Source organism: uncultured Ramlibacter sp. (genome assembly GCF_936925435.1).
GTDB lineage: Bacteria > Pseudomonadota > Gammaproteobacteria > Burkholderiales > Burkholderiaceae_C > Ramlibacter.
Map to the genome: position 1 here is coordinate 1 of NZ_CAKZHQ010000015.1, position 44,648 is coordinate 44,648.

The 44,648-nt window shown below is 67.8% G+C and carries 39 protein-coding genes, 1 tRNA gene and 1 pseudogene; 20 read left to right on the forward strand and 21 right to left on the reverse strand.

The genetic code is table 11. The features are described 5' to 3' along the window. Both Q0632_RS08520 and Q0632_RS08525 read right to left on the reverse strand, forming a co-directional pair. A partial coding sequence (locus Q0632_RS08520) for a helicase HerA-like domain-containing protein (RefSeq protein WP_298927291.1) occupies window positions 1-2,562 on the reverse strand: 2,562 nt, incomplete at its 3' end. Between the two features lie 44 nt (window positions 2,563-2,606). Beyond that, complete coding sequence (locus Q0632_RS08525; protein WP_298927293.1) at window positions 2,607-4,310, reverse strand: 7TM diverse intracellular signaling domain-containing protein; 1,704 nt, start codon at window positions 4,308-4,310, stop codon at window positions 2,607-2,609. A gap of 39 nt (window positions 4,311-4,349) precedes the next feature. Here Q0632_RS08525 and Q0632_RS08530 point away from each other — a divergent pair, with 39 nt between their 5' ends. Both Q0632_RS08530 and Q0632_RS08535 read left to right on the forward strand, forming a co-directional pair. Continuing rightward, a complete protein-coding gene (locus tag Q0632_RS08530; protein WP_298927295.1) occupies window positions 4,350-5,087 on the forward strand; it encodes a sulfurtransferase in 738 nt (245 codons plus the stop codon). A 48-nt stretch (window positions 5,088-5,135) separates the two neighbouring features. Then, complete coding sequence (locus tag Q0632_RS08535) at window positions 5,136-8,192, forward strand: fused MFS/spermidine synthase (protein WP_298927297.1); 3,057 nt, start codon at window positions 5,136-5,138, stop codon at window positions 8,190-8,192. Here the strand turns inward: Q0632_RS08535 and Q0632_RS08540 are convergent. The 4 genes from Q0632_RS08540 to Q0632_RS08555 are packed head-to-tail and all read right to left on the reverse strand — an operon-like array spanning window position 8,158 to window position 10,769. Then, the gene (locus Q0632_RS08540; protein WP_298927299.1) at window positions 8,158-9,033 is read right to left on the reverse strand and encodes a pirin family protein; all 876 of its coding nucleotides are present in this window, start codon (window positions 9,031-9,033) and stop codon (window positions 8,158-8,160) included. The genes Q0632_RS08535 and Q0632_RS08540 overlap by 35 nt on opposite strands. A gap of 14 nt (window positions 9,034-9,047) precedes the next feature. Next, window positions 9,048-9,605: a flavodoxin family protein gene (locus Q0632_RS08545; protein WP_298927301.1), complete on the reverse strand. Its 558-nt coding sequence runs from the start codon at window positions 9,603-9,605 to the stop codon at window positions 9,048-9,050. Between the two features lie 15 nt (window positions 9,606-9,620). Continuing rightward, window positions 9,621-10,037 carry a DoxX family protein gene (locus Q0632_RS08550; RefSeq protein WP_298927303.1) on the reverse strand — a complete coding sequence of 139 codons (417 nt, stop codon included), beginning with the start codon at window positions 10,035-10,037 and terminating at the stop codon, window positions 9,621-9,623. Between the two features lie 30 nt (window positions 10,038-10,067). Further along, window positions 10,068-10,769: a pirin family protein gene (locus Q0632_RS08555; RefSeq protein ID WP_298927305.1), complete on the reverse strand. Its 702-nt coding sequence runs from the start codon at window positions 10,767-10,769 to the stop codon at window positions 10,068-10,070. A gap of 125 nt (window positions 10,770-10,894) precedes the next feature. Here Q0632_RS08555 and Q0632_RS08560 point away from each other — a divergent pair, with 125 nt between their 5' ends. The 5 genes from Q0632_RS08560 to Q0632_RS08580 all read left to right on the forward strand — a co-directional run bounded on the left by Q0632_RS08560 (window position 10,895) and on the right by Q0632_RS08580 (window position 15,775). Then, entirely contained in the window at window positions 10,895-11,839 is a 945-nt protein-coding gene (locus tag Q0632_RS08560; protein ID WP_298927307.1) for a LysR family transcriptional regulator, read from the forward strand. 8 nt (window positions 11,840-11,847) lie between these two features. Next, a complete protein-coding gene (locus Q0632_RS08565; protein ID WP_298927309.1) occupies window positions 11,848-12,897 on the forward strand; it encodes an FAD-dependent oxidoreductase in 1,050 nt (349 codons plus the stop codon). Between the two features lie 6 nt (window positions 12,898-12,903). Continuing rightward, on the forward strand, window positions 12,904-13,794 hold the full coding sequence (gene gluQRS, locus Q0632_RS08570; RefSeq protein WP_298927311.1) for a tRNA glutamyl-Q(34) synthetase GluQRS: 891 nt from the start codon (window positions 12,904-12,906) through the stop codon (window positions 13,792-13,794). Then, window positions 13,778-14,497, forward strand: a complete 720-nt coding sequence (gene trmB / locus Q0632_RS08575; protein ID WP_298927396.1) for a tRNA (guanosine(46)-N7)-methyltransferase TrmB — start codon at window positions 13,778-13,780, stop codon at window positions 14,495-14,497. Before gluQRS ends, trmB begins: the two co-directional genes overlap by 17 nt. Window positions 14,498-14,632: 135 nt before the next feature. Further along, a complete protein-coding gene (locus tag Q0632_RS08580; protein WP_298927314.1) occupies window positions 14,633-15,775 on the forward strand; it encodes an ABC transporter substrate-binding protein in 1,143 nt (380 codons plus the stop codon). A gap of 6 nt (window positions 15,776-15,781) precedes the next feature. Here the strand turns inward: Q0632_RS08580 and alaS are convergent, their stop codons facing one another. Further along, complete coding sequence (alaS, locus tag Q0632_RS08585; RefSeq protein ID WP_298927317.1) at window positions 15,782-18,406, reverse strand: alanine--tRNA ligase; 2,625 nt, start codon at window positions 18,404-18,406, stop codon at window positions 15,782-15,784. 186 nt (window positions 18,407-18,592) lie between these two features. Between alaS and Q0632_RS08590 the strand changes: the two genes are divergently transcribed. Continuing rightward, on the forward strand, window positions 18,593-21,202 hold the full coding sequence (locus Q0632_RS08590; protein ID WP_298927320.1) for a DUF4214 domain-containing protein: 2,610 nt from the start codon (window positions 18,593-18,595) through the stop codon (window positions 21,200-21,202). A gap of 9 nt (window positions 21,203-21,211) precedes the next feature. Here the strand turns inward: Q0632_RS08590 and Q0632_RS08595 are convergent, their stop codons facing one another. From Q0632_RS08595 to Q0632_RS08605, 3 genes are read right to left on the reverse strand one after another with little or no spacing between them, the layout of a single operon-like run. After that, on the reverse strand, window positions 21,212-21,565 hold the full coding sequence (locus Q0632_RS08595) for a hypothetical protein (RefSeq protein WP_298927323.1): 354 nt from the start codon (window positions 21,563-21,565) through the stop codon (window positions 21,212-21,214). After that, a complete protein-coding gene (locus Q0632_RS08600; RefSeq protein WP_298927326.1) occupies window positions 21,562-22,380 on the reverse strand; it encodes a hypothetical protein in 819 nt (272 codons plus the stop codon). The genes Q0632_RS08595 and Q0632_RS08600 overlap by 4 nt, the downstream gene beginning before the upstream one ends. Before the next feature lie 10 nt (window positions 22,381-22,390). Next, window positions 22,391-22,591, reverse strand: coding sequence for a hypothetical protein (locus Q0632_RS08605; protein WP_298927329.1), 201 nt, complete (start codon window positions 22,589-22,591; stop codon window positions 22,391-22,393). Window positions 22,592-22,879: 288 nt separating this feature from the next. Between Q0632_RS08605 and Q0632_RS08610 the strand changes: the two genes are divergently transcribed. Further along, entirely contained in the window at window positions 22,880-25,339 is a 2,460-nt protein-coding gene (locus Q0632_RS08610) for a DUF4214 domain-containing protein (RefSeq protein WP_298927332.1), read from the forward strand. Between the two features lie 267 nt (window positions 25,340-25,606). After that, window positions 25,607-25,680, forward strand: a tRNA-Gly gene (locus tag Q0632_RS08615). Window positions 25,681-25,797: 117 nt separating this feature from the next. Here the strand turns inward: Q0632_RS08615 and Q0632_RS08620 are convergent. After that, window positions 25,798-26,652 (reverse strand): c-type cytochrome, encoded by an 855-nt coding sequence (locus tag Q0632_RS08620; RefSeq protein ID WP_298927335.1) that lies wholly within the window; start codon window positions 26,650-26,652, stop codon window positions 25,798-25,800. Between the two features lie 53 nt (window positions 26,653-26,705). Between Q0632_RS08620 and Q0632_RS08625 the strand changes: the two genes are divergently transcribed. From Q0632_RS08625 to Q0632_RS08635, 3 genes are read left to right on the forward strand one after another with little or no spacing between them, the layout of a single operon-like run. Next, entirely contained in the window at window positions 26,706-27,080 is a 375-nt protein-coding gene (locus tag Q0632_RS08625; protein WP_298927338.1) for a c-type cytochrome, read from the forward strand. A gap of 10 nt (window positions 27,081-27,090) precedes the next feature. After that, a complete protein-coding gene (locus Q0632_RS08630) occupies window positions 27,091-28,011 on the forward strand; it encodes a c-type cytochrome (protein WP_298927341.1) in 921 nt (306 codons plus the stop codon). Further along, window positions 28,008-30,518: a cbb3-type cytochrome c oxidase subunit I gene (locus Q0632_RS08635; RefSeq protein ID WP_298927344.1), complete on the forward strand. Its 2,511-nt coding sequence runs from the start codon at window positions 28,008-28,010 to the stop codon at window positions 30,516-30,518. Before Q0632_RS08630 ends, Q0632_RS08635 begins: the two co-directional genes overlap by 4 nt. Here Q0632_RS08635 and Q0632_RS08640 read toward each other — a convergent pair. The 5 genes from Q0632_RS08640 to imuA are packed head-to-tail and all read right to left on the reverse strand — an operon-like array spanning window position 30,478 to window position 37,012. Next, entirely contained in the window at window positions 30,478-31,116 is a 639-nt protein-coding gene (locus tag Q0632_RS08640) for a YbhB/YbcL family Raf kinase inhibitor-like protein (protein ID WP_298927347.1), read from the reverse strand. The two genes, Q0632_RS08635 and Q0632_RS08640, sit on opposite strands and share 41 nt — an antisense overlap. A 51-nt stretch (window positions 31,117-31,167) precedes the next feature. Next, on the reverse strand, window positions 31,168-31,704 hold the full coding sequence (locus Q0632_RS08645; protein WP_298927349.1) for a hypothetical protein: 537 nt from the start codon (window positions 31,702-31,704) through the stop codon (window positions 31,168-31,170). Beyond that, window positions 31,701-35,015, reverse strand: a complete 3,315-nt coding sequence (locus Q0632_RS08650; protein ID WP_298927399.1) for an error-prone DNA polymerase — start codon at window positions 35,013-35,015, stop codon at window positions 31,701-31,703. The genes Q0632_RS08645 and Q0632_RS08650 overlap by 4 nt, the downstream gene beginning before the upstream one ends. A 1-nt stretch (window position 35,016) precedes the next feature. After that, entirely contained in the window at window positions 35,017-36,282 is a 1,266-nt protein-coding gene (locus Q0632_RS08655; protein WP_298927357.1) for a DNA polymerase Y family protein, read from the reverse strand. After that, window positions 36,251-37,012 carry a translesion DNA synthesis-associated protein ImuA gene (gene imuA, locus Q0632_RS08660; RefSeq protein ID WP_298927360.1) on the reverse strand — a complete coding sequence of 254 codons (762 nt, stop codon included), beginning with the start codon at window positions 37,010-37,012 and terminating at the stop codon, window positions 36,251-36,253. The genes Q0632_RS08655 and imuA overlap by 32 nt, the downstream gene beginning before the upstream one ends. A gap of 93 nt (window positions 37,013-37,105) precedes the next feature. Here imuA and Q0632_RS08665 point away from each other — a divergent pair, with 93 nt between their 5' ends. From Q0632_RS08665 to Q0632_RS08685, 5 genes are read left to right on the forward strand one after another with little or no spacing between them, the layout of a single operon-like run. Further along, window positions 37,106-37,408, forward strand: coding sequence for a type II toxin-antitoxin system HigB family toxin (locus Q0632_RS08665; protein WP_298927363.1), 303 nt, complete (start codon window positions 37,106-37,108; stop codon window positions 37,406-37,408). A gap of 4 nt (window positions 37,409-37,412) precedes the next feature. Further along, the gene (locus tag Q0632_RS08670; RefSeq protein WP_298927366.1) at window positions 37,413-37,775 is read left to right on the forward strand and encodes a transcriptional regulator; all 363 of its coding nucleotides are present in this window, start codon (window positions 37,413-37,415) and stop codon (window positions 37,773-37,775) included. Between the two features lie 23 nt (window positions 37,776-37,798). Beyond that, window positions 37,799-39,655 carry an ABC transporter ATP-binding protein gene (locus Q0632_RS08675; RefSeq protein ID WP_298927369.1) on the forward strand — a complete coding sequence of 619 codons (1,857 nt, stop codon included), beginning with the start codon at window positions 37,799-37,801 and terminating at the stop codon, window positions 39,653-39,655. Further along, the gene (locus Q0632_RS08680; protein ID WP_298927372.1) at window positions 39,627-40,196 is read left to right on the forward strand and encodes a DNA-3-methyladenine glycosylase; all 570 of its coding nucleotides are present in this window, start codon (window positions 39,627-39,629) and stop codon (window positions 40,194-40,196) included. Before Q0632_RS08675 ends, Q0632_RS08680 begins: the two co-directional genes overlap by 29 nt. Before the next feature lie 27 nt (window positions 40,197-40,223). Next, window positions 40,224-40,802: a thioredoxin domain-containing protein gene (locus Q0632_RS08685; RefSeq protein ID WP_298927375.1), complete on the forward strand. Its 579-nt coding sequence runs from the start codon at window positions 40,224-40,226 to the stop codon at window positions 40,800-40,802. A gap of 6 nt (window positions 40,803-40,808) precedes the next feature. Here the strand turns inward: Q0632_RS08685 and Q0632_RS08690 are convergent, their stop codons facing one another. After that, window positions 40,809-41,333 (reverse strand): hypothetical protein, encoded by a 525-nt coding sequence (locus tag Q0632_RS08690; RefSeq protein WP_298927377.1) that lies wholly within the window; start codon window positions 41,331-41,333, stop codon window positions 40,809-40,811. Between the two features lie 222 nt (window positions 41,334-41,555). Between Q0632_RS08690 and Q0632_RS08695 the strand changes: the two genes are divergently transcribed. Then, on the forward strand, window positions 41,556-41,678 hold the full coding sequence (locus Q0632_RS08695) for a hypothetical protein (RefSeq protein WP_298927381.1): 123 nt from the start codon (window positions 41,556-41,558) through the stop codon (window positions 41,676-41,678). A gap of 132 nt (window positions 41,679-41,810) precedes the next feature. Here the strand turns inward: Q0632_RS08695 and Q0632_RS08700 are convergent, their stop codons facing one another. Then, window positions 41,811-42,449, reverse strand: coding sequence for a CoA transferase subunit B (locus tag Q0632_RS08700; protein ID WP_298927384.1), 639 nt, complete (start codon window positions 42,447-42,449; stop codon window positions 41,811-41,813). Window positions 42,450-42,451: 2 nt separating this feature from the next. Beyond that, window positions 42,452-43,159, reverse strand: a complete 708-nt coding sequence (locus Q0632_RS08705) for a CoA transferase subunit A (RefSeq protein WP_298927387.1) — start codon at window positions 43,157-43,159, stop codon at window positions 42,452-42,454. A 98-nt stretch (window positions 43,160-43,257) separates the two neighbouring features. Between Q0632_RS08705 and Q0632_RS08710 the strand changes: the two genes are divergently transcribed. Further along, window positions 43,258-43,803, forward strand: a complete 546-nt coding sequence (locus Q0632_RS08710) for a PAS and helix-turn-helix domain-containing protein (protein WP_298927390.1) — start codon at window positions 43,258-43,260, stop codon at window positions 43,801-43,803. A gap of 12 nt (window positions 43,804-43,815) precedes the next feature. Here Q0632_RS08710 and Q0632_RS08715 read toward each other — a convergent pair whose 3' ends face one another. Together Q0632_RS08715 and Q0632_RS08720 are read right to left on the reverse strand one after the other, a co-directional pair. Further along, on the reverse strand, window positions 43,816-44,337 hold the full coding sequence (locus tag Q0632_RS08715; protein WP_298927393.1) for a chemotaxis protein CheW: 522 nt from the start codon (window positions 44,335-44,337) through the stop codon (window positions 43,816-43,818). Window positions 44,338-44,367: 30 nt separating this feature from the next. Then, window positions 44,368-44,648, reverse strand: a pseudogene (locus Q0632_RS08720) (methyl-accepting chemotaxis protein); the annotation flags it as partial.

Genomic DNA, 44,648 nt, shown 5'->3' on the forward strand with positions numbered 1-44,648 from the left:
GGCATTGAGGATCTCGTAGGCCGATTCCGCGTCGAGATCTGCGTCATACTGGCCGGCGACCGGGCTGAGGCTCATCACCTTCTGCCGCTCCGGGTCGGTCAGCGGTCCGACACGGCCGGACGGCGGGCGCACCAGCGTGCGCTCGAGGATCGACGGCGCCCCCGTGGCTTCCAGCGTCGAGACCAGCGCCTCGCCGATGCCGTGTGTGGTGATTGCGGTTGCGGAATCGAACGCCGGGTTCGGCCGGAACGTATCGGCCGCCGTCTTCACGGCCTTCTGCTCGCGCGGCGTATAGGCGCGCAAAGCATGCTGAACCCGGTTGCCGAGCTGGGCGAGCACCGTTTCGGGAACATCAAGCGGGTTCTGGGTCACGAAATAGACGCCGACGCCCTTTGAGCGGATCAGCCGCACCACTTGCTCGACCCGTTCGGTCAGCACCTTCGGCGCGTCGTTGAACAGGAGATGCGCCTCGTCGAAGAAGAACACCAGCTTCGGCTTGTCGAGATCGCCGACTTCCGGCAGTTCCTCGAACAGTTCCGACAGCAGCCATAGCAGGAAGGTCGCGTAGAGACGCGGGTTCATCATCAGCTTGTCGGCGGCCAGCACCGAGATCGCGCCGCGGCCGTCATTGGTGGTGCGCATGATGTCGGTGATCTTCAGGGCAGGTTCGCCGAAAAAGTTCTGCGCACCCTGCTGTTCGAGCACCAGCAGCCCGCGCTGCAGCGTGCCGATCGAGGCCTTGGAGATCAGGCCGAACTGGCTGGAAAGCTCGGAAGCGTTTTCCGCCATATAGGTCAGGAGCGCCTGCAGGTCCTTCAGGTCGAGCAGCGGCAAGCCGCCCTGGTCGGCAATCTTGAAGGCGATGTTGAGAGCACCTTCCTGGGCTTCCGATGCGTTCATCAGCCGCGACAAAAGCAGCGGCCCCATCTCGGCGACGGTGGTGCGCACCCGATGGCCCTTTTCACCGTAGAGGTCCCAGAAGATCACCGGGAATTCGGCGGGCGCATAGTCGGTAAAGCCGATCTGTGTCGCCCGCTGGGTGATCCAGTCCTTCGGCTCGCCCATGGCGGCAATGCCGGAAAGGTCGCCCTTGATATCGGCGGCAAACACCGGAACGCCGGCCTCGGAGAAGCTTTCGGCGAGCACCTGCAGCGTCACGGTCTTGCCGGGCGGCGCGGGCACGAGCTTGGCGACGCTGTCGACATGGCCGTAACTCATGCCGAGCACGCGACCCACGTCGCGCAGCGCGGCCTTCGCGGCCATCGTGCCGAAGGTGGCGATCTGGCTCACGGCGTCGCGGCCGTACTTGTCCTTGACGTAGTCGATGACGCGGTCGCGGTTGCCCTGGCAGAAGTCGATGTCGAAGTCGGGCATCGACACCCGCTCGGGGTTCAGGAAGCGCTCGAACAGCAGGTTGTATTGCAGCGGGTCCAGGTCGGTGATCTTCAGCGAATAAGCCACCAGCGAGCCGGCGCCCGAACCCCGGCCCGGCCCGACCGGGCAGCCATTGTTCTTGGCCCAGTTGATGAAGTCGCCCACGATCAGGAAGTAGCCGGGAAAGCCCATCTTCAGGATCACGTCGATCTCGAACTCCAGGCGCTCGACGTAGCGCTGCATCTGCTTGTCGCGCGCCCCCGCATCCGGGTAGAGATGGGCCATGCGCTGCTTGAGACCCTCATGCGAGGCGAAGCGGAAATACTCCTCCGCCGGCATGCCGTTGGGCGTGGGGAAGTTGGGCAGGCGCGGCTTGCCCAGTTCCAGCACCAGGTTGCAGCGCTTGGCGATCTCCAGCGTGTTGGCGATCGCCGCCGGCACGTCGGCGAACAGCGCCTCCATCTGCGCGGCAGACTTGAAATACTGCTCGCGCGTGAACTTGCGCACGCGCCGCTGGTTGCCCAGGATCTCGCCCTCGGAGATGCACACGCGCGCCTCGTGCGCCTCGTAGTCGTCTTCCTTGGTGAATTGCACAGGGTGGGTCGCCACCACCGGCAGATTCAGGCCGGCGGCCAATTGCACGCAGGCCGTGACATGGGCCTCGTCGTCGGCGCGGCCGGCGCGCTGGATCTCCAGGTAGAAGCGGTGCGGAAACATGGAGGCCAGCTCCAGCGCGACCTGGCTGGCCTGCTGGGCGTCGCCCTGCACCAGGGCCTGGCCGACCGGCCCGGCCTGGGCGCCGGCCAGCACGATCAGGCCCCCGCCCAGTTCCTTGAGCCAGGCCGGCTTGCACACGCCCTGGGCCTTGACCACGTTCTGGGTCCAGGCCCGCGCCAGCAACTCGCACAGATTGAGATAGCCCTGCTTGTTCTGCACCAGCACCACCATGCGCGAGAGCACGGCCGGGTCCTTGGCCAGGCCCTGCACCCACACCTCCGCCCCCACGATGGGCTTGATGCCGGTGCTGCGCGCCTGCTTGTAGAACTTGATGGCGCCGAACAGGTTGTTCAGGTCGGTGACGGCCAGGGCCGGCTGGCCATCGGCCTGGGCTGCCTGGACCGTGTCCTCGATGCGGTTGGTACCGTCGACGACGGAGAATTCTGTGTGCAGGCGCAGGTGGACGAACATGGCTGCATTTTAGGGGCCGCCCCCACGCGCCGCCGCCCGGCCCCTCAGACCATCGCGATGCGCTTGCCTTCCTGCATTGCCAGCGCCGTCTGCTCCATCTCCAGCAGCAAGGGCTTGAGAGCGTCGCTGGCCAGCCTGCGGCGCACGCAGGCGATGCGCAGGCCGAAGTCGGCCACCGGCGCCAGCGGCTGCGTCATGCGGGCGCAGCGCGCCAGCACCTGGGTGGCTTGCGCCGCCAGTTGTGTCTCGTTGCCGGGCTGGCTGCCGATGCAGGCAAAGCGGGTCTTACTCAAACGGGAAATCGACCAGGCGTCGCCCAGCGCGCCCTGCAAAGCCGCCGCAAAGCGCACCAGGGCGCGCTCGGTCAGCACGAAGCCGTGGTCGGCTCCGCTTTTCTCCAGCCCCGGCAGCAGGAACAGCATCACCGAGCTGGCATGCGTGCCCGCGTTCTGGCGCAACACGGCCTCGTCGTAAGCCAGCTCAAAGCCCGAATAGGACAGCAGCGCAGTCAGCGGGTCGCGGTTGGCGCTGACCGCGGCGCGGCCCAGCACGTCGCGGCCATAGCGCTCGCGCGCGATCAGGGCCTGGCGTATCAGCAGCAAGGCCGAATACAGCAGCACCGCGACGGCCGCGGCGCGCAGGTCCAGCCCGGCGAGGAAGGCCTGCGGAACGAAGGCCAGCAGCATCGCCGCGATGAAACAGCCCACGCCGCCAACGACCAGGCCTGCGTGACGCCCGCCGCGCGCCAGGTTCAGGACCGACAGGGCGACACAGCAGCCCGCCGTCAGCAGCACCCAGACCGCCACACCCGCGAACCGCCAGGCCATGGGCAGCCAGAAAGCCTGCATGCTGGCGTAGGCCAGGCCGACGACGGGAAAAGCCCACTGCGCCACGCGGCCGACGCGGCCGACGCGGCGCCGGTCCAGCGAGGCCGCCACCAGCGCCACCAGCAGGCCGCACAGGACAACGGAGGCGAAGGGCTTGGAGGCGTCGTTGAAGGCCGGCGCTTCGGGCGTCAGCCAGACAGCCATGTAGCCGTTGAGGCAGGCAATGGTCAAAAACATCGAGGCGCTGACCAGCGCCAGCAGCCAGTTGGCGAGGCGCCTGGTGACCAGCGCGCCCAGCACGCTCACCACCGTGACCATCAGGCCCAGCCCCATGATCATTCCCACCAGGTTGGCGCGGCGCACGCCGTTCTCGCGGAAGGCCGCGTCCGGCAGCAGCGCCGCCGACACCTGCAGGGGCCCGACATTGGCGGCGGCCATGACCACGTCGACCGGCTCCCTGCCCAGCGGCAGGATGAAAGCCGGGAATTGGCCGGCAAAAGGCCAGCGCGAGAGCGCGATGCGGTCGCCTGCCACGGCCGCGGTCCAGGGGCCGCCCGCTGTGCGAGACCAGACCCGCACCTCGTCCACGAACGAGATCGGGACCTGGATGACGTAGGTGGCATCGTGGGCCATGCCGGCCAGGGTGACGCGTCCCACCAGGCGCTCGCCGGTGTCCAGGTGCCAGTTGGATCCGGGCGGCACCGGCGTGCCCGTTTCGCCGCGCCACAGCGCATCGGGGCCCAGCGGCTGGTCAAGAGGCAGCCGCTGCGACGCCATCTCCTGCATGAGGCTGGGCGGGCGCTGGCCCTGGTCCAGAACCAGCACAGGCACAGCGGCCCAGGCCGTACTGGCAAGCCAGGCCAGCAGGACGGGGAGAAGCCATCGGAAGACCACGATAATCGGACAGGCCAGTCTTTGCATTTTGATACAAGTATGCGGCAAGCACACGCCAAGTCTTCCATGCCTTCCATCCTGAACATCGCCGCCTACCGGTTCGTCCCCATCGCGGACGCGCCGGCGCTGCGTAGCCAGTTGATCGAGCGGGCCCAGGCGCTGCAGCTGCGTGGCACCGTCTTGCTGGCGCAAGAAGGCATCAACCTGGTGCTGGCCGGCCCGGCGCCGGCCCTGCGCGCCTTTGTCGCGCAGCTACATGCAGACGCCCGCTTTGCCGGCATGGAAGTCAAGGAAAGCTGGTCGCAAGTCCAGCCCTTTGGCAAGCTGCTGGTCAAGGTCAAGCCCGAGATCATCCGAATGAACCATCCAGCCATCGAACCGGCCCAGGGCCGGGCGCCGGCGGTCGACGCCCAGACCGCGCGCCGCTGGCTGGACCAGGGCCACGACGATACGGGCCGGCCGGTGGTCGCACTGGACACGCGCAACGCCTTCGAGGTGGACCACGGCACTTTCGAGGGCGCGATCGACTGGCGCCTGGACAAATTCAGCGATTTCCCGGCGGCCCTGGCCGCCCACCGGGCGCAACTCGAGGGCAAGACCGTGGTGAGTTTCTGCACCGGCGGCATCCGCTGCGAGAAGGCGGCGATCTACATGCGCGAAGCCGGCCTGCAGGACGTGTGGCAGCTCGATGGCGGCATCCTCAAGTACTTTGAGGAAACCGGCGGCGCCCACTTTCGCGGCAACTGTTTCGTGTTCGACGAGCGCGAGGCGCTGGACCCGCAATTGCGGGCCGCGCGGGAGTGACTTGCGCTCCTCACTAGAATCGTCCGGATTCAAGGCTCAGGGGACTTCGTGCACAACAGCAACCGCGCCAGGATCGGCGCGCTTTATGCAATCTTCTTTGTCTCCGGCTTTTGCGGCCTGATTTACGAGTCGATCTGGTCGCACTATCTGAAGCTGCTGCTGGGGCACGCCGCCTATGCGCAGGCCGTGGTGCTGGTGGTGTTTGTCGGCGGGCTGGCGCTGGGGGCCTGGCTCACCGGCCGCTGGTCGGAGCGGCTGCGCCATCCGCTGCTCTGGTACGCCGCAGCCGAGGCGCTGGTTGCGCTCGCCTCCTTCGCCTTCCATGACATTTTCACCCAGATCGCGTACTGGGCCGTGGTCGATTTCATGCCCGCCTACTGCCCGCCGCAGGGCCTGTGTCCGGCCAACTGGCTGCTGGCCGCAGCCCTGATCCTGCCGGCCTCAGTGCTGCTGGGCACCACCTTTCCCTTGATGAGCGCGGGCGTGCTGCGGCTGGGCGTGAGCCCGGGGCGGGGCCTGAGCCTGCTGTATTTTCTCAATAGCGCGGGCGCCGCAATCGGCGTGTTGTGCTCCGGCTTCCTGCTGATTCCCGAGCTCGGCCTGCCCGGCACCATGCTGGTGGCCGGCGGCCTCAACTGCCTGGTGGCATTCGCCGCCTACCTGGTGGAGCGCTGGCGCATGCAGCCGTCCCAGCCTCTGCACGCCCGGCCCCAGCAGGCGGCCAGGACCGGCAGGATCGGGCTGACAGCGCTGCTGTGGGTCGCTGCGCTGACGGGCTTCTCCTCCTTCGTCTACGAGGTGGTGTGGATCCGGATGCTGACCCTGGTGCTGGGGGGCGCCACCCACTCGTTCGAGCTGATGCTGTCGGTCTTCATCATGGGCCTGGCGCTGGGAGCCTGGTGGGTGCGCAAGAAGATCGATTCGCACCCGCGTCCCGAGGTTCTACTGGCCAGGGTGCAGATCGCCATGGGCGTGGCGGCGATCGTCACTCTGGTCCTGTACGCCGCCAGCTTCGATGCCATGGCCTTCAGCCTGCGCGGCCTGGCGCGCTCCTATGAGGGCTACACCTTCTTCACCCTGGCCAGCGGCGTGCTGGTCACAGCCGTGATGCTGCCGGCGGCGTTCTGCGCCGGCATGACCCTGCCCCTGATCACCAGCCTACTGCTGCGGCGCGGCCATGGCGAGCGCCAGATCGGCCAGGTCTATGGCGTCAACACGCTGGGGGCCATCGCCGGTGTGCTGGCAACCGTGCACCTGCTCATGCCCCTGCTCGGACTGAAGTGGACACTGGCCGTCGGCGCCCTGGTCGATGTGCTGCTCGGCCTGGGCCTGGTCCTGCTGGCCCAGCCCAGGCGCGCGCCGGACAGCGCAGTGGGCGACGGCCGCTGGCCCCTGGTCGCATGCGCCCTTGCGCTGGCCTTTGTGGTCGTTTTGCCCGCGTTGACCTCGCTGGACCCCCGCCAGCTCGCCTCGGGCGTGTTCCGCTCTGGCCAGGCCTCCGTCGGTGCGGGACGCAGCGTGCTGTTCCACCGCGACGGCAAGACCGCGACCATCAGCGTGCTGGACCAGCCGCGCGGCACACGCAGCCTGCTGACCAACGGCAAATCGGACGGATCGACCCATCCTGAGAGCAAGTCCACCACGCCCGACGACCACACCGTGGTGTTGCTGGGTGCGCTGGGCCCGGCCCACCATCCCACGGCGCGGCGGGCCGCCGTCATCGGGCTGGGCACCGGCGTGACCAGTGCGGTGCTGCTTGGCAGCCCGGTGCTGCAGACCGTGGACACCATCGAGATCGAGCCGTTGGTAGCCGAGGCGGCCCAGCACTTCCGTCCGCGCAACGCCGCGATGTTCGACGACCCGCGCAGCCGCCTCGTGATCGATGATGCCAAGGCGCATTTCGCGCGCACACCGGCGAAGTACGACCTGATCGTGTCGGAGCCGTCCAACCCCTGGGTCAGCGGCGTCTCGGGCCTGTTCACCGTGGAGTTCTACGACAACGTGGCGGCCCACTTGGCGCCCGACGGTCACTTCGTCCAGTGGCTGCACCTGTATGAGGCCAGCCCCGATCTGGTCAGTTCGATCCTGCGCGCCTTCTCCGACATCTTTCCGCAGTTCACGGCCTATGCGACCAACTCGGCCGACATCATCCTGGTGGCGCGCAACGACGGCAGGATGCCGGTGCTCGCCCCGGGCGCCATGGACGCCATGCCAGGCATGCGCCAGCGCCTGCTGGAGATCGGCATCACCAGCGAAGCGGTGCTTGCGGCGCACGAAGCCGGACGCGGCGGCACCATCAAGCTGTTGGCCGACTCCTACCAGGCGCCGGTCAATTCCGACTACCACCCCTATGTCGACAGCCGCGCGGCGCCCGACAGATTCCAGGGCAGGACCGCCAATGCCATTTTCGATATGCACCTGGCGCCCGTGCCACTGCTCGAACTGACAGGTTCCGCCCCCTCCTACCTGGGCGAGATCCATGCGCCGACGCAGCACATGCCGCGCAAGCTGATGGACCTGGCCAGCGCCTGGCACGGTCAGCGCTACCTGCATGGCGAAACATTGACGGCGCAGGAACGCAGCTATCTCGGTTCGCTGGCCAGGGACTATGCCCTGATGCGGGCCTGGACCGAGGCCTGCAGCTTTCCGGCCGATACCGATCCGACCTGGGGCGCCGCAGTGTCAGTGGCTTCGGACCTGAACCGCGGCCTTGCGCCGCAAATGGCAGCCAGGCTGTGGCAGGACACGCTCAAGCGTTGCAGTGGCAAGCTGACACCGCTTCGGCGCGCGTGGATCGAGCTGTTCGGCGCGGCGGGGGCGCGCGATGCGCAGTCCATGAAACGCTGGGGCGACCAAGTGCTCGCCAGCGACAGCAACCTGTCAGTGCAGGAGCGCGAGTTCGCCGCCCTGGCCTCCATCGGCGCGCGCATGGCACTGCGTGAGCGAGCGCAGGCGAGGCAGATACTGGCGGAGCAGGGCAAACTCATCCCCGCCAATCGCATCGATGTTCCGTGGTTCCGCTATGTGGCGCTGGTTCTCAGCGCCCGGGAGATCCAACGACCGCCGGCGCTCAAGCCAGCGGCAGCTTCTCCGGCAGGGGGATGAATTCCGTCTCGCCTGGCACGGCTGCAAAGCGCCCGGCCTTCCAGTCCTGCGCGGCCTGCACGATGCGCTCCTTGCGGCTGGACACGAAGTTCCACCACATGTGGCGCGGCCCCAGCGGCGCACCACCGACGATGGCGAAACGTGCGCCACCAGCGGATGTGACACGGGCCGGCAGGCCCGGCTCCAGCACCGCCATCCGGTCCTGTGGCGCCTGGCCATCGATCTCGACCGCGCCCTGCACCGTGTAGAGCGCCATCTCGTCGGCCAGCGGCGGCAGTTCGACAACGCCGCCTGCAGGCAGTTGCACGTCCAGGTAGAGCGTGGGCGATTGCGCCGCCACCGGCGAGGTTGCGCCGAAGGCCTGGCCCACCAGCACGCGCACTTGCGCATCGCCTTGCTGCAGTTGCGGGATCGCCGAGGCCGGCGTGTGGATGAAAAAGGGCTCGCCCTCCTCCAGCTCCTGCGGCAGGCCGGCCCACAGCTGCAGGCCGTGGTTGATGTAGCTGCGGCCTTGCAGGTCCAGCGGCCGGCGCTCGGAGTGCACGATGCCGCGGCCGGCGCTCATCCAGTTGATGGCGCCGGGCTCGATGCGCTGCTCGCTGCCCAGGCTGTCGCGGTGCATCATCGCGCCCTCGAACAGATAGGTCACCGTCGCCAGGCCGATGTGCGGGTGCGGCCGCACATCGTGGTTGGCCTCGGGCTGCTCGGTGACCGGACCGAAATGGTCGAAGAAGACAAAGGGGCCGACGCTGCGTTGGCTGGCTGCCGGCAGCAGCCGGCGCACGGTGAAGCCGCCGCCCAGGTCCTTGGCGTGGCCGTCCAGTTGCTGTGTGATCCCCATGGGCTGTCCTCTTTCTAGTTTTTCTTCAGGCGCTGCGCGATGCCGGCCACACGCTCGCCGAAAAGGCGCGCTGTCTCCAGGTCGCCCGCCGCCATGTCGTTAGCCCCGCCGTCCGAGGGCGACTGGGCGATGGCGCCGCTGTACGAGACCAGGTAGTTGGGGTCGTTGCGCTGCGCCGCCTTGGTGTTGGCCGGCATCAGGCCCTGGCTGACCCAGACCATGCCGTGCTGCATGGCCAGGGTGAACAAGGTGGTGAGCGTGCCTTGCTTGTCGCCGTTCATGCCGGCGCTGTTGGTGAAGCCCGCCGCCACCTTGTCCTTCCACTCCTGGGCGAACCAGGGTTTGGAGGAGGCGTCGGCAAACTTCTTGAACTGCCAGCTGACGCTGCCCATGTAAGTCGGCGAGCCGAAGATGATGGCGTCGGCCGCCTTGAGCTGCTCCCAGCCGCCGGCCGGCAGGTTGCCGTCGGCGTCGATGGCCAGCAGCCGGCCACCTGCGCCGTCGGCCACGGCCTGCGCCATGCGCTGGGTGTGGCCGTAGCCTGAGTGGTAGACAACGACGGTGTCGGTCATTGCACCGCTCTCGCGTCAGGCGCGGCGCAGCTTGGCATCCAGACTCCAGGCGCCAGCGCCGAAAGCGACGAAGGCATAGAGGCCGCCGACGACCGCGATGTTCTTGAAGAAAGCCTGTTGCTGCTGCATCACCTGCTCGGCCGGCACGCCCCAGAAGTTGTGGAAGATGAAGGTGATGACCAAGGTGAAGACGGCGATGCCCAGCGCCGCCCAGCGGGTCTGCCAGCCCACCAGCAGCAGCAGGCCCAGGCCCAGTTCAACGGCAATGGCGATCGCAGCGGCCACCTGCGGCAAAGGCACGCCCTTGGAGGCGATGTAGCCGGTCACGCCGGCAAAGCCGGCAATCTTGGCCCAGCCCGCAGGGACGAACAGCAGCGCGATCAGGGCGCGGCCCAACAGGGACATGGTGTTGTTGAAGGTGGAAGAATTCATGGTCACTCCTTGGTTGTTGCAGAAAAAAAATCAGCTGGCCAGGTCAAAGACCAGCACCTCGGCGGCCTTGCCATTGGCCAGGGTGACGGCAGATTCGCCGGTCAGCATAGCGGCATCACCAGCTTTGAGGGCCTGGCCATTGACCTCCAGCTCCCCACGGACGAGGTGCACGTAGCCCTTTCGACCAGGGGCGAAGGCAGCCGAGGCAGCTTCTTCGCCATCGAGCAGGCCGGCATACAGGCGCGCGTCGGCATGGATCAGCACCGAGCCCTGGTCGCCATCGGGCGAAGCCACCAGGCGCAGCTTGCCGCGCTTGTCGGCCTCGGCGAAGGTCTTTTGCTCGTAACTGGCCGGGATGCCGGTGACATTGGGCTCGATCCAGATCTGCAGGAAGTGCGTGGTCTGGTCGGCCGCGTGGTTGAACTCGCTGTGCTGCACGCCGTTGCCCGCGCTCATGCGCTGCACGTCTCCCGGCGGAATGCCCTTGACGTTGCCAATCGTGTCCTTGTGCGCGAGATTGCCCTCCAGCACATAGCTGATGATTTCCATGTTGCGGTGGCCGTGCGTGCCAAAGCCCATGCCCGGGGCGATGCGGTCTTCGTTGATGACGCGCAGATTGCCCCAGCCCATGTGCTCAGGGTCGTGGTAGTTGGCGAAAGAAAAGCTGTGGAACGACTTCAGCCAGCCGTGGTCGGCGTAGCCGCGGTCCTGGGATTTGCGAAGTGTCAGCATGGTCGGTTCCTTTCTGGGTCGTCGCCGGTGCGGCGTCGATGGGATGAATGTTGGACCCGCCGGCGGCTTCTTCGCGGGTCCGGTTTTGATGGCATCATTCAAAAAATCTGAATGAGCACCATCCCATGCCGACCGCCCGCGACGTCCTCACCCCCGACACCCTGGCCCTGCTGCAGGCGGTGGCGCGGGCCGGCAGCTTTGCCGCTGCCGCCCGCGAATTGGGCCTGGTGCCCAGCGCCGTCACCTACCGGGTGCGTCTGGTCGAGGACGCGCTGGACGCCCTGCTGTTCGACCGCAGCTCGCGCCAGGCCAAACTCACGGCCGCAGGCGCCGAGTTGCTGCGCGAGGGCGAACGCCTGCTGCAGGAGGTGGACGCCGTGGCCAACCGGGTCAAGCGCGTGGCCACCGGCTGGGAGTCGCAGCTGACCATCGCCGTGGACGGCGTGATCTCCCAGTCCACCCTGATGGAACTGGCCCAGGCCTTCTTCGAGGTCGCGCCCAACACCCGGCTGCGCCTGCGCGACGAGACCTTGTCGGGCACCTTGGAATCCCTGGTCACCGGCCAGTCCGACCTGGCCTTGGGCGTGCTGCTGGAGCCGGGCAATGCCTCGGGCGTGCAAAGCAAGGTGCTGGGCGAGCTGGAGTTCGTCTACGCCGTGGCGCCGCACCATCCGCTGGCCAGCGCTCCCGAGCCACTGGGCGATGAGCTGCTGCAGCGCCACCGCGCCGTCGCCGTCGCCGACTCGGTGCAGCACGGCAGCGGCCTGACCCTGGGCCTGCTGGCTGGCCAGGACGTGCTGACCGTGGCCAGCATGCGCAGCAAGCTCGACGCCCAACTGCGCGGGCTGGGCGGCGGCTTCGTGCCCGAACCCATGGCCCGGCCCTTCATCGCCAGCGGCCGGCTGGTGCTGCCCCGCATCGACCGGCCGGCGCGCATCGCCCGCCTGGCCTACGCTTGGCGCAGCGCCGGCGCCAACGGCCCGGGCAAGGCCTTGCAATGGTGGCTTGGCCAGCTGGAAAACCCTGGGACCCGCGCCGCATTGCTGCAGCAGCATCGCGTGCCACAATGAACCGCACCATGCCCCAATCCTCCCAACGACAGATTGCCGTCCTCGGCGCCGGCCTGGCCGGTCTGGCCTGTGCCCGCACCCTGGTGCAGGCCGGCCACCAGGTCACCATGTTCGACAAGAACGCCCAGGTGGGAGGCCGCATGGCGACCACGCCCAGCCCCTTCGGCAGCTTCGATCCCGGCGCCCAGTACTTCACCGTGCGCGATGAGCGTTTCGAGCGCGTGCTGGCCCTGTCGCCGGCGGTGTGCCGGCCCTGGAGCGCCAACGCCGTGCGCGTGCTGGACCCGCATGGCCGTGTCGCCGAAGCGGCCCTGCCCCGGCGCGAAGCCCACTGGGTCGGCGTGCCGGGCATGGATGCATTGCCGCGCCACTGGGCCCAGCCCCTGCTGGCGGCCGGCGCCATCGAGCTGCAGACCCATGTGCAGCGCATCGAACGCGACGCGCTCGACGGCAAGCGCTGGCAGCTGCGCACCGCCGGCGCGCAGGACTCCAGCCATGTGTACTCGGGCTTCGACCAGGTGCTGCTGGCCCTGCCGGCGGCGCAGGCCGCCGCCTTGCTGCGCCAGTCGGCCCTGGCGCCCGACTTCGCCGAGCGCATCGGCGGCGTCCAGGTGGCGCCCTGCTGGACGCTGATGCTGGCCTTCCCGCAGGCGCTGCAGCCCACCCTGGCCCATCTGGGCCCGCAATGGAACGCGGCGCTGAGTACCCATCACCGCATCGCCTGGCTGGCGCGCGAATCTTCCAAGCCGCGCCGCAGCGCGGTCGAGCGCTGGACCGTCCAGGCCAGCCCGGCCTGGTCGCTGGAACACCTGGACGACGAGCCTTCCCGGGTCCAGGCCAAGCTGCTCAAGGCTTTTGCCGAGATCACCGGCATCCGCGCTGAGCCGGGCTATACCCAAGTCCAGCGCTGGAGCCAGGCCAAGACCCAGGTGCCGCTGGGACGCTCGCACCTGTGGGACAAGCGCAGCGGCCTGGGCGTGTGCGGCGACTGGTGCCTGGGTCACCGCGCCGAGGACGCCTTCGTCTCGGGCCTGGAACTGGCCCTGACCGTCGCCTGAAAGGCAATGGCCGCTGCCAGCTACACGGGCCGTTTTGCGCCCTCTCCGACGGGCCCGCTGCATGCCGGCTCCCTTGTCGCGGCGCTGGCCAGTTGGTTGGACGCGCGGGCCCATGGCGGGCGCTGGCTGGTGCGCATCGAGGACGTGGACACGCCGCGTTGCGTGGCTGGCGCCGACCACCTGATCCTGCAGCAACTGGCCGCCTGCGGCCTGGTGCCTGACGCGCCGCCCGTGTGGCAGTCGCAGCGTGGCGCGCTCTACCAGAGCGCACTGGACCAGCTCATTGCCAGCGGCAGCGCCTACGCCTGCGCCTGCTCGCGCAGGGATATCGAGGACGCGCTGGCGGCGCTGGGCCGCAGCCGCGAGCGCCACGCCGAACTGGTCTACCCCGGCACCTGCCGGGCAGGCCTGCGGGGCCGCCCGGCACGCGGCTGGCGCTTTCGCACCCAGCCTAGCCCCTTGCAATGGCAGGACCGTCGCCTGGGCAGGCAACAGCAGGACGTGGAGCGCGAAGTGGGCGACTTCATCCTGCGCCGCACCGACGGCGTCTGGGCCTACCAACTGGCCGTGGTGGTGGACGATGCGGCACAAGGCATCAGCGATGTGGTGCGCGGCCAGGACCTGGCCGACAACACGGCGCGGCAGATTCTGCTGCAGCGCGCGCTGGGCCTGGCCACGCCACGCTACCTGCACGCGCCCCTGTTGCTGGGTCCCAACGGCGAGAAGCTGTCCAAGCAGAACGGCGCAGCACCGCTGGACCTGGGCCATCCCCTGCTGGCCTTGCAGCAGGCGGCCGCCGTGCTGGGTTTGGCCGCCGCGGCAGCCGGCGGTATCGCCGACGCGCTGGCCGGCTGGAGCCGGCAGTGGCGCGACTTCTACAATCGGCCGTGTGACTGACGCAAGCAAACTCCCCGCCGCGCCCGAAGGCGTGGCCCATCCCCGCACCATCCGCAGCTTCGTGCGCCGTGCCGGCCGCACCACCACCGGCCAGGCCCGCGCCTTTACCGACATCGGCCCCGCCGTGCTGCTGCCCTACCAGGCGGCGCCGCTGGACTTCCATGCGGCGTTCGGCCGCGACGCGCCCGTCATCCTGGAGATCGGCTTCGGCATGGGCGAGGCCACGGCCCACATTGCCGGCCTGATGCCGGAAAAAAACTTCCTGTGCTGCGAAGTCCATGAGCCGGGCGTGGGCGCCCTGCTCAAGCGCATCGGCGAGCAAGGCCTGGGCAACATCCGCATCCTGCAGCACGACGCGGTGGAAGCGCTCGAGCACATGCTGCCCGAGCACAGCCTGGCCGGCGTCCACATCTTCTTTCCCGACCCCTGGCACAAGCTGCGCCACAACAAGCGCCGCCTGATCCAGCCGCCGCTGGTGGCCAGGCTGGCCTCACGGCTGGCGCCCGGCGCCTACCTGCACTGCGCCACCGACTGGGAGCCCTATGCACAGCAGATGCTGCAGGTGCTGGCAGCCGAGCCGCAGTTGGTGAACACCGCGGCGGACTACGCGCCCAAGCCGCACTACCGACCGCTGACCAAATTCGAGAACCGCGGCCTCAAGCTGGGCCACGGCGTCTGGGACCTAGTGTTCCACAAGCGCTGAAGAGCTGCCATGCGCATCGCGCATGGCATGGCGTACCGCGGGCATATCTGGTTGAACCCGCTCAAGGGGGCCGCTATCGTTCAAGGCTCAGATGTGGCATCAAGTTTGCTGCACTGCAAGACAACAAGTTGGGCGATGATGATGCTACGCAGAACCGTATTGGGTGCCGCTGCCGCGACCAGCCTGGGCAGCGCAGCCCCCTGGGCCTGGGGCCAGGCCAAGGCTGGAGCCGGCCGCAAGGTCGTGCTGGGCCAGTCCGTGCCCCTGACCGGCGCGGCCAGCGAGATCGGCCTGGCCTTCGCGGCCGGCGCCAAGCTCTATGTGGACGCCTTCAACGCCCGCAAGCCCGGCCCCGGCTTCAGCATGGAACTGCGCCAGGTGGACGACGGCTACGACCCGGCCAAGGCCGGTACCAACGCCAAAAAGTTGTTGGCCGACGGTGCCGACTTGCTGTTCGGCTTTGTCGGCACCGCCAGCAGCGATGCCGGCGAGGCCGTGGCCAAGCAGCAGGGCGCGATCTTCTTCGCGCCCTTTGCCGCCTCCGACACGCTGCGCGATGCCGACCACGCCAACGTCTTCCACGTGAGGCCCAGCATGGCCGATGAGGCTTTCAAGATGGTGCGGCATTGCGCCACGCTGGGGCAGGAGCGCATCGCCGTGCTGGCCGAGGACGACGCCATGGGCCGTGCCGGCCTGGCCGCCGTGCGCCAGGCGATGGCCGAACTGAAGCTGCCGCCCCTGGCGGCCTGGGCCTTCGTGCCAGTCAACAGCGACAAGGTGGACGCCGCCGTCGCCACCCTGGCCAAGGCGCAGCCGCAGGCCATCATCCAGGTCTCGCTGTTCAACTCCACGGCCGCCTTCATCCGCAAGATGCGCAAGACCGGCTATGTGGGCGCTTTCATGAACTTCTCGGTGGTCGGCATCGACCCGCTGTTCACCGCGCTGGGCAAGGACATCGGCGGCGTGGTGGTCTCCCAGGTCGTGCCCTCACCGCGCAGTTCGGCCACGCCCATCGTCAAGGAATACCTGGCGGCCATCGACAACTCCGAACAGACGCCCTCCTACGAGAGCATGGAGGGCTTCATCGCCGCCAAGACCCTGGCCGAGGCGGTGCGCCGGGCCAAGAGCAGCGACACCGCCGCCCTGCAAAAGGCCATGACCGCGATGACCGACTACGACGTGGGCGGGTTTCGCATCAACCTGCGCGCCGGCATCCGCGACCAGGTGCGGGCGATCGACCTGGTGACGATCACGCCCGACGGCAAGATCGTCCGCTGACGGGCCTCAGGCGCGCTCGGCCACCCAGGCCTGCACGGACTGCAGGGCAGCGGCCAGCTTGCTGGGATCGGTCCCGCCGGCCATGGCCATGTCCGGCTTGCCGCCGCCCTTGCCGCCGACCTGCTGGGCGACGAAGTTGACCAGCTCGCCGGCCTTGACCTTGGCCATGGCGTCGGCCGTCACACCGGCGGCGATCTGCACCTTGTCGCCGTCGACGGCGGCCAGCACGATGGCCGCGCTCTTGAGCTTGTCCTTGAGCTTGTCCATGGTGTCGCGCAGGGTCTTGGCGTCCGCGCCTTCCAGCCGCGCGGCCAGCACCTTGATGCCCTTGACGTCCACCGCCTGCGTGACGAGTTCGTCGCCCTGCGAGGAAGCCAGCTTGCCCTTGAGCGCGGCAATTTCCTTTTCCAGCGCGCGCACCTGGTCCAGCACCTGGACGATGCGGCCCTGCAGTTCGCCGGCCGGGGCCTTGAGCGTGCCGGCGGCGCGCTGCACCGTGCTTTCCATCTGCTGCAGGTAGGCCAGCGCGTTCTCGCCGGTCACCGCCTCGATGCGGCGCACGCCAGCGGCCACGCCGCCTTCGTTGACCACCTTGAACAGGCCGATGTCGCCGGTGCGCTGCACATGGGTGCCGCCGCACAGTTCGCGGCTGCTGCCGATGTCCAGCACCCGCACCTCGTCGCCGTACTTCTCGCCGAACAGCATGACCGCGCCGGTCTTTTGCGCCGACTCGATGTCCATGACACGGGCCTGGGTGGCGGCATTGGCCAGGATCTCGGCGTTGACGCGCTTTTCGATCTCGCGGATCTGTTCGTCGCTCACCGGGTTGTTGTGGGTGAAGTCAAAGCGGGTCTTGTCGGCGTCGACCAGCGAGCCCTTTTGCTGCACGTGCTCGCCCAGCACCTCGTGCAAGGCCTTGTGCATCAGGTGGGTGACGCTGTGGTTGCGCATGGTGGCGCGGCGGCGCGCCACGTCGACCTTGGCGGCCACCGCATCGCCAACCTTGAGCGCGCCCTGGGTCTGGGTGCCGTGGTGGCCGAACACGTCGGACTTGATCTTTTGCGTGTCTTCCACGCCGAACTGCACACCCTCGGCGGCGAGGATGCCGCTGTCGCCGACCTGGCCGCCGCTCTCGGCGTAAAAGGGCGTGGTGTCCAGCACCACGATGCCGCTCTCGCCTTCATGCAGCTGCTGCACCGGCGTGCCGTCCTTGTACAGGGCCAGCACGCGGGCCGGTTCTTCCAGAAGCTCGTAGCCGCTGAACTTGCCGGCCGCGCCGGTGTAGTCCAGCGCGCGGTCCATCTTGAACTTGCCGGCCGCGCGGCCCGCCGCCTTCTGCTTTTCCATGGCGGCGGTGAAGCCGGCCTCGTCCACCGTCATGCCGCGCTCGCGGCAGACGTCGGCCGACAGGTCCAGCGGAAAGCCGTAGGTGTCGTGCAGCTTGAAGGCCACCTCGCCGGGCAGCACCTTCTGGCCGCCGGCCAGGGCCGCGTCCAGGATCTGCATGCCGTTTTCCAGGGTCTCGAAGAAGCGCTCTTCCTCGGCTTTGAGCACCTCGGTGATGCGCTTCTCGTCGGCGCGCAGGCGCGGATAGGCCTCGCCCATCAGGCGCGACAGGTCGGCCACCAGCTTGTGGAAGAACGGCGTCTTCTTGCCCAGCTTGTAGCCGTGGCGGATCGCGCGCCGAATGATCCGGCGCTGCACATAGCCGCGGCCTTCATTGGACGGGATGACGCCGTCGCTGACCAGGAAGGCGGTGGCGCGGATGTGGTCGGCGATCACCTTGAGCGATGCGTTGGCGATGTCCTTCTCACCGGTCTCGCGGGCGGCCGCGGCGATCAGCTGCTCGAAGATGTCGATCTCGTAGTTGCTGTGCACGTGCTGCAAGATGGCGGCCAAGCGCTCCAGGCCCATGCCGGTGTCCACGCAGGGCGCGGGCAACTTGTTCAGGCTGCCATCGGGCTGCATGTCGAACTGCATGAACACGTGGTTCCAGATCTCGATGAAGCGGTCGCCGTCCTCGCCCGGGCTGCCGGGCGGGCCGCCGGGGATGTGGTCGCCGTGGTCGTAGAAGATCTCCGAGCAGGGGCCGCAGGGGCCGGTGTCGGCCATCATCCAGAAGTTGTCGGACTTGTACTTGCCGCCCTTGTTGTCGCCGATGCGCACGATGCGGTCGGCGGGCAGGCCGATTTCCTTGTGCCAGATGTCATAGGCCTCGTCGTCGTCGATGTAGACGGTGGCCAGCAGGCGCTCGGGCGGCAGCTTGTAGACCTGGGTCAGCAGTTCCCAACCCCACTTGAGGCTGTCGCGCTTGAAGTAGTCGCCGAAGCTCCAGTTGCCCAGCATCTCGAAGAAGGTGTGGTGGCGGGCGGTGTAGCCCACGTTCTCCAGGTCGTTGTGCTTGCCGCCGGCGCGCAGGCAGGCCTGGACGGACGCGGCGCGCACGTAGGGCCGCTTGTCGGTGCCCAGGAACACGTCCTTGAACTGCACCATGCCGGAGTTGGTGAACATCAGGGTCGGGTCGTTGCCCGGCACCAGGGGGCTGGAGGCCACGACGGTGTGGCCCTTGGACGCGTAGAAGTCCAGGAAGGACTTGCGGATGTCGGCAACGGAGAATTTGGGAGTGGTCATGGCAGCTTCTGGGGGAACCGGCGATTATAAGTTTGGGGGGTGCCGGCCCTCGCCCAGCCCCTGCCGGAGCCGCTTGGCCCCGCCGTACCGGCCCATCCCATAAACGGGGGATTGACTGGCGGCGACACGAATTTCAATACTTTAGAATTCGTCACGCCTTTTTCTCCCTTTGCCGGGCAGATCACAATGAACAAAGCAGTTGCGCTGGCCGTCCTGGCAGCCTCCCTGGTCCTGACCGCCTGTGGCGGGGCCGAATCCCCCTCCGAAGCCCCGCAATCAGCCCCATCCGCCGCCGCACAGCCTGCAGCGCAGTGGACCAAGCCCGAAGGCAATGCCAAGCTCACCACCGCGCGCTCCCCCGCGGCCGGCGAAGGGCCCATGCTCAACTCGGGCAACCTGCTGCCCAATGGCGACTTCGAGCGCGGCACGGATGCCTGGGTCACCACCGACCGGGTGCTCTATACCGACAGCAATGCCCACGCCGGGACTTCCTATGCGTGGCTTGGCGGCTACAACAACGGCTTTGACCGCATCAACCAGAACATCAGCCTGCCCGAGTCCGCAGCCAGCGTGACGCTGCGGTTCTGGTACCGCATCGTCACCGCCGAGACCCTGCAGGGCATGTACGACGGCATGCTGGTCAGCCTGCACGACGCCAACACCGGCGAAACCCTGGCCAACATCAAGCTGTACTCCAATCTGGACAAGACCGACGGCTGGGTGCAAAGCGAAGCCTTCGACCTGAGCGCCTACAGGGGCCGCTTCGTCGACCTGCGCTTTAGCGCCATCACCGACGAAAGTGAAATCTCCTCCTTCGTGATCGACGACATCGTGCTGTCGGCCAACCTCATCACAGGCACCGTGCTGGCGGGTGCGCAGGCCGACTACACCATCAGCCGGTCCCGCAGCAGCTACAGGCTCACGACCAACGCCACCGGCGCGGTGCAGACCTTCAACGCCGGCGAGCGCCTGCATTTCAGCGATGCCTCGGTGGCGCTGGACGACAGCGGCAACGCCGCCCAGGTCTACCGCCTGTACCAGGCTGCGTTCGACCGCAAGCCCGACCAGGGCGGCCTGGGCTATCAGATCGCCGCCATCGAGGACTCCGGCCTGCCGCTGGCCCTGGTCTCGCAGAATTTCATCAACAGCCCCGAGTTCGCCAGCCGCTACGGCAGCCTGGACAACAGCAGGTTCGTCAGCCAGCTGTACCAGAACGTGCTGCACCGCGCGCCCGACGCCGACGGCCTGGCCTACCATGTCAACCGCCTGGGAACGGGCACGGCAAGGCGCGACGTGCTGATTGGTTTCTCCGAGTCGCCCGAGAATCAGGCTACCGTCGGCGCCGCGATCGCCAACGGCATCGTCTTCACCCCGCTCACGCCTGTGCCGCGCCCCGTCGCGCCGGCGGCGCCCACCTGCGTGGCGCCCAAGGTGATCATCAACGGCAATTGCGCCGCGCCCAGCACCCAGGCGCCCACCTGCTCTTCCAGCGAGGTGCTGCGTGACGGCGTCTGCGTGGCGCGCGTGACCTCCTGCGTGGCGCCCGCCACCCTGGTCAACGGCTCGTGCTACATCCCCCCGCCCACCTGCACCGGCAACACCGTGCTGCAGAACGGCATCTGCGTGCCGGTGGTCGTGACCTGCACGGCGCCCAAGGTCTTGCAGAACGGTGCCTGTGTCGTCCTGCCGCCCACGGCGCCCTCCGTGCCCAGGTGCACTGCCCCGAAGGTCCTGCAAAACAACATCTGCGTCACGCCCGCCCTCTACCCCTGTTTACCCTGGGTACAGCAGTACTACCAGGCCGGCGCGGTGGTTTCGTACAACGGGAAGTACTATCAAGCCAATATCACTCGGGACGACGTCCTGCGGCCGGGCGCGATGGTCAACGGCACGGCAGCGTGGTCCGAAATAACAAAGCAGGCGTGCGGAGCAGCGCCGCCGGCGCTGAACGGCTCGGTCGTGCTGGAGAACGTGGTGTTCGGGACCGGCCAGTATTCCTACGTCTACAAGACCTACATGCCCTCGTTCAAGGCCGAACTGCTCAACGAGCTGGGCGAGACGGTGAAGCTGCGGGTGTGCTACCCCGGCAGCGGCTTCCACGCCGCCCAGCACCCGGTGACAGGCTCCTGCACGGCGGTCGACTCCTTCAAGGACAAGACCGTGGTGCGGGTCGACAACAACACCTTGTATGCGCACGGCACGTTCGAGGCCTATGTGCAGCGCTCGCTCGAACTGGACCCCAGCCAGGAATGGATCAAGGTCGGCAGCTGGGACGCGCGCGACTATGGCTTCGCCACCGTGGTCACGCCAGCGCCGGACAACCGCTGCATCATCAACGGCAGCATCAAGTCCACCGACCCGACCTGCAACACCTTGAGCCCGCCGCCGGCACCCGCCCAGCCCACGCCGCGGGCGCCCAGCACGCCCACGGCGCCGCCCTCCACGCCCCCTGCAGGCAGCGGCGGCGCCAACGCCTCCGGCTGCGTGGCCATGAGCCGCGGCGTCGACACGGTCACCGGCAAGGACAAGGTCACCCTCACCAACAATTGCGGCAAGCCCATCTTCATCCTGTATTGCGGCGATCTGGCGTATTCCACCCTGAAGTGCGGCAACGACAGCAACTACTTCACCCATAGCTACAACTCCAAGCCGGACGAGATCAGCCGGGTCGACTCCAAGGCGGTCAAGCCCAACGGCAATTTCCGCTGGGGCGCCTGCTTCGGCCAGATGAGCTTCGGCAATGAAGGCAACTACAAGGCCTATGCCGACGGCAGTTACGTCTGCCTGAAGCAGTGAAGCCCAGGCCTACCTGGGCGGGGTCGCTGGCGGTGGCCGCACCCTCATCCTGGTAGCCAGGCCCGAGGGCGCGAACAGCACGACGAACTCGGTCTTGGCCTGCGCCGTCGCTGGCTCCGGCACCCGCCAGACCCAGACCTCGTAGCCGCTGTCAAAGACGATGGTCTGGGCCGGCCCCAGGGCGGCCGCCACATCGGCCTTGCTGCTTTGGCCCAGGGTGATGCGTTGTGCCGCGGCCTGGGTCGTCAGCGCCGCGTCGCGGAAAGCCGGCACCCTGTCGTCCGGCGCGAACCAGCCACCCGGCATGGCGCAGCCGGCCAGCACCATGGCCGCAGCGAGGACAGCGCAAGGCCCTGCCCTCACGGCGCGTCCTCCATGAATTCGAACTGCACCAGGGTGTCGTCGGGCCAGCGGGCATCGGCCAGCGGCAGGAAGTAAGTGCGGTCCAGCAAAACCTCGCAGTCGCAATACGGCAGGTCAGCCGCCAGCCAGGCATCGTCGCTGGCCGCGGCATAGAGCCTGTCGATGGCCAGCACCTCGCGCCGCGCGCCGGCCACCAGCGTCACAGCAAAGATCGGCCGCTCGGCAAAAAACAGATAGAGCTGGTCCTCGCGCCGGCAGTAGGCCGGCGTGTCGGTCAGCAGATTGGCCAGCTGGCCGACGATGGTGCGGCTGTTGGAGACCAGGCCGGCTTCCATGCCCACCTCGCATTCCAGCCGCAGGTCGCCCAGGCGCCGCGTGCCCGGTGGCAGGCCCGGCGTACGGATCTCGGTGCGCCAGGTCATGCTGCCCGATGCGCGGTTGGGCGTGACCTGGGCATTCTCCGCCAGCGCCTTGGCATTGCGCGCCAGGGTGAAGCTATGGTCGGGCGCGACGGGCACGGAGAACTCGGTCTGCGAGCCGATCACATCCAGTTCGATGCGCGACATGTCGGTGGAGCGCCGGCGCGGCAGCAGCTTGAAGCGCAGTGTGGCGCCGGGTGCCAGCTGCGGGCTGCGCCGCTCGAACAGCTCCATGCCGCGCAGCATCTTGCGGTAGGACTTTTCCACCGGATCGCGGTTGGCCTGGGCCGAGATGGTCACAGGCGGCAAGGCTCCGCCCGACGCTGGCTGGGCGGCAGCCGGACCAGCCAGGGCCAGCGCCAGCAGTGGCGCCAGAAGAGACGTGAAGCGGGCCATGCCGCTGGGCTCAGTGCAAGGCTTCAACCGCCGGCACGGCCAGTTCGCGTCCGACCATGGCGCGGGCATAGAAGTAGTTGTTGCGGGCCTGCTCGCTCATGCGGTCCAGGTCCACCTGGCCGGCCGGGTCGCAAGGGAAGGCAAAGCCGCGTCCGCTGGCAAATAGCGAGCGGAAGCGCAGCTGGCAGGAAGGCATAGACGTTTCGAGCATGACACTTCTCCTGAAGGTTGGGGCCATGGCTGGAGCATGGCGGCGTGGCAGCTTTGCGGCCTAGTCAAAAGACGCGAGAAGGCCTCGGTGTTTGGCGCTTCAGGCATGGGATGTTGCGGAACAGGCATAGGAGGCGTCCTACTGCGAGGCCGGCGATGTCACCCGCCTTAAAACAAATCTATTCGTACATCCCGTGTTTATTTGGCATTTCGCCGTCAAATCGGGCGTATTCACCGTGATAGCCTTTACCTACCGTTCGTCCTTTCATCCAAGAGTGGAGTAACTGCCATGGGGTTTTTCACGTCCGAGGTTCAGAAGCTCTACGTCGCCTACTTCAGCCGCCCGGCTGACCCAACGGGCCTGACCTATTGGGAAGCACAGATCACCAGCAACGGCGGCAGCGTGGCCGCAGTGGTCAACGCGTTCAGCACATCGCCAGAGTACAAAAGCCTGTATGCGGGCAAGTCCAGTGCCCAGATCGTCGACGCCATCTATCTGAACCTGTTCGGCCGCTCCGCTGAACCAGCAGGGCTTGATTACTGGGGCAAGCTCCTCGACAACCGGACCCTCGACATCGGCAACATCGTTCTGGCCATCATGTCCGGCGCCCAGAACGCGGACAAGCTGGTCGTCGCAAACAGGCTCGCCGCGGCAGCGCTGTTCACCCAGAGCCTGGACAGCGGCGCTGAAATCAACGCCTATTCCAGCAGTGCTGCAACCGCCGCTGCCAAGGCATGGCTGGCGACAGTGACCGACTCAGCCGACACCCTGAAAGCTGCCACAGCATCCGTGGGGACGGTGATTTCAACGATTGTGACGATGGCGACGGCTGCCCCGGTTGCCGACACCCCAGCGGAAAGCAGCCAGACATTCAGCTTGACCACCGGCGCGGACACATTCACCGGCGCCGGGGCTGGCGATCTGTTCCTGGCAGGGTCCGCGACCCTGAGCACGGGCGACATCCTCAACGGTGGTGGCGGTACCGACGTCTTGAGCATCAGCGCCAGTGGCCAATCCCTGGTGGGCGTCACGCTGACGTCCATTGAAGAGATTCGCATCGCCGATTTCTCCACGCTATCAGTGGAAGCCACGGCTCTGGGCACGGTCGCTGTCGGCCACGGCGCAACGACAGACGTGGGGGACGTGGTGCTGGCCATCGACCTGGCGGGGGCCGCCGCGTTTGACCTGAGCCGCGTCACGGCCGGCCAGGCAGGCACCGCCAGCTCGGCCATCAAGGCCCTGTACACCAACAAGGCCACGACAGCATCGAACGTTACCCTGACCGGCCTGGCGGACAATTTCACCGGGACCGCCGATGCGGACACCATCAACGCCGGCGCGGGCAATGACACTGTCAACGGTGGCGCGGGCGCCGACACGATCGACGGCGGGGCGGGCGACGACAGGATCAACTACACGATCGCGCAAGACATTGTCAATGGTGGCCTCGGCACGGACACGCTGGTCATCGCCGGCGGCGCTCTGAGCATCGACCTGACCGCAACAACGGGTGCCATCACCAACTTCGAGGTCATCGACGCATCGGCAGCAACCGTCTTTCTGACCACCACCGTCGCCACCAACCCGGCGACCACCACGGCATTCAAGGTGGTGGGAACGAAGCTGGCCGACAACATCACCACCGGCGCCGGTGACGACATCATCACCATGGGCGAGGCTGGCCAGACTGTTGCGCGCGACACCATCGTGGCAGCCGGCGGCAACGACACACTGGTCATCGTCGGCACCATGACCACGGGCTCGGTCACCCAGAACGTCATCGACCTGAATGCCGCGGGCGACCAGTTTGCACTGATCAACAACGGACTTGAAGGCGTCATCCAGAGCGGCTTCGAGAACCTGGACCTGTCCGGGCTTGTGCCTGACATAGGTCTCGGCTTCACGGTCACGGCCGCCTCCGGCGGCAGCAAGATCGCCGGCACCACGCTGGCTGACAGCATCACCGGCGCAGCCGGCAACGACACCATCTTTGGCTTCTACGGGTCTGACACCGTCAGCGGCGGCGGCGGGACGGATGACACCCTGGTCCTGATCAACGGCGGCACGGCCGGCTTGTTCACTGCGACCAACGTTCAGGGCAACGCTGTGGTCATCAGCACCGACGGCGGCCTGACGGGTGTCGAGACAATCACGGTGTCCGGTTCCACGTCGATGACGCTGGACCTGACGGGGCAGGCAGAAGCGTTCGTCATCTCCGCCGGCACAGCCACAGCCGCAGAGACTCTCATTGCAGGCAGCGGCAACGACACGCTCACAGGCTCCTCGCTGGCCGATGCCATCGAAGGCGGCCTGGGTGCGGACACCATGACGGGTGGTACAGGCGCCGACACCTTCAGGTTCAGCAACAACGGCTCTGTGGTCGGCACCTCGATGGACGTGATCACGGACTTTGCCGCCGGCTCCGACATCCTGAACTTCTCGACCACGGCCGTCCTGCGTGCTGCCGACGCGACCGCGCTGATCGCGGGAATCTGCGTCCAGCAGTCGGCCGGCGGCCTGGTCGCATTTGCGGCAGCAGACAACACGCTGGCGCTGAAGATCGCGGCGATCCAGTCCGACTTCGAACTGGACGACGCGAACTCGCTGGCGTTCTTTGTCGATGGCGGCAACAGCTACGTGTACTTCGCAGGCAACGCGTCAGGCGATGGCGATGACATGATCATCCAGTTGACCGGCGTGACAACGCTGACAACCATCACCGCGGGCGCCAGCAGCACCATCGCGTAAGCAGCGATCGGGAACTCCGCGAACAGCGACGGAGAAATCTGCACCGCCATGGCGGCTCCCCTGGACTGACCAGGCGGCAGGCCGCGCATTGCGCTCCCGGAGACAGCCACCACCGGTTGCCTGAAACGGCCCGTGGGCCAGTTCGATGACACCGACTTCTTCGTCCAGTTGACGGGAGCGGTTGGCATCATCTCGACCGGCCACTTGATCGCGTAGCAAGCCCGGACGGCTCAAAGAGCTGGTTACAGTAAACTCGCCAGCGCAGATGCGGCTGTCGTTCAATGGCAGGACCTCAGTTTCCCATACTGAAGATGCGAGTTCGATTCTCGCCAGCCGCTCCAGCCCCCAGCTTTCGATTTCCTTCGCTCACCCCCAGCGCTCCTGATTTCGTAGCATCCCAGGACCACTGGTCGGGGGCTAGTGGCCGAAATCATCCGACCCAAACCAAGGCAACTGTCTCAGCGTAGGGTCGCCAGGTAGGCCGCGATGTCTTTCGCATCGCGCTCGGTCACACCCAGTTGCGGCATGGCGGTGCCGGGCTTGAGGGCCTGGGTGTCGCGCAGCCAGCGCGCCATGTTCTCCTGCGTGTTGGGCAGGCTGCCAGCGATCAGGCTGCGGCCGGCGATGCCCTTCAGGGGCGGTCCCACGTGCGGGCTCGAGCCCGTCACGCCGGGGATGACGTGGCAGGCATTGCAGGCGTACTGGTAAAGGGCCTGGCGGCCGCGCTCCAGGTCCACCGCGGCGGGTGCTTCCGTCTGCAGCAATTCACGCCCGCAGGCCGGCGCCGGCGGCGCGCGCTGCACCAGGGTGGCGTACTGCGGCGCGTTCAGGTCGGGCAGGCGCTGCATGAAGGCCACGACGGACCACAGCTCGTCCTCGGTCAGGCGAAATTCCCAGGCCGGCATGCCACTCATCTTGATGCCGTGGCGCGTCACCCAGTACAGCTCGCGCGGCTGGAAGTACTTGCGCGCATCGACCAGCGGGCCGGGCAGCGGCTGCATGCTCTTGCCGATGTCGTTCTGCGCCACGCCGGGCGCGCCATGGCATTGCACGCACTTGTCGCGAAAGCAGGCCGCGCCGCGCAGCACCATGGCCTCGTCGTGCAGCGGCGGCACCACGATGGCGCGCGCACGCAGCCGCACCGACTGGCGCATCGCCGTCTCCAGCACGCTGAAGGTGGGCTGCAGGTGCTCGCGCGTGGAGGCCACGTTGTACAGCCCGCCGTAGACCAGGGCCAGCGCCACCAGGAGGCCGGTGCCGGCGACGGCAGCCAGCGTGAGGGCAATGGTCAGCAGGGTCGAGGGCTTGCGCATCTCTCGGCATTCTGGCCTACACGTGGCGCCTTGTGGGCCGTCCAGAATGCGCCATGCTCCGGCCGTCCTTTGCCCTGTGGATCGTCCCGGCCCTGCTGGCCGCTTGCGGCCTGGGCGAGAAGGAAACCGAAACACCGCCAGCGCCACGCGCCGTGCTGCAGCGCGGCCAGCAGCTGCTGGCGCAGTACCAGTGCGGTAGCTGCCATGCCATCCCCGGCGTGGCCTCGGCCGGCGGCCAGGTCACATCCTCACTGGCGGGCTTCGGCCGGCGCAGCTACATCGCCGGCCGCCTGGCCAACCGCCCGGACTTGTTGGCCCAATGGATCGTCCAGCCCCAGGCCCTGGTGCCCGGCACGCTGATGCCCGCCATGGGCGTGGCGCCCGCCGATGCCCAGGCCATGGCGGCCTACCTGCTGCATCTGCAATGAGGGCGATGCTGTGAGCGGCGGCATCCTGCAGGCGGCCGGCCCGGTGGCCGGGCGCATCGCCGATCTGGGCTGGCTGCTGTTGGGCGGCGGCGCGCTCATCTTCCTTTTTGTGATGGTGCTGCTGGCGCTGGCGCTGCGGCAGCGCAGGGGCCGGATGCAGCCGCTGGTGTGGGTGCTGGGCGGCGGCGTGCTGTTTCCGGCGGTCGTGCTCAGCGCCCTGTTCTTCTGGGCTCTGCCGCTGGCGCCGGTGGCCCGCCAGGCGCCGCCGCCGGGCGCCCTGCACATCACGGTCACCGGCCGCATGTGGTGGTGGGAGCTGCGCTATGCGGCCGAGGGTGCGCACGGCGAATTCCTGGCCGCCAACGAGGTCCGCATCCCTGTGGGCCGGCCGGTCTGGCTGGCTCTGGCGGCCGATGACGTGATCCACAGCTTCTGGGTGCCGCAGCTGGCCGGCAAGATCGACATGGTGCCCGGCCGCATGCAGCATCTGCTGCTGGAGGCCGACCGCCCCGGCATCTACCGCGGCCAGTGCGCGGAGTTCTGCGGCGAGCAGCACGCCCGCATGGCGCTGCAGGTGGTGGCCCTGCCGCCGGCGGACTTCGAGTCGTGGCGCCAGGCCCAGTTGCTGCCGGCGCCGCAGGCGGTGACGCCGCTGCAGCAGCGCGGGCAGCAGGTCTTCCTGGCCAAGCGCTGCGATGCCTGCCACACGGTGCGCGGCATCACCGGCGATGCGCAGCTGGGGCCGGACCTGACGCACGTGGGCAGCCGGCTGCAGATCGGTGCCGGCACGCTGGCCAATTCGCCGCAGGCGCTGGCGCAGTGGATTGCCCACGTGCAGGACATCAAACACGGGGCACGCATGCCTTCTTACGACAGGCTGGACGCCGCGTCACTCGATGCGCTGGCGCACTGGCTGGGGAGTTTGCAATGAGGGACGGCCAGCCTCCCAACAGCCTGCCGCGGCCAGCCGGTGAACTGCAGGCGCTGGAGCGCGCATGGAAGGCGCCGGACGGCTGGCGCCGCCTGAGCGCCGTCAACAACAGCCACATCGGCGTCTTCTACATCGCCACCGCCCTGCTGTTCTTCATTCTGGCCGGCGTGCTGGCCCTGGTCATGCGCACCCAGCTGGCCGTGCCGGGCAACACCCTGGTCAGCGCAGCCACCTACAACCAGTTGTTCACCATGCACGGCACGGTGATGATGTTCCTGTTCGCCGTGCCCATCGTCGAGGCGGTGGCCGTGTACCTGCTGCCCGGCATGCTGGGCGCGCGCGACCTGCCCTTCCCGCGCCTGTCGGCCTATGCCTTCTGGGCCTATGCCATCGGCGGCATCGCTTTTTTCTGCACCATCTTCTTCGGCGCCTCGCCCGACGGTGGCTGGTTCATGTACCCGCCGCTGACCGGCAAGCAGCATTCGCCGGGCATCGGCGCCGACTGGTGGCTGCTCGGCATCGGCTTCATCGAGATCTCGGCCATCGCCGGCGCCATCGAGCTGATCATCGGCATCCTGTTCACCCGCGCGCCGGGCATGACGCTGGCGCGCATGCCGGTGTTTGCCTGGGCCATGCTGGTCAGCGCCTTCATGATCGTCTTTGCCTTCCCGGCCATCATTGCCGGCACCTTGCTGCTGGAGCTGGAGCGGGCCTTCGACTGGCCCTTCTTCATTGCCGCGCGCGGCGGCGACCCGGTGCTGTGGCAGCACCTGTTCTGGTTCTTCGGCCACCCGGAGGTCTACATCATCTTCCTGCCGGCCGCCGGCATGGTCTCGATGATGGTGCCGGCCCAGGCCCGCACGCCGCTGGTCGGGCACAGCGCCATCGTCTGGGCGCTGGTGGGCGTGGGTGCCATCAGCTTCCTGCTATGGATCCACCACATGTTCACCGCCGGCCTGTCGGGCTGGGCGATGCAGCTGGCTTCGGTGGCCAGCTTCGCGGTCGCCATCCCCAGCGGCGTGCAGGTCTTTGCCTGGATCGCCACCTTCTGGAAGGGCCGGGTCCGGCTGAACGCGCCCACGCTGTTCCTGCTGGGCTTTCACGCCATCTTCGTGCTGGGCGGCCTGACCGGCGTGATGGTGGCGGTCCTGCCCTTCGACTGGCAGGTGCACGACAGCTACTTCATCGTTGCCCACCTGCACTACGTGCTGATCGGCGGCATGGTCTTTCCCATCTTCGCCGGCCTGTACCACTGGGCACCGGTGTTCAACGGGCACCGGCTCGATGAAAAGCTGGCGCGCTGGGTCTTCGGCCTGATGTTCGGTGGCTTCAACCTGGCCTTCTTTCCCATGCACATCAGCGGTCTGCTGGGCATGCCGCGCCGGGTCGCGACCTATGGCGACGGCCTGGGCCTGAACCTGCTGAACATGCTGTCGACCATCGGCGCCTTTGTCTTCGCCGCCGGCGTGCTGCTGTGCTTCTTCGACGCCTGGCGCACGCTGCGCAAGAGCGAACAGGACCACGGCAATCCCTGGGACGCGCCCACGCTGGAGTGGCTGCCGGCCAGGGACTACCAGGTGCGCAGCATTCCGCAGATCAGCTCGCGCGAACCGCTCTGGGAGCAGGCCGGTCTGCAGCAGGAGGTTGAAGAAGGCCGGCACTGGTTGCCGGGCACGGTGTTCGGCGGCCGCGAGACACTTGTCACCAGTCCGCTCGATGCGCAGCCGCGCCATCTGTTGCTGCTGCCCGGTGACGGCTGGCTGCCATTGACCGCGGCAGCGGGCACAGCCGGCTTTTTCCTGCTGCTCACCGTCGGCTGGGTTGCAGCGGCCTTCGCCTTCGGCGCCATCTCGGTGGCGGCCATCGCCGGCTGGCTCTGGGGCTCGGACCGGCCGCCGGCGGCGGAATGGGCGCGGGTGGGCGACGGCGTCGACCTGCCGGTGGGTGCCATCGGCGTGCGCTCGCATTCCTGGTGGGCGATGGTGGTGCTGCTGTGCGTGAACGCCAGCATCTTCGCCTCGCTGGCCTTTGCCCATTTGCACGTGGCAATGGCACTGGATGTCTGCCCGCCGGCCGGCGCGGCCCTACCGCGCGCGCTCTGGCCCTGGCTGTCTTGCGGGCTGATGGCGGCGGGTTCGGTGCTGCTGCTGTGGGCACCGGGCCGGCTCGCCACACGGCAGCGCGCGCTACGTCTTGCCGTGCTGCTGGCCATGGCCTGCGTGGCGGCCGCATTCACGCTGGACCTGTCCAGCCATCTGCAAGCGGGCCTGGCGCCGCGTGCCAACGCCTGGAGCGCGACGGTCGCCGCCCTGCTGGCCTTGCAGGGCCTGCAAGCCGTGGTGGCGCTGCTGATGGGCGCCTATCTGCTGGCGCGCTCCTGGTGCGGCCTGCTGACGCCACGCGGCCGCGCCACGCTGGACAACACGGCCTTGCAGTTCCACTTCGTCACGCTGCAAGGCATGGCGTTCAGCCTGCTGGTGCAGGGCCTGCCGCAGTGGCTGGCTTGAACGCGCCCTCGCCCACACTGCCATCCGGCCTGGCATAGGTGCCCACCAGCAGGCCGCTGGCCAGGCCGCGCTCGCGCACCGCCTCCAGCACGGCATCGCGCCCCGGCGTGCCGCTGAAAGCCGGTCCGGCGCCCAGGGCAAACAGCTGGAAGGCATAGCGGTGCTCGCCGTGGCCGGGCGGCGGGTCGGGCGCCAGCCAGCCGGCCATGAGGTAGGAGTTGCGGCCCTCGTGCATGTCCTGGCCCGTATGGCCCGCGCTGTGCAGCGCGCCCTCGGCCAGCGCTCCGTCGCCCGGCGGGAGATCGACCACGATGGCGTGGACCAGGGGCTGGGGCGTGGGCGCATCCGCGTCCTCGACGATCAGCAGCAACGAGGCGGCATTGGCCGGCACGCCGGTCCAGGCCAGCGGCGGCGAGATGCCTTCGCCATCGGCGGTGTAGCGCGCAGGGATGGGTGCGTGGTCGGCAAAGGCCAGGCTGGTCAGCTGCATGGCGGCCATGCCACTGCGCAGGCCGCTGTGCTGGACAGCCAGCTTGTCCAGGCCAGCGCGGCGATGCCGCAGCGCATGGCCAAGGGCTTCGGGTAATTTTTCAAGCATGGCCCAGGTATAGCCAGCGGCTGCCTATGGCGGTGTCGGACAAGGCCGGGATCAAGCGAACAGACGGGCCTGCGCGGGTTCCACGGCCGGGTATTCGCCCCGGATCACGTGCTTTGCACGGGGGAATTCCGGCTCGCGCTGCGACCAGACCAAACGCAAGCCATCGACGACCCAGGCGATATCCCGCATGGTGGCCCCCGGCGTGTGCGCGACGAAGTGATACGACAGCGTAAGGTGCGGCCGCTTGCCACCCAGCACCTGAAATCCGGCCTCGGTCAACTCCGCGTGCATCTGGTCACGGAACCGGCGGAAGGCGGGTGGCACGCGTACCTTCAGTTCGTGAACCGGGCCCGCCTTTTTGGGAATGCGGATCAGGCAATCGGACAGCGGCATGCGCAGGCCCTCCAAGATAGCTTGCACTTGCGGCAAGCGGCTCTCATCGATGTGCAACTCAGCCAACGTCAAGTGGAAGCGCTCGACACTGCGGCTCTGCCAGCGGCAACCAGGCGGGTAAAGGCACAGGCGCCGGAAATCATCGATGCCATGGCAGGCATCAATACCGGGAAAGGCGGCGATCAGGAAGATCAATGGAAATCCCGGCTCTTGCTGCTTTGCTGGCCCAGGCGGCCCAGCAAGGGGGTGAGGTCCTGCAGCCGCTCGGCCACTAGGTGGCGGACCTGGCCGCCGCTGTCCTCGTCGCGCTGCCACTGGCCCCAGACGGCCAGCAGGCGGGCACGCAGCAGGGGTTCGCGCTGGGCCTCGCGCACGCTTTTCCAGACGATGACGTTGACCGCGCCGGTCTCGTCCTCCAGGGTGACAAAGATCGTGCCCTTGGCGGTCTGCGGCTGCTGGCGCACGGTGACGATGCCGCAGGCGGCGACGCGCCGCCCGTGCGGCAGCGCGTTGAGCTGGTCGGCGTTGAGAAACTGCCGGCGCGCCAGCCTCTCCCGCAACAAGGCCAGGGGATGGCTGCGCAGCGTCAGGCCCAGGGAGGCGTAGTCGAAGACGATCTCCTCGCCTTCCAGCGCTTGCGGCAGCAGCAGTGCCTCTTCGTTCACGGGCGCGCCCTGCAGAAGGGCCGGCGCGCGGTGCTGGGCCCGCGCCTCCCAGACCTGCTGGCGGCGGTGGCCGGCCAGCGATTGCAGGGCATCGCCGGCGGCCAGGGCGTCCAGGTTCTTCATGTCGAGCGCAGCACGCAAGGCCAGGTCTTCGGTGTTGCGGAAAGCTCTCTGCGCACGGGCCTGCTCGATGCGCAGGCCCACAGCCTCGCCCAGGCTGCCCACCAGGCACAGGCCCAGGCGCACAGAAGGACGTGAAGAGGGCCGCGAAGAATTGGAATCTGACTCCGATTGAAATGGATGTTCCAGTGTGCAGTCCCAGTCGCTGTGCGACACGTCCGGCGGCAGCACCAGCACGCCATGGCGCACTGCGTCCTGGATCAGCTGCGATGGGGTGTAAAACCCCATGGGCTGGGAGTTGAGCATGGCGGCCAGGAAGCACTCGGGCTCGTGGCATTTGAGCCAGCTGCTGCTGTAGGCCAGCAGGGCGAAGCTGTAGGCGTGGCTTTCGGGGAAGCCGTACTCGCCGAAGCCCTTGACCTGCTCGAAGATGCGGCGGGCAAAGTCTTCGCTGTAGCCATTGACCAGCATGCCGCCGACGAGCCTGCGTTCGAACTTCTCCACCCCGCCCTTGCGCTTCCAGGCCGCCATCGCGCGGCGCAGCTGGTCGGCCTGGCCGGCGCTGAAGCCGGCAGCGATCATGGAGATCTCCATCACCTGCTCCTGGAAGATGGGGATGCCCAGGGTGCGCTTGAGCGCTTTTTCCAGGCGGGCGGGGCCGGTCTGGCTCTCGTAGGCCGAGCGTTCGTAGCGGATCTCCTTGAGCTTGCGCGCCTGCAGGTAGGGATGGACCATGCCGCCGGAGATCGGCCCCGGCCGCACGATGGCCACCTCCACCACCAGGTCGTAGAACTTTTCCGGCCGCAGGCGCGGCAGCATGGACATCTGGGCCCGGCTTTCGATCTGGAACACGCCCACCGTGTCGGCCTTGCGGATCATCTCGTAGGTTGCTTCGTCTTCCGGTTCGATGTCGTAGATGCTGAACGGCGCGCCGCGGCGCTGGCCGACCAGATCCAGGCAGCGCCGGATGGCGGTGAGCATGCCCAGGGCCAGCACATCGACCTTCATCAGGCCCAGTTCGTCCAGGTCGTCCTTGTCCCACTGGATGATGGATCTGTCCTTCATCGCAGCGTTCTCCACCGGCACCAGGCTGGTCAGGCGCGTCTTGGTCAGAACGAAGCCGCCCACGTGCTGGCTGAGGTGGCGCGGAAAACCCATCAGCTCTTCGCTCAGTTGCAGCCAGAGCGCCGCCTTGTGCGCGTCAAGCTCCACACCGAGGCCCTGCGCCAGTTCGCACAGGCGCTGCGCCGCCAGCGCATCGTCGAACCAGAAGTGCTCCCTGGCGAAATCGTCGACCAGGGCCGGCGCCACGCCCAGCGCCTTGCCCACATCGCGGATGGCGCTGCGCGTGCGGTAGCAGATCACCACGGCCGCGATGGCGGCACGGTGCCGGCCGTACTTGGTGTAGACGTACTGGATCACTTCCTCGCGCCGCTCGTGCTCGAAGTCCACGTCGATGTCGGGTGGCTCGTTCCTGCGGTCCACGCTGATGAAGCGCTCCAGCAGCGGCGCCGACACCATCGGGTCCATGGCGGTGACGCCCAGGCAGTAGCAGACCACCGAGTTGGCGGCCGAGCCGCGGCCCTGGCAGAGGATGTGCTGGCTGCGCGCGAAGCAGACGATGTCGTGCACCGTGAGGAAGAACATCTCGTACTTGCACTCGGCGATGAGCGCCAGCTCTTTCTCGAGCAGGCCCATCACCTTGTCGGGGATGCCGCCGGGGTAGCGTTGGGTCGCGCCCAGCAGCGTGAGCTGGCGCAGCCCTTCGGCCGGCGTCATGCCCTCGGGCACGGTCTCATCCGGGTAGTTGTAGCGCACCTCCTGCAGGTCGAAGCTGCAGCGGCGCGCCACCTCCAGCGTGTTGGCCAGCAGCTCGCGCGGGTAGGTCTTGTCCAGCCGCGAGCGCTGGCGCAGATGGCGCTCGGCATTGCCTTGCAGGCCCAGCCCGCAATCGGCCACCGGCTTGCCCAGGCGCACGGCTGTGACCACATCGTGCAGGGGCTTGCGCGAGCGCAGATGCATCTGCACATCGCCGGCGGCCACCAGGGGCACGCCGGCAAGCGCGCCGGCATCGCGCAGCGTGGCCAGCCAGATGTCGTCGTCGATGCCGTGCAGCAACTCCACCGCCAGCCACAATCTGGAACCGAACAGAGCCTTGACCCCCGTCAATGCTTGTGCCATCGCTCCTGAATCCATAGCAACACCGGTATCGCGGTGAGGCGCATACAGAATCTCGCAGCCATCGAGCTGGCCAAAGTCGCTGCTGTCCCAGCCCACGCTGTACGTCCCCTTGGGCGAATCCATGCGCGCCGCGCTGATGAACTCGCACAGGCCGCCCCAGCCTTGCAGGTCGTGGGCGATGGCGACCAGGCGGCAGTCGGCCAGGCGGAACTCGCTGCCGTACAGCAGCTTGAAATCGCGCATGCGCTTTTCCTGCGGACGCGCTTCTTCCAGGCGCTCGATCAGAGCGAGGTAGTCCTTCCAGCCCGACCAGGCGCGCACCACAGCAGCCACCGAACACTCGTCGGTGATGGCCAGCGCGGCGTAGCCCAGATCGTAGGCGCGGCGCACCAGCTCCTGCGCATGGGAAGCGCCACGTTGGAAGCTGAAGTTGCTCAAGGCATGCAGTTCCGCATAGCCGGGCAGCAGGTCGGGGCCCGGCCCCAGCACGGGCGGCCAGTCCCTCTCCTCGTCCAGCACCGGGCCGGGCTTGACGTGCATCTCAGGCATACAGGCCTTGCAGGAACCAGCGCGGCTGGCTCTGGCCGGGCCCGGGCCGCTCGCGGTAGATCCACACCAGGCCATGCTGCGGGCTGCGCGCGATGAAGTAGTCGCGCAGCGCCGGGCCGTTTGCCTCCCACCACGCGGCCTCCACCCGGTACAGCCGTGCCAGCCGGTGCAGCGGCCCGCCATGGCAGGGCGTGTCGCCCTGCATCTGCAGCCGCAATGGCTGGGGCAGCAGCCAGGCCGGATAGAGCGCGTCGGCATCGGGCGCGGCCGTGGCCAGGGCCTGGCGCGCCGGCAGCCACTGCTGCTTGCGCTCGGGCCGGTGGTCCTCGCAGGCCACCGGCACCACGACGCTGCCCTCCCCCAGCCGCGCCGACAGCCGCTCCACCAGTTGGTGCAGCTTCTCGCCCTTGCGCCTGTCCTCGGGCAGCAAGCTGGTGCTGGCGCCGGCCCAGGGCGATGTCTCCAGCGAGCGCAGGCGCAGGTGGTTGGCCGGCGCGGCCAGCGTGGTGCGGTGCAGCTGCTCGCTGGCCAGGCGGCGCAGATGCGCCAGGTCTTGGGTGGCCTGGGCCGTGCGGATGACCAGTTGCTGGTGGCTGGGCAGCTGCACGCCGTTGTGCCGGCGCAGGTCCAGCGTCCACTCGAACTCCAGCGCCAGCACGCCCTGGTTGCGCACCGCCAGCCAGACCTGCAGCTGCGACAACAGGCGCTGGGCGCTCCACAGCAGCTCGGGCGCGCTGGTGGCCAGGGCCGGCAGCTCCAGATTCATATCGAACACCGTGGGCAGCGTGAGCCAGGCATGGCCTTCGGGCCGCTCGCCGAAAGCCGCATCCAGCGCATCGAGCAGGCCGGCGCCGAAACGCCTGGCCACCCCGGCGCGCGGCAGGGCGCGCAGCTGGCCCCAGTTGCGGCAGCCGGTGCGCTCCAGCACGGCCACATGCGGCAGCGCCGCCGTCAGCAGCTCCAGCGGCAGCTCGCCCACCGCGCGCGGCCGCGCGGCGCCGCGCAGTTGCAGGCGCAGCAAGGCAAGCGCTACCAAAGATGTAGCGCCTGAGGCCCATTTGACGGGGGCTAGCGCGGTATTTGATTCAAAAATGCGGCACGACAAGGAGCGCCGGCCGCCAAACAGGGCCTGGCTGGCCTGCACCTCCAGCACGATGGCTTCATCGAGCAGGGCGACACGCGGCGTGAACTGCAGCGCCCACCAGCCCCAGGCTGCGCGCTCGTCCTCAGACGCGGGCAGGAGTGCGATCCAGTGCATGCGATCTGTCCGCTGTCTGGCGTGGGGAAAAGCTGGCTGCCGCCGCGGCGCCCGGCTTGCGCGGGGCCAGCAAGGCGGTCAGCCGTTGCGCGCGCGCCGGCAGCAGCACGGCTGCCTCCTGGGGTGGCCCGCGGCGTTTGAGGATGTGCACCCGCATCTGGTCCTGCACGCTGTCCAGCCGCAGCCGCAAGCGCGCAGGCGAGGACTCGGCTGCCGCGCCCAGAGCACGCACCACCACCAGCAAGCGCCCCTGCTGCTGGGCCGCAAGGTGCAGGCGCCGCAGCTGCGGCCCCAGGGCCTGTGGCAGCCAGGCCAGCACGGCCGCCACCTCGGCGCAACGCAGGGCCTGCTCGGCGGCCCACAGGCGCGCGGCGGGCTTGTCCGCATGCACACACAGCAGGCGCTGCGATGGCAGGCCCTGGGCCGCCAGGCTGGGGCCGAAGGGCTGCAGGGGCGCGCCCACCAACACCACGGGGCCGGCTTTCACATCCTGCACCGCCTGCGCCAGGGCCGGCAGCAGCAATTGCCAGACATGTTGTTCGGGCTGGGCCTGCAGCACCTCGACCAGGCTGCCCAGCGGCCAGCCACCGCCGGGCAGCGCCGCGTCCAGCGCGGCAAAGCCCGAGGGCAGGACAAGCTCCGGCGCCGCGCCAAGTTCCGCCCCACCCCAGACCTGGGAGGACAGCGAAGCCGGCATGGCGGCCAGGCAGAGGCGGGAGGCGGTGGACATGGGGATTGAATTAACTGTTTGTTTATACAGTAAACCGGCCGTGCGCAACCAGAAAGCCCCTTCGCCATCAGTCCCAATTTGGGACTAAAATTCATGCGTGTGATTGCCCTGAAGACCCTGCGTGATTTCAGCCTGGCGCATCCTGATGCCGGTCCCGCCCTGAGCGCCTGGGCCCAGGAAGCACGCACGGCCAGCTGGAAGACACCGCAAGACATCAAGCGCCGCTACGCCCATGCCAGCTTTCTCGAGCAGAACCGGGTGGTCTTCAACATCAAGGGCAACGATTACCGGCTGGTCGTTGCCGTGGCTTATCGCTTCGAAGCCGTGTATGTGAAATTCGTCGGCACGCATGCGCAATACGACGCCATCGATGCCGCCACCATTGAAATGGATTGATGCCATGGACATCCGCCCCATCCGCACCGACGCCGACTACCAGGCGGCACTGAAGGCAGCCTCGGCTTATGTCGACCAGGAGCCCGCGGCCGGCAGCGAAGACGCAGACCGCTTCGAGTTGCTGCTGACCCTGGTCCAGGCCTGGGAGGCCAAGCATTTCGCGCTGAACCTGCCCGACCCCATCGATGCCATCAAATTCCGCATGGAGCAATCGGGCCTGGCCATCAAGGACCTGGAGCCCATGATCGGCCGCAGCAACCGCGTCTATGAAGTGCTCAGCCGCAAGCGCCCGCTCACTCTGTCCATGATCCGCCGGCTGCACCGCGGCCTGGGCATTCCGGCCGAAGTGCTGGTCGCCCCCCTCTGACCCTCAGCGAAAGTCCAGCCGCCTTGTTCCGCCCCTTCGAACAACTCCTCACGCCCTACCCCGAAGCCGAGCCGGCGCTGCCGCCGCGCGGCCTGTTCGCCTTCATCAACGCCTGCACCCGGGGCCTGCGCCGCTACATCGTGGCGCTGTCCCTGCTGTCGGCCGTGATCGCCGCCTTCGAGGCCTTCCTGTTCGCCCTGCTGGGCGGGGTGGTCGACCGGCTGGCCAAGGTCGAACCGGGACGGCTGTGGGAGACGCATGGCACGGCGCTGCTGGTGCTGGCTGCCCTGCTGGTAGGCAGCACCCTGGTGATCGCCCTGCAGACCATCATCAAGCACCAGAGCCTGGCCATCAACTTCCCGCTGCGCCTGCGCTGGAACTTCCACCGCCTGATGCTGGGCCAGAGCATGGCCTTCTACTCGGACGAGTTCGCCGGCCGCATCACCACCAAGGTCATGCAGACGGCGCTGGCCGTGCGCGACGTGCTGTTCACCATCACCGACGTGGTGGTGGGCATCGGCGTGTACTTCGCCACCATCGTGGTGCTGGCCGCCGCCTTCGACCTGCGCCTGGCCTGGCCCTTCCTGGCCTGGCTGGTGTTGTACGGCGCCAGTTGCTTCTGGTTCGTGCCCAGGCTGGGCCGCATCGGCAAGCGCCAGGCCGACGCGCGCTCCATGCTGGTGGGGCGCATCACCGATGCGTACACCAACATCAACACCGTCAAGCTGTTCTCCCACACCCAGCGCGAGGCCGGCTTTGCCCGCGCCGCGATGGAGGAGTTCAAGGCCATAGGCTACAGCCAGATGCGCTATGTGAGCGCCTTCGAGATCGTCAACCACGCCCTGGGCATGCTGCTGATCGTCGCCGTGGCCTGGCTGGCGCTGGCCTTGTGGTCCACCGGCCAGGTGGGCATAGGCGCGGTGGCGGCGGCCACCGCCATGTCGCTGCGCCTGAACGGCATGTCGCACTGGATCATGTGGGAGATGACCTCGCTGTTCGAGAACATCGGCACGGTGCAGGACGGCATAGGCACGTTGACGCGCCAGCGCGCGGTGGTCGACGCGCCGGATGCGCGGGCCCTGCAGGTGCCGCGCGGCGAGGTGCGCTTCGAGCAGGTGGGCTTCAGCTACGGCTCGGGCAAGCGGGTGATCGACGACTTCTCCCTGGCCGTCAAGCCGGGCGAGAAGATCGGTCTGATCGGCCGCTCGGGCGCCGGCAAGTCCACCCTGGTCAACCTGCTGCTGCGCTTCCACGACCTGGAGACCGGCCACATCCTGGTGGACGGCCAGGACATCGCCCATGTGACGCAGGACAGCCTGCGCAGCCACGTCGGCATGGTGACGCAGGACACGTCCCTGCTGCACCGATCGGTGCGCGACAACATCGTCTATGGCCGGCCCGATGCCGGCGAGGCCGACCTGCACGTCGCGGCGCGGCGCGCCGAGGCGGCGGACTTCATCGGTGGACTGAGCGACATGCAGGGCCGCAAGGGCTACGACGCCCATGTGGGCGAGCGCGGCGTCAAGCTCTCGGGGGGCCAGCGCCAGCGCATCGCCATCGCCCGCGTCATGCTCAAGGACGCGCCCATCCTGCTGCTCGACGAAGCCACCAGCGCGCTGGACTCGGAAGTGGAAGCGGCCATCCAGGCCAGCCTGAACAGCCTGATGCAGGGCAAGACGGTGATCGCCATCGCCCACCGCCTGTCCACCATCGCGGCCATGGACCGGCTGGTGGTGCTGGACCAGGGCCGCATCGTCGAGGAAGGCTCGCACCGCGAGCTGCTGGCGCGCGGCGGCCTGTACGCGCGCCTGTGGGCGCACCAGAGCGGCGGCTTCCTGGCCGAAGAAGACGATGGCGTCGAGCAGGCCGTCGAGGCCTGACTTCAACGGGCCGGCGCACGAGGTAGCGCGGGCATTGATCGGCGCGACCGTGCTGGTCGATGGCGTGGGCGGGACCATCGTCGAGACCGAAGCCTACGACCATGAAGACCCGGCCTCGCACAGCTTCTCCGGGCCGACGCCGCGCAACGCGGTGATGTTCGGCCCGCCGGGACGCGTCTATGTCTACCGCTCCTACGGCATCCACTGGTGCCTGAACTTCGTCTGCGGTGCAATTGGCCACGGCGCCGGCGTGTTGATCCGCGCCATCGAACCGCAAGCAGGCATCGATGTGATGCGCGCGCGCCGCGGCCTGGACGACCTGCGCCTGCTGTGCTCCGGTCCGGGCAAGCTCGGCCAGGCCTTGGGCATCACCCATGCGCTCAACGGTGCGCGGCTGGACCGCAAGCCCTTGCGCGTGCTGGCGGCCACGCAGGACTTGCCGGTCATCGCGGGCCCGCGCATCGGCATCTCGCGCGCCGTCGACCAGCCCTGGCGTTTCGGCCTGCGCGGTTCGGCATTCCTGAGCAAACCTTTTCGCTAACCAGGCCAACCGGTTTATTCTTGCGCCATGACCTCTTCCAGACTTCTCATGGCCGCGCTGGCGGCCTGCACCCTGGCGCTGGCCGCCTGCAAGGACACGCCCGCTGACGCCGCCAAGGGCCCGGCCACACCGGTCTCGGTGGCCGCCGTCTCGGCCGAGGCCAAGGGCTTCACCGTCGGCTCGGAGATGACGGTGCGCCGGGTCTTCGTGTTCTTCGACCCGCAGTGCCCGCATTGCGCGCAGCTGTGGCAGGCGGCCAAGCCGCTCAAATCGCAGGCGCGCTTCATCTGGATTCCCGTGGGCGTGATGAACGAGGCCAGCACAGCCCAGGGGGCGGCCCTGCTGGCGGCGCCCGACCCGGCGACGGCGATGGACGCACACGAAGCGTCCCTGAGCGCCAAGCAGGGCGGCATCACGGCCGTGGGCGACCTGCAGGCGCAGCGCGCCGTGGTCGCAGCCAATACCCAGCTGTTCAACCGCTTCGGTTTCTCTTCGATCCCGACCATCGTGGCCAACCACGCGCAAAGCGGCGCACTGGTCAGCCATGAAGGCGGCCTGTCGACCGGCGCGCTGGCGGCCCTGCTGGGCCTGCAGCCGCCCAACTGACGCAGTTCAGCGCAACGGCGCCGCGCGCAGGCCGTTCATCTGCACGCCCGTCAACGGCGGATCGTGCAGTTCGGTGATCACCACCTCGTTGCGGCGCGCCGCGGCCGGCGCGGCGGCTGCGCCCATCACGCTGGTGTCCGGCACAACAAGGGCAGGCGTGCTTGCCACCACCACCACACCGGAACCCATGCTGTCGGGGCGCTGCGGCACCAGGACGGCGCCGCTGGCCAGCACGGTGTGAGGCAGCTTCATGGCGCGGGCCGTGCGCTGGTCGGTCAGCAGGGGCGAAGGCTTGCTGGCCGGTGGCAAAGCCATCTGCGCCGTCGGCTGAACACGCGGGCAACTGCTGCTGTCGTCGAACACCATGTGGTGGCCGCGCGGCAGCGTCTGGCTCAGCGGCAGGCGGGTGTCCACCGGCGGGGTCTGGGCGTTGTAGACCACCTGGTTGCCGGCGTCGTAGACGGTGTAGCAGGCCATGGCCTGGCCGGCGGCCAGGCCCAGCGAGCACAGGAGGGCGAGTTTGAGTTTCATGGTGATGACCCTTGCCGGCAGCGCCGGATGTGATGGCCAGATCATGGTCAGGCGGCGCTGCGCGGCGGGCAGGCCAAGTGGCTGCATGGCTGTCAGCCGCCGGCCCAGCCTGCGGCAGTCTGCGCCCCACAACGGCCGTTTCCCTGCCCCGGCCTGGCGCGCTTTTCCTACGCTGTCTGGCCGCTGCTGTCCGACAGGGCCGCAGCGCCCTTGTTCCTAAAGTTGCTCATCGGCCGGAACCCCGGCGGAACATCCCAACAGGAGCGCAACATGAACAGCATCATCTACATCGTCGGCCTGGTCGTCGTCGTCCTGGCCGTGGCCTCGTTCTTCGGCCTGCGCTAAGGAAAGGCCATGAACTTCATCATCTACATCGTCGGTCTGGTCGTGGTGGTCGGCTTCATCCTGTCCTTCTTCGGCGTCTGACAAAGCAAAACGGCGCCTCACGGCGCCGTTTTTCTGCACGCGATGAGCCGCTCAGTGCAGCGGAACGCCGGTCTTGGACTGCAGGAATTCACGCGTCACCCCCGGCGCCATCTCCACCACCGTCAGGCCCTGCGGCGTGACGTCCAGTACGGCCAGGTCGGTGATGATGCGGTCGACCACGGCCTTGCCGGTCAGCGGCAGCGTGCACTGGGGCAGGATCTTCAGATCTTCCGTGCCGTCCTTCTTGCGCGCGACGTGCTCCATCAGCACGATCACGCGCTTGACGCCAGCGACCAGGTCCATGGCGCCGCCCATGCCCTTGACCATCTTGCCGGGGATCATCCAGTTGGCCAGATCGCCCTGCTCGCTCACTTGCATGGCGCCCAGGATGGACAGGTTGATCTTGCCGCCGCGGATCATGGCGAAACTCTCGTGGCTGCCGAAGATCGACGAGCCCTTGATGGTGGTGACGGTCTGCTTGCCTGCGTTGATCAGGTCGGCATCGACCTGGTCTTCCGTCGGAAAGGGGCCGATGCCCATCATGCCGTTCTCGCTTTGCAGCCAGACTTCCTTGTCCGCCGGCACGAAGTTGGCCACCAGGGTCGGGATGCCGATGCCCAGGTTGACATAAAAGCCGTCTTCCAGCTCTTGTGCCGCGCGCGCGGCCATCTGGTCTTGGGTCCAAGGCATGGTCAGGCTCCTGTCTTCTCGGTGATGGTGCGTTTTTCGATGCGCTTCTCGGGCGTGGCGTTGAGCACGATGCGGTGCACATAGATGCCCGGCAGGTGGATGTCGTCGGGCGCCAGCTCGCCGACCTCGACGATCTTTTCCACTTCGACGATGCAGATCTTGCCGGCCATGGCGGCGGCCGGGTTGAAATTGCGCGCCGTGAGGTTGAAACGCAGGTTGCCCGACTTGTCGGCGATGGCGGCCTTGACCAGGGCCACGTCGGGCACCAGGGAGCGCTCCATCACGTAGGTCTCGCCGTCGAACTCGCGCAGGTCCTTGCCCTCGGCAACGATGGTGCCGACACCGGTCTTGGTGAAGAAGGCCGGGATGCCGGCGCCGCCGGCGCGCAGCTTTTCGGCCAGCGTGCCCTGGGGCGTGAACTCCAGCTCCAGTTCGCCGGCCAGGTACTGGCGCTCGAACTCCTTGTTCTCGCCCACATAGCTGGAGATCATCTTCTTGACCTGGCGTGTCTGCAGCAGCTTGCCCAGGCCGAAGTCGTCGACGCCGGCGTTGTTGGAGATCACGGTGAGGTTCTTGGTGCCCGCATCGCGCACGGCGTCGATCAAGGCCTCCGGGATGCCGCAAAGGCCGAAACCGCCGACGGCCAGGAGCTGGCCGTCCTGGACCACGCCGGCAATGGCCTGGGCGGCGGAGGGAAAGATTTTGTTCACGAGAGCTGTCTCCTCAAGAAAAACCCGGGCACGGGCGTCTGCGATGCCCTTACGATACTACCTATCGCATTACGTAGTTCCGCGTAAAGGTTTGCACCATGGACGTCGACTACCGGCTGGCTTTCAACCTCGCGCCCGTGGGCCTGTGCGTGTCGCGCAACCGCGCCATTGTGGACTGCAACCAGCAGCTGTGCGAGATGTTCGGCGCGGCCCGCGAGCTGCTGATCGGCCAGTCCTTCCAGGTCCTGTATCCCAGCGCCGATGAGTACGAGCGGCTGGGCGCGCGCATGTCGCCCATCCTCAATACCAAGGGGCATTACGCCGACGACCGCGTGATGAAGCGGGCCAACGGCGAGGTGTTCTGGTGCCATGTGACGGGTCGCGCGCTCAACCGAGACGCGCCGCACGAGGCAGGCATCTGGTCGTTCGAGGACCTGAGTTCGCAGCGGCCGGTCAAGGCGGAGCTGACGGCGCGCGAACGGGAGGTGGCCGCCCGCTTGCTGGACGGCATGACCTCCAAGCAGATCGGGCAGACCCTGGTGATCAGCCACCGCACGGTGGAGATCTACCGCGCCCGCCTGATGCGCAAGTACAAGGCCAGCACGACGGCCGACCTGGTGCACAAATTGATGGCTGGAGCGTAAAGCTCCGTTCGTTCAGTGGCTGAAGCTGCTCAGACCCATGGACGGGCCGCTCAACAGGGCTTCGATGTCCATCAGGATCAGCATGCGGTCCTGCACGCTGGCGATGCCGGTGATGGCGCTGGCGTCCATCGCGGCGACCATGTCGGGGGCGGGACGGATGTTGTCCTGGCTCAGTTCCAGCACGTCGGACACCGAATCCACCACCACGCCGACCACGCGGCCGCGCACGTTCAGCACGATGACCACGGTGAAGTCGTTGTACTCGACGCTGGCGCAGCCCAAGGCCATGCGCAGGTCGATCACGGGCACGATCACGCCGCGCAGGTTGACCACGCCTTTGATGAAGCCGGGAGCATTGGCGATGTGGGTCGGCGGCTCGTAAGAACGGATTTCCTGCACTTTCAGGATGTCGATGCCGTACTCCTCGGCGCCGAGCCGGAAGGTCAGGTATTCGCCGCCAACGGCTGCCGTCAGCGCAGCGCTGCGGGCCGCTTCTTCGCGGGCCACGATAGCGCCCTCATTGATCATTTCCATGGTGTTTCTCCAGTTTCTGGTGAGGGGCGCTCAGAACTTTTCCCAGCCGTCGTCGGCTGCGTCCTTGGCGGGCTGGGGCTTGGGGGCTTGGGGGCGGGCTGCCTGGGGGGAAACGGCTTGGGGCTTGGCGGGCGCTGCGGCGGCCTTGGGGGCTTCAGGCTTGGGAGCAGCCTTTGGCGCTGCCGCCTTCGGTGCTGCGGACTTGGGCGCCACCACGGTGCGCGCGCTGGCCTGGGCCTGGGCGATCACCTGGCGCGTCTCGCCCTGGCTGAGCTTGAACACGCTGACGGCTTCCACCAGGCGCGCGGCCT

Bases quoted from the DNA above. Each gene is read 5' to 3' on its own strand.
- Q0632_RS08525 (WP_298927293.1), bottom strand. From the start codon at position 4,310: ATGCAAAGACTGGCCTGTCCGATTATCGTGGTCTTCCGATGGCTTCTC.
- Q0632_RS08665 (WP_298927363.1), top strand. From the start codon at position 37,106: ATGCGTGTGATTGCCCTGAAGACCCTGCGTGATTTCAGCCTGGCGCAT.
- Q0632_RS08685 (WP_298927375.1), top strand. From the start codon at position 40,224: ATGACCTCTTCCAGACTTCTCATGGCCGCGCTGGCGGCCTGCACCCTG.
- Q0632_RS08640 (WP_298927347.1), bottom strand. From the start codon at position 31,116: ATGCTTGAAAAATTACCCGAAGCCCTTGGCCATGCGCTGCGGCATCGC.
- Q0632_RS08680 (WP_298927372.1), top strand. From the start codon at position 39,627: ATGGCGTCGAGCAGGCCGTCGAGGCCTGACTTCAACGGGCCGGCGCAC.
- Q0632_RS08565 (WP_298927309.1), top strand. From the start codon at position 11,848: ATGCCCCAATCCTCCCAACGACAGATTGCCGTCCTCGGCGCCGGCCTG.
- Q0632_RS08670 (WP_298927366.1), top strand. From the start codon at position 37,413: ATGGACATCCGCCCCATCCGCACCGACGCCGACTACCAGGCGGCACTG.
- Q0632_RS08545 (WP_298927301.1), bottom strand. From the start codon at position 9,605: ATGACCGACACCGTCGTTGTCTACCACTCAGGCTACGGCCACACCCAG.
- Q0632_RS08710 (WP_298927390.1), top strand. From the start codon at position 43,258: ATGGACGTCGACTACCGGCTGGCTTTCAACCTCGCGCCCGTGGGCCTG.
- Q0632_RS08655 (WP_298927357.1), bottom strand. From the start codon at position 36,282: ATGCACTGGATCGCACTCCTGCCCGCGTCTGAGGACGAGCGCGCAGCC.
- Q0632_RS08625 (WP_298927338.1), top strand. From the start codon at position 26,706: ATGCTCCGGCCGTCCTTTGCCCTGTGGATCGTCCCGGCCCTGCTGGCC.
- Q0632_RS08700 (WP_298927384.1), bottom strand. From the start codon at position 42,449: ATGCCTTGGACCCAAGACCAGATGGCCGCGCGCGCGGCACAAGAGCTG.
- Q0632_RS08715 (WP_298927393.1), bottom strand. From the start codon at position 44,337: ATGGAAATGATCAATGAGGGCGCTATCGTGGCCCGCGAAGAAGCGGCC.
- Q0632_RS08620 (WP_298927335.1), bottom strand. From the start codon at position 26,652: ATGCGCAAGCCCTCGACCCTGCTGACCATTGCCCTCACGCTGGCTGCC.
- imuA (WP_298927360.1), bottom strand. From the start codon at position 37,012: ATGTCCACCGCCTCCCGCCTCTGCCTGGCCGCCATGCCGGCTTCGCTG.
- gluQRS (WP_298927311.1), top strand. From the start codon at position 12,904: ATGGCCGCTGCCAGCTACACGGGCCGTTTTGCGCCCTCTCCGACGGGC.
- Q0632_RS08590 (WP_298927320.1), top strand. From the start codon at position 18,593: ATGAACAAAGCAGTTGCGCTGGCCGTCCTGGCAGCCTCCCTGGTCCTG.
- Q0632_RS08580 (WP_298927314.1), top strand. From the start codon at position 14,633: ATGATGATGCTACGCAGAACCGTATTGGGTGCCGCTGCCGCGACCAGC.
- Q0632_RS08530 (WP_298927295.1), top strand. From the start codon at position 4,350: ATGCCTTCCATCCTGAACATCGCCGCCTACCGGTTCGTCCCCATCGCG.
- Q0632_RS08635 (WP_298927344.1), top strand. From the start codon at position 28,008: ATGAGGGACGGCCAGCCTCCCAACAGCCTGCCGCGGCCAGCCGGTGAA.
- Q0632_RS08605 (WP_298927329.1), bottom strand. From the start codon at position 22,591: ATGCTCGAAACGTCTATGCCTTCCTGCCAGCTGCGCTTCCGCTCGCTA.
- Q0632_RS08540 (WP_298927299.1), bottom strand. From the start codon at position 9,033: ATGGGGATCACACAGCAACTGGACGGCCACGCCAAGGACCTGGGCGGC.
- Q0632_RS08600 (WP_298927326.1), bottom strand. From the start codon at position 22,380: ATGGCCCGCTTCACGTCTCTTCTGGCGCCACTGCTGGCGCTGGCCCTG.
- alaS (WP_298927317.1), bottom strand. From the start codon at position 18,406: ATGACCACTCCCAAATTCTCCGTTGCCGACATCCGCAAGTCCTTCCTG.
- Q0632_RS08560 (WP_298927307.1), top strand. From the start codon at position 10,895: ATGCCGACCGCCCGCGACGTCCTCACCCCCGACACCCTGGCCCTGCTG.
- Q0632_RS08690 (WP_298927377.1), bottom strand. From the start codon at position 41,333: ATGAAACTCAAACTCGCCCTCCTGTGCTCGCTGGGCCTGGCCGCCGGC.
- Q0632_RS08555 (WP_298927305.1), bottom strand. From the start codon at position 10,769: ATGCTGACACTTCGCAAATCCCAGGACCGCGGCTACGCCGACCACGGC.
- Q0632_RS08650 (WP_298927399.1), bottom strand. From the start codon at position 35,015: ATGCACGTCAAGCCCGGCCCGGTGCTGGACGAGGAGAGGGACTGGCCG.
- Q0632_RS08550 (WP_298927303.1), bottom strand. From the start codon at position 10,037: ATGAATTCTTCCACCTTCAACAACACCATGTCCCTGTTGGGCCGCGCC.
- Q0632_RS08610 (WP_298927332.1), top strand. From the start codon at position 22,880: ATGGGGTTTTTCACGTCCGAGGTTCAGAAGCTCTACGTCGCCTACTTC.